This window comes from Sphingobium sp. B11D3A (assembly GCF_025961695.1).
Lineage (GTDB): Bacteria > Pseudomonadota > Alphaproteobacteria > Sphingomonadales > Sphingomonadaceae > Sphingobium.
In genome coordinates, this window is sequence record NZ_JAOQOE010000001.1 from 680,177 (window position 1) to 737,044 (window position 56,868).

General features: G+C 63.6%; 57 protein-coding genes (1 of these 57 running past the window's edge). 45 read left to right on the forward strand and 12 right to left on the reverse strand.

What is annotated here, in order from left to right; all coding sequences use genetic code 11:
- Window positions 1–140 carry the final stretch of a hypothetical protein gene (locus tag M2332_RS03250; protein ID WP_264572949.1) on the forward strand. The gene continues 169 nt to the left of window position 1, outside the view, so only the last 140 of its 309 coding nucleotides appear in the window; its start codon lies off the left edge, out of view; its stop codon occupies window positions 138–140.
- Between the two features lie 204 nt (window positions 141–344).
- On the opposite strand, the gene M2332_RS16640 is transcribed toward M2332_RS03250, so the two are convergent.
- Window positions 345–620, reverse strand: coding sequence for a DNA-binding protein (locus M2332_RS16640; RefSeq protein ID WP_413715937.1), 276 nt, complete (start codon window positions 618–620; stop codon window positions 345–347).
- Window positions 621–668: 48 nt separating this feature from the next.
- Here M2332_RS16640 and M2332_RS03255 point away from each other — a divergent pair, with 48 nt between their 5' ends.
- From M2332_RS03255 to M2332_RS03285, 7 genes are all read left to right on the forward strand, one after another.
- On the forward strand, window positions 669–1,103 hold the full coding sequence (locus tag M2332_RS03255) for a helix-turn-helix domain-containing protein (RefSeq protein ID WP_264572950.1): 435 nt from the start codon (window positions 669–671) through the stop codon (window positions 1,101–1,103).
- 288 nt (window positions 1,104–1,391) lie between these two features.
- Window positions 1,392–3,932, forward strand: coding sequence for a hypothetical protein (locus tag M2332_RS03260; protein ID WP_264572951.1), 2,541 nt, complete (start codon window positions 1,392–1,394; stop codon window positions 3,930–3,932).
- 26 nt (window positions 3,933–3,958) lie between these two features.
- Entirely contained in the window at window positions 3,959–4,363 is a 405-nt protein-coding gene (locus tag M2332_RS03265) for a hypothetical protein (protein ID WP_264572952.1), read from the forward strand.
- A 139-nt stretch (window positions 4,364–4,502) separates the two neighbouring features.
- Window positions 4,503–5,210, forward strand: coding sequence for a hypothetical protein (locus M2332_RS03270; RefSeq protein WP_264572953.1), 708 nt, complete (start codon window positions 4,503–4,505; stop codon window positions 5,208–5,210).
- A gap of 267 nt (window positions 5,211–5,477) precedes the next feature.
- Window positions 5,478–5,738, forward strand: coding sequence for a hypothetical protein (locus M2332_RS03275; RefSeq protein ID WP_264572954.1), 261 nt, complete (start codon window positions 5,478–5,480; stop codon window positions 5,736–5,738).
- Between the two features lie 104 nt (window positions 5,739–5,842).
- Window positions 5,843–6,280: a LexA family protein gene (locus M2332_RS03280; RefSeq protein WP_264572955.1), complete on the forward strand. Its 438-nt coding sequence runs from the start codon at window positions 5,843–5,845 to the stop codon at window positions 6,278–6,280.
- Window positions 6,238–7,539 carry a Y-family DNA polymerase gene (locus M2332_RS03285; RefSeq protein ID WP_264572956.1) on the forward strand — a complete coding sequence of 434 codons (1,302 nt, stop codon included), beginning with the start codon at window positions 6,238–6,240 and terminating at the stop codon, window positions 7,537–7,539. The genes M2332_RS03280 and M2332_RS03285 overlap by 43 nt, the downstream gene beginning before the upstream one ends.
- A 12-nt stretch (window positions 7,540–7,551) precedes the next feature.
- On the opposite strand, the gene M2332_RS03290 is transcribed toward M2332_RS03285, so the two are convergent.
- On the reverse strand, window positions 7,552–8,148 hold the full coding sequence (locus M2332_RS03290) for a hypothetical protein (protein ID WP_264572957.1): 597 nt from the start codon (window positions 8,146–8,148) through the stop codon (window positions 7,552–7,554).
- A gap of 163 nt (window positions 8,149–8,311) precedes the next feature.
- Here M2332_RS03290 and M2332_RS03295 point away from each other — a divergent pair, with 163 nt between their 5' ends.
- The 5 genes from M2332_RS03295 (at window position 8,312) to M2332_RS03315 (ending at window position 11,106) form a co-directional block, all read left to right on the forward strand.
- Window positions 8,312–8,671 carry a LexA family protein gene (locus M2332_RS03295; RefSeq protein ID WP_264572958.1) on the forward strand — a complete coding sequence of 120 codons (360 nt, stop codon included), beginning with the start codon at window positions 8,312–8,314 and terminating at the stop codon, window positions 8,669–8,671.
- Between the two features lie 149 nt (window positions 8,672–8,820).
- Window positions 8,821–9,357, forward strand: coding sequence for a hypothetical protein (locus M2332_RS03300; protein ID WP_264572959.1), 537 nt, complete (start codon window positions 8,821–8,823; stop codon window positions 9,355–9,357).
- Window positions 9,358–9,522: 165 nt separating this feature from the next.
- Window positions 9,523–10,020: a hypothetical protein gene (locus M2332_RS03305; RefSeq protein WP_264572960.1), complete on the forward strand. Its 498-nt coding sequence runs from the start codon at window positions 9,523–9,525 to the stop codon at window positions 10,018–10,020.
- A gap of 94 nt (window positions 10,021–10,114) precedes the next feature.
- Complete coding sequence (locus M2332_RS03310; protein WP_264572961.1) at window positions 10,115–10,792, forward strand: hypothetical protein; 678 nt, start codon at window positions 10,115–10,117, stop codon at window positions 10,790–10,792.
- Window positions 10,789–11,106 carry a hypothetical protein gene (locus tag M2332_RS03315; protein ID WP_264572962.1) on the forward strand — a complete coding sequence of 106 codons (318 nt, stop codon included), beginning with the start codon at window positions 10,789–10,791 and terminating at the stop codon, window positions 11,104–11,106. Before M2332_RS03310 ends, M2332_RS03315 begins: the two co-directional genes overlap by 4 nt.
- 12 nt (window positions 11,107–11,118) lie before the next feature.
- Here the strand turns inward: M2332_RS03315 and M2332_RS03320 are convergent, their stop codons facing one another.
- A complete protein-coding gene (locus tag M2332_RS03320) occupies window positions 11,119–11,703 on the reverse strand; it encodes a hypothetical protein (RefSeq protein WP_264572963.1) in 585 nt (194 codons plus the stop codon).
- Window positions 11,704–11,949: 246 nt separating this feature from the next.
- On the opposite strand from M2332_RS03320, the gene M2332_RS03325 reads away from it, so the two are divergent.
- From M2332_RS03325 to M2332_RS03435, 23 genes are all read left to right on the forward strand, one after another.
- Window positions 11,950–12,465, forward strand: coding sequence for a hypothetical protein (locus M2332_RS03325; protein WP_264572964.1), 516 nt, complete (start codon window positions 11,950–11,952; stop codon window positions 12,463–12,465).
- 615 nt (window positions 12,466–13,080) lie between these two features.
- Window positions 13,081–13,329, forward strand: coding sequence for a hypothetical protein (locus tag M2332_RS03330; RefSeq protein WP_264572965.1), 249 nt, complete (start codon window positions 13,081–13,083; stop codon window positions 13,327–13,329).
- Between the two features lie 32 nt (window positions 13,330–13,361).
- Window positions 13,362–13,544 (forward strand): hypothetical protein, encoded by a 183-nt coding sequence (locus M2332_RS03335; protein WP_264572966.1) that lies wholly within the window; start codon window positions 13,362–13,364, stop codon window positions 13,542–13,544.
- A complete protein-coding gene (locus tag M2332_RS03340) occupies window positions 13,541–14,176 on the forward strand; it encodes a DUF3164 family protein (protein ID WP_264572967.1) in 636 nt (211 codons plus the stop codon). The genes M2332_RS03335 and M2332_RS03340 overlap by 4 nt, the downstream gene beginning before the upstream one ends.
- Window positions 14,177–14,316: 140 nt before the next feature.
- Window positions 14,317–14,925 (forward strand): hypothetical protein, encoded by a 609-nt coding sequence (locus tag M2332_RS03345; RefSeq protein WP_264572968.1) that lies wholly within the window; start codon window positions 14,317–14,319, stop codon window positions 14,923–14,925.
- Entirely contained in the window at window positions 14,807–16,768 is a 1,962-nt protein-coding gene (locus M2332_RS03350; RefSeq protein ID WP_264572969.1) for a phage terminase large subunit family protein, read from the forward strand. The genes M2332_RS03345 and M2332_RS03350 overlap by 119 nt, the downstream gene beginning before the upstream one ends.
- A gap of 9 nt (window positions 16,769–16,777) precedes the next feature.
- Window positions 16,778–16,981 carry a phage head-tail joining protein gene (locus tag M2332_RS03355; protein WP_264572970.1) on the forward strand — a complete coding sequence of 68 codons (204 nt, stop codon included), beginning with the start codon at window positions 16,778–16,780 and terminating at the stop codon, window positions 16,979–16,981.
- Window position 16,982: 1 nt separating this feature from the next.
- Window positions 16,983–18,494 (forward strand): phage portal protein, encoded by a 1,512-nt coding sequence (locus tag M2332_RS03360; protein WP_264572971.1) that lies wholly within the window; start codon window positions 16,983–16,985, stop codon window positions 18,492–18,494.
- Between the two features lie 17 nt (window positions 18,495–18,511).
- Window positions 18,512–20,575: a prohead protease/major capsid protein fusion protein gene (locus M2332_RS03365; RefSeq protein ID WP_264572972.1), complete on the forward strand. Its 2,064-nt coding sequence runs from the start codon at window positions 18,512–18,514 to the stop codon at window positions 20,573–20,575.
- A 76-nt stretch (window positions 20,576–20,651) separates the two neighbouring features.
- A complete protein-coding gene (locus M2332_RS03370) occupies window positions 20,652–20,984 on the forward strand; it encodes a DUF2190 family protein (protein WP_264572973.1) in 333 nt (110 codons plus the stop codon).
- 72 nt (window positions 20,985–21,056) lie between these two features.
- Window positions 21,057–21,359, forward strand: a complete 303-nt coding sequence (locus M2332_RS03375) for a hypothetical protein (RefSeq protein WP_264572974.1) — start codon at window positions 21,057–21,059, stop codon at window positions 21,357–21,359.
- Window positions 21,332–21,781: a hypothetical protein gene (locus tag M2332_RS03380; RefSeq protein WP_264572975.1), complete on the forward strand. Its 450-nt coding sequence runs from the start codon at window positions 21,332–21,334 to the stop codon at window positions 21,779–21,781. Before M2332_RS03375 ends, M2332_RS03380 begins: the two co-directional genes overlap by 28 nt.
- A gap of 27 nt (window positions 21,782–21,808) precedes the next feature.
- Complete coding sequence (locus M2332_RS03385; protein ID WP_264572976.1) at window positions 21,809–23,035, forward strand: hypothetical protein; 1,227 nt, start codon at window positions 21,809–21,811, stop codon at window positions 23,033–23,035.
- 4 nt (window positions 23,036–23,039) lie between these two features.
- Complete coding sequence (locus M2332_RS03390; RefSeq protein ID WP_264572977.1) at window positions 23,040–23,711, forward strand: hypothetical protein; 672 nt, start codon at window positions 23,040–23,042, stop codon at window positions 23,709–23,711.
- Window positions 23,712–23,900: 189 nt separating this feature from the next.
- Window positions 23,901–24,599, forward strand: a complete 699-nt coding sequence (locus M2332_RS03395; protein WP_264572978.1) for a DUF6441 family protein — start codon at window positions 23,901–23,903, stop codon at window positions 24,597–24,599.
- Between the two features lie 12 nt (window positions 24,600–24,611).
- Entirely contained in the window at window positions 24,612–27,929 is a 3,318-nt protein-coding gene (locus M2332_RS03400) for a hypothetical protein (protein WP_264572979.1), read from the forward strand.
- 9 nt (window positions 27,930–27,938) lie between these two features.
- The gene (locus tag M2332_RS03405) at window positions 27,939–28,304 is read left to right on the forward strand and encodes a hypothetical protein (protein ID WP_264572980.1); all 366 of its coding nucleotides are present in this window, start codon (window positions 27,939–27,941) and stop codon (window positions 28,302–28,304) included.
- On the forward strand, window positions 28,301–30,793 hold the full coding sequence (locus M2332_RS03410; protein ID WP_264572981.1) for a hypothetical protein: 2,493 nt from the start codon (window positions 28,301–28,303) through the stop codon (window positions 30,791–30,793). Before M2332_RS03405 ends, M2332_RS03410 begins: the two co-directional genes overlap by 4 nt.
- Window positions 30,790–31,335 (forward strand): hypothetical protein, encoded by a 546-nt coding sequence (locus tag M2332_RS03415; RefSeq protein WP_264572982.1) that lies wholly within the window; start codon window positions 30,790–30,792, stop codon window positions 31,333–31,335. The genes M2332_RS03410 and M2332_RS03415 overlap by 4 nt, the downstream gene beginning before the upstream one ends.
- 112 nt (window positions 31,336–31,447) lie before the next feature.
- Window positions 31,448–34,993 (forward strand): fibronectin type III domain-containing protein, encoded by a 3,546-nt coding sequence (locus tag M2332_RS03420; RefSeq protein ID WP_264572983.1) that lies wholly within the window; start codon window positions 31,448–31,450, stop codon window positions 34,991–34,993.
- Complete coding sequence (locus M2332_RS03425; protein WP_264572984.1) at window positions 34,990–35,214, forward strand: hypothetical protein; 225 nt, start codon at window positions 34,990–34,992, stop codon at window positions 35,212–35,214. Before M2332_RS03420 ends, M2332_RS03425 begins: the two co-directional genes overlap by 4 nt.
- Entirely contained in the window at window positions 35,215–35,721 is a 507-nt protein-coding gene (locus M2332_RS03430) for a glycoside hydrolase family protein (protein WP_264572985.1), read from the forward strand. It begins immediately after the preceding gene.
- Window positions 35,722–35,723: 2 nt separating this feature from the next.
- A complete protein-coding gene (locus M2332_RS03435) occupies window positions 35,724–36,164 on the forward strand; it encodes a hypothetical protein (protein ID WP_264572986.1) in 441 nt (146 codons plus the stop codon).
- A 140-nt stretch (window positions 36,165–36,304) separates the two neighbouring features.
- On the opposite strand, the gene M2332_RS03440 is transcribed toward M2332_RS03435, so the two are convergent.
- Entirely contained in the window at window positions 36,305–36,919 is a 615-nt protein-coding gene (locus M2332_RS03440) for an SOS response-associated peptidase (RefSeq protein WP_264572987.1), read from the reverse strand.
- A gap of 503 nt (window positions 36,920–37,422) precedes the next feature.
- On the opposite strand from M2332_RS03440, the gene M2332_RS03445 reads away from it, so the two are divergent.
- The 3 genes from M2332_RS03445 (at window position 37,423) to M2332_RS03455 (ending at window position 40,271) form a co-directional block, all read left to right on the forward strand.
- On the forward strand, window positions 37,423–37,830 hold the full coding sequence (locus M2332_RS03445) for a response regulator (RefSeq protein ID WP_264572988.1): 408 nt from the start codon (window positions 37,423–37,425) through the stop codon (window positions 37,828–37,830).
- A gap of 210 nt (window positions 37,831–38,040) precedes the next feature.
- Window positions 38,041–39,297 (forward strand): tyrosine-type recombinase/integrase, encoded by a 1,257-nt coding sequence (locus M2332_RS03450; RefSeq protein WP_264572989.1) that lies wholly within the window; start codon window positions 38,041–38,043, stop codon window positions 39,295–39,297.
- A 161-nt stretch (window positions 39,298–39,458) separates the two neighbouring features.
- A complete protein-coding gene (locus M2332_RS03455; protein WP_264572990.1) occupies window positions 39,459–40,271 on the forward strand; it encodes a DNA adenine methylase in 813 nt (270 codons plus the stop codon).
- A 419-nt stretch (window positions 40,272–40,690) separates the two neighbouring features.
- Here the strand turns inward: M2332_RS03455 and M2332_RS03460 are convergent, their stop codons facing one another.
- Both M2332_RS03460 and M2332_RS03465 read right to left on the reverse strand, forming a co-directional pair.
- Window positions 40,691–41,392 carry a hypothetical protein gene (locus tag M2332_RS03460; RefSeq protein WP_264572991.1) on the reverse strand — a complete coding sequence of 234 codons (702 nt, stop codon included), beginning with the start codon at window positions 41,390–41,392 and terminating at the stop codon, window positions 40,691–40,693.
- Window positions 41,393–41,414: 22 nt separating this feature from the next.
- Window positions 41,415–42,662: a tyrosine-type recombinase/integrase gene (locus M2332_RS03465; RefSeq protein WP_264574879.1), complete on the reverse strand. Its 1,248-nt coding sequence runs from the start codon at window positions 42,660–42,662 to the stop codon at window positions 41,415–41,417.
- Between the two features lie 264 nt (window positions 42,663–42,926).
- Here M2332_RS03465 and M2332_RS03470 point away from each other — a divergent pair, with 264 nt between their 5' ends.
- Entirely contained in the window at window positions 42,927–44,144 is a 1,218-nt protein-coding gene (locus M2332_RS03470) for a glycosyltransferase family 4 protein (RefSeq protein WP_264572992.1), read from the forward strand.
- A 75-nt stretch (window positions 44,145–44,219) separates the two neighbouring features.
- On the opposite strand, the gene ndk is transcribed toward M2332_RS03470, so the two are convergent.
- Window positions 44,220–44,642: a nucleoside-diphosphate kinase gene (gene ndk, locus M2332_RS03475; RefSeq protein ID WP_181559849.1), complete on the reverse strand. Its 423-nt coding sequence runs from the start codon at window positions 44,640–44,642 to the stop codon at window positions 44,220–44,222.
- Window positions 44,643–44,812: 170 nt separating this feature from the next.
- Between ndk and M2332_RS03480 the strand changes: the two genes are divergently transcribed.
- Complete coding sequence (locus tag M2332_RS03480) at window positions 44,813–45,553, forward strand: hypothetical protein (RefSeq protein ID WP_264572993.1); 741 nt, start codon at window positions 44,813–44,815, stop codon at window positions 45,551–45,553.
- A gap of 25 nt (window positions 45,554–45,578) precedes the next feature.
- On the opposite strand, the gene M2332_RS03485 is transcribed toward M2332_RS03480, so the two are convergent.
- Entirely contained in the window at window positions 45,579–46,016 is a 438-nt protein-coding gene (locus M2332_RS03485) for a DNA polymerase III subunit chi (protein ID WP_264572994.1), read from the reverse strand.
- Window positions 46,017–46,077: 61 nt separating this feature from the next.
- Entirely contained in the window at window positions 46,078–47,532 is a 1,455-nt protein-coding gene (locus M2332_RS03490; protein WP_264572995.1) for a leucyl aminopeptidase, read from the reverse strand.
- Between the two features lie 226 nt (window positions 47,533–47,758).
- Here M2332_RS03490 and M2332_RS03495 point away from each other — a divergent pair, with 226 nt between their 5' ends.
- The 4 genes from M2332_RS03495 to rsmA all read left to right on the forward strand — a co-directional run bounded on the left by M2332_RS03495 (window position 47,759) and on the right by rsmA (window position 53,491).
- Entirely contained in the window at window positions 47,759–50,119 is a 2,361-nt protein-coding gene (locus tag M2332_RS03495) for an LPS-assembly protein LptD (protein ID WP_264572996.1), read from the forward strand.
- A gap of 141 nt (window positions 50,120–50,260) precedes the next feature.
- Window positions 50,261–51,631 carry a peptidylprolyl isomerase gene (locus M2332_RS03500; RefSeq protein WP_413715975.1) on the forward strand — a complete coding sequence of 457 codons (1,371 nt, stop codon included), beginning with the start codon at window positions 50,261–50,263 and terminating at the stop codon, window positions 51,629–51,631.
- A gap of 13 nt (window positions 51,632–51,644) precedes the next feature.
- Window positions 51,645–52,673 (forward strand): 4-hydroxythreonine-4-phosphate dehydrogenase PdxA, encoded by a 1,029-nt coding sequence (gene pdxA / locus M2332_RS03505; RefSeq protein ID WP_264572998.1) that lies wholly within the window; start codon window positions 51,645–51,647, stop codon window positions 52,671–52,673.
- Window positions 52,670–53,491 carry a 16S rRNA (adenine(1518)-N(6)/adenine(1519)-N(6))-dimethyltransferase RsmA gene (rsmA, locus tag M2332_RS03510; RefSeq protein ID WP_264572999.1) on the forward strand — a complete coding sequence of 274 codons (822 nt, stop codon included), beginning with the start codon at window positions 52,670–52,672 and terminating at the stop codon, window positions 53,489–53,491. The genes pdxA and rsmA overlap by 4 nt, the downstream gene beginning before the upstream one ends.
- Window positions 53,492–53,511: 20 nt before the next feature.
- Here rsmA and M2332_RS03515 read toward each other — a convergent pair whose 3' ends face one another.
- The 3 genes from M2332_RS03515 to guaB are packed head-to-tail and all read right to left on the reverse strand — an operon-like array spanning window position 53,512 to window position 56,753.
- The gene (locus tag M2332_RS03515; RefSeq protein ID WP_264573000.1) at window positions 53,512–54,021 is read right to left on the reverse strand and encodes a tetratricopeptide repeat protein; all 510 of its coding nucleotides are present in this window, start codon (window positions 54,019–54,021) and stop codon (window positions 53,512–53,514) included.
- 50 nt (window positions 54,022–54,071) lie between these two features.
- On the reverse strand, window positions 54,072–55,265 hold the full coding sequence (locus M2332_RS03520) for an RsmB/NOP family class I SAM-dependent RNA methyltransferase (protein WP_264573001.1): 1,194 nt from the start codon (window positions 55,263–55,265) through the stop codon (window positions 54,072–54,074).
- A gap of 30 nt (window positions 55,266–55,295) precedes the next feature.
- The gene (gene guaB, locus M2332_RS03525) at window positions 55,296–56,753 is read right to left on the reverse strand and encodes an IMP dehydrogenase (RefSeq protein ID WP_181559858.1); all 1,458 of its coding nucleotides are present in this window, start codon (window positions 56,751–56,753) and stop codon (window positions 55,296–55,298) included.
- Window positions 56,754–56,868: the final 115 nt, after the last annotated feature.

Here is a 56,868-nt window from a genome sequence, read left to right on the forward strand (position 1 = left end):
GCGGTCGACTGATCCGCGTTGATCTCAACCCGAAGAAGTTCATCGCCTGGTGTGCCGCGAATGGCCATAACCTCGATGCCCGCGGTCGTATGGCCTTCGCGGCTGATCCCCGGAACTGGCCAATGGAAAAGGCCAACTGACAGGGCGGTGCGCTTCTGGTCGTGATGGTCAGCAGCCATGGCGACCAACCTCCAGCGCCCTAGAATGGGACATGGCAAAAGCCGCGGCGGTCTGCCCGATACGGGCACGCGCGAATGGCGTAGCTTTGCCTCCGGAGGTCGGGACGGAAACGTCCCGACCTCGTTCGGCCATCGCGGCTTCGCTGGGGGGGATGCCGCGAAAGATCATCCCCGGACGCCTTCAATCCGCTCAGGCGCAGCACGCAGCGGCTCGCCGGGCGGAGGAACGTCCTCTTTTACTCCGAGGGCCACCGCAATGCGATGGGATTCACCACGAACGCAGCGCCGCTTGCCAGACAGGACATTGTGGACCTGGGTAGGGTTAAACCCGCGGTCCATGGCCCATTTGGTCACGGAGATACCCGACGCCGCAAACTGCTTTCGCACCGCATAAATGCGCTGTGTGAAGCTTTCAGAACGCGAGACTCCGGGGCCTGACATGTGCCATGTCACCTTTGTTGAAGTTTGTGAGTGTTGAATGCACCAATTATGGTGATTGGTCAAGATATGAACACCAATACTGGTGATATTTCGCTGCGGCTTCGCCAAGCCCGCAGCGACCTTGGCCTTACGCAAAGCGATTTGGCCAAAATCGGCGGCGTGAGCCTCAATACCCAGAACCGCTACGAAGGTGGAACATCACCGCCAGTCGAGTATCTTTTGCGTATCGGGGCAGCGGGCGCCGACTGGTTTTGGATCATCACTGGCCAGCGCATAGAAACCGATCCACTCGATTCGCAGACCGCCCAGCTCGTCCAGCTCTTCAAAACGCTACCAGACTTCCTCAAATCGATCGCCCTCGCCCAGGTGCGCGTGTTGGCCGATCAATTCCCACCCGAAAATCTGGACACGCCGCCTCCGCCTGAGAGCGACCAGCAGCAGGCGACCATGCACGATCAGCGGCAGGATTACCGACACCAGTAATCATCCTGCACCATGAATCGGCGGTGTGCCGGGGGGCCAAATCGCATGAATAATCAAATCAGCAGACTGAGGGCGAACATCGGGCGCGCTGTCGCCTTCATGTCGCTTGCCATTTATTCCAATGATAGCCGACGGGTCAGTTGCGCGAACACAATCTGCGATTAGACGGCGCGGGCGAAAGCCGCCACCGCAGCAGCGGCGCAACCTTTGTCGCTAAATCGGATCCGACTTCCCATTCGGCAGTCCGTCCGTCAGACTGGCAACTCAGACAAACATGAGAGGGGGCTCATGACCGTTCGAAAAGCGCTGAGTAAGTCTCGGCCAATGCGGGTGGCATTTCTAGTTGAGGACGGTGAGCACGCGCATCTCGCGCTCGACGGCATATTTGCAGACAGTTATCGACGTTGGGGTGGCCGGTTCAGCCTTATCGTTCCCTGTGAGCAGGGCAAAGTTCGCGCTGATTTCTGGCCTTGGCTAGAGGCCTACGACCCAGACGTGGTATATTCTTATGTCGCATTGGCAGAAACTGGCATTCTGGAGATTCACGAACGGATCAATCCGTCAGTATACAAACAGCATCAACATCACGGAAATGAGCCTAGGCTCGATGTGTTCGGCTTTAAGCCTAGCTACGGCGCCAAGGCCCTATCGTCCCTGTCAACGATATTCCAGATGGCTCGGTATCGCCGTTCCACGCCTACAGGACCGGTGTCGATAGTCGACGACTGGGGTAATTCCTCTCGGTTTTTGACCGACAACTTCGGGACCTATCACGCCTCCTACTCGACAGGAATTTTCCCGCCGGATGCGTTAGGCGCAGCCAATCTGCTGACAATCGTTCCACGCGAGCGGGCCGGAGTACCGAAGGATCTCATCACCATCGCGAGTGAGCTGGAAGCCTTTGCGGCTGTCGCGGAGAAAAGAGCCGACAGCCTCGCAATTGCCTCTATCCTGTACTCATCCAAGCTAGAATTTCCCAGGCATCGCTGGGGAGGATCGTTCAACCTTGTCATTGGGGACAGCTATCAGGACCGGATACTCTTTTGGAACGTTCGAAACCTGATCCCTAACTGGCTTGATCGCGATTTATGCTGCCTACGCGTTGACCCTGAGTTGCTTAATGATCAGGCCTTTTTTGAGGTCCTCGTCAAATTCCTGAATAACAACAATCATGTGAATAACGGCTCGGGCGGTCAAACCAGCCTCACCCTGCGGTCGTGCTCACTGGATCAGACGGCCCTAGAGCAGGTCCAAAAGCGACTGCGCGATGCCCGATGTTGGAACATTGCTCAGGCTGAGCAGATTGCAGATTTGGGCGCCATGTTGCCGACCGCGCGTGACCTAGAACATGCCTCGTCCGGTCATCGCCTCGGTAGCGGCTTCGACCTCGGCCCTGACTGGACAGAGATCCAGTGGCAGTTGCCAACCCTCCGGCCACCCGCCAGCACGCCCGCGCATCTGGCCGACGCCCCGCCGCGACAACAATTCACTACCGGCGTCTGGGCTACCGATTATCTGATCGAAAGCGACACTTTCAAACCACGCTTCACGAATACAAACTACTGGGCGTTACCGAAGAGCTGGCGAACAGCGGGAGCATTCTCGACCAAGTTCTCGAGGAGCGCCCGTGACTTGTGGTATCCAGCGCGAACCGCGAAAGGAGGTCACCTAACCCAGTTCGAAAGTGTCGAGCGGTCGGTTGTCGCGTTAGACATACCGTCCAGCTACGATGTGATCCAGTATGCATTATGCGGCGATGGTCGATGGGTCGGGACGCCGGGCCAATCGGGCGAGATTGCACCCCGAAGCCGGTCGTTGCTCATGGAGCCATCTAATGAAGCCCGCTATCTCGATGGATTGTTGGGGATGGCGAGCGATCTCGGCCACGCGCGGAGATTCCTGCTTCATCCGTTCATGCGGAAGGTTCTTTCCAGTTTCGGAGGAACGCCAAGTCTCCCCGTCGATAAAGTAGCCCCGACCGTCGCTCGCCTTCGAAAACTCCAGCCGAAGGTCCCCTTTTTCGATCTAGCCGATGAGAATGAGAGGCAGGCGTTGGGCACTCTTATCGTCAAGGCTGCGCAAGGGCTGAGAAACCCCCAACTGTACATTAAATACGCTGATCTTGTGTCGCAGTGGGATGCCTATTTGGAAGCCTACTGGGAGACGCATCGAAAGCCGAAAGCCAGCGATCCTCGCGTCGACTGGGACGAGGCAGAGCGGGATTCTCTCGATGACTGCCTGATCGAGATGCGGCGACGCCAAATGATTTTCCAAGGGCATCAATGGACTTGCACGCAATGCCACAACAGGACTTGGATTGACCTTTCCAGCCTTGGGGCATTGCTCTCTTGCCCCGTATGCCATCATGAAAGTGACGCTCCGATCCAGATAGACTGGCATTTCCGGCCGAATGATTTCATGATCGAAGCGCTTCGCGATCACAGCGCGTTATCGCTGATCTGGCTCATTGGTGCTCTGTGTGACAGGGCAAGGTCGGGCTTCAGCTATGCGGGACCAAGCTGGTTTTGGTTCAACGATCCAGACGGCCCGCCCGAGGCCGAAGTAGATTTGCTTGCCATCGTAGATGGCAAATCCATGGTTTGTGAAGTGAAGTCTTCGTGGGCCGGCCTGCGACCGAAAGATATCGACGATCTCGTGACCATCTCTCAGAAGCTCAACACGGATATAGCCGTAATCGCGATCATGGAAACGGGCGAAGGCCAAAACGCTAAGATACGGGCCGCAATCGAAACACTTAAGCAGAGCGGGATTGAGCTACGCGTGATGACGCTAACAACGCATCCCTTGCGCGACGATAGTTATCTGTGATTTCTCCCGACCTTAGGGCTCCCTCGGTGGCGCTGCGCAGCTTCTGTTTGCTCAGCCTGTTCGCGCTGGCGTCTTGCAGTTCAAAGCAAGCTCAAAACTGCGCAGCTCCCTGGCCTGGGTTCTACTCATGGCACGACCAGAGCATCAGAGACAGCGAGGGCTTTTCTGTCGAGCCATTGCCTGCGAATATCATCAAAGTCACCCGCTCCGGACGCGTTCTCTGGAACGGCATCGATGTCACTGACCGGGGCTACGAGGCGGTCACTGATGACTATCTCGGCCAGCTGACCGGGTACGCGCCGCAGACGAAAGTCAGCCTCGATTTCGACGCTGAAGCGCCATGCTCGAAGATCATCAGAATAAGGCAGATGATGATGCAGCACCTGCGCTGTGACGAGCAGCAGATCTGTCTGCAGGGGCACCGCATTTGACCTAGGTGCCTGCGCCGAGCCGGCTTAGACCATCACTGCGCTAGACACCGATAGATGCGCCAATGATCGCGCCGTCGTTTTCACCCTTGCCACTTCTCCACACTCGGTGAACATTGCGTAAACCTTGTGGGGGGTCATCGTGGGAAAGAAGAATCGTGTTCGCGCACCTATAGTTGCTGCTGCGCTCATCATTTTGGCTGGATGCTCAGAGCAGAGAGCGCCCGACAGTAACGCTGCGGGCAATTCCGCGGGAAGCAGCCAGGAAGCTGCAGCCGCGACGCCGGCCACAACGCCGGATGGCAGGCTGTATGTCTCGGCCCAAACGATGTTCGACAAATTCAAGAATGGCGTTGTGTACTGCTATCGTCCTGGCGACGGGGACAGCTGCGACAACGTGCAATATGCCGAAACTGTCGTCAGCCCTACCCAAGTGAACACGATCGCCGTCTATAAATGGGACAGTGCCGAGAAGCATGTCATGAGGGATCGGCAGATACTCAAAGGCGACGCCATTTGCGTGACCTCGGATGAGTGGTCCGTCGAGCGGGCCAATTACTACATTACGGTCGACAATGTGGCGAAGATTCAATCGACCGATATCAGCGCCGAGCCTGAGGGCCTCGAAAGCTGGCGCAAGGACCTCCGCGAGCGTTGGGCCGGCGTAATGGGGCACGAATTCTGCTATCGCTATGCACTCCGCCGTGATGAAAAAGGCGAGACGCATGGCGGCCAGTTTGAGGAATTCAAGTTTTCCGGCGGCGTGCTGCAGCCCGCTGAAAAGCCGGTCTATCTCAACACCTATGAGCGCAAGGATCTGGACGCACTGACACTGCGGCCGCGAAACTAGGCAGGCGCTTGATTGGCAAAATGTGGGGGAATCATGACGACAGCTGTATCTTGCATGCTTTGTAGCGGCAACGGATCCAGATCATTTGGGGCCATTTGCGAGGGCTGCGGCGGTGCTGGGTCCGTGCACATCCTCGAACCCGTCACCTTTTGCAGACTCTGCAACGGTAACGGCTCGAGATCCTTCGGCGCAGTTTGCGAAGGATGCGGCGGTTGCGGTTATGCCGGCCGCGTCACTGGCCTAGCTGGAGTTCCAGCGCAGGGGCAGATGCACGGCAGCATGGGGAATTCCGAGATTCTGACGGAGCTGCGTGCGATCAAAAGCGCCACCGCCAACTCTGCACAGCAGATCGCGGAGATGAGCTCGATTGCCTATTTCGTTGGCGTCTTCATATCGATGGGCATGAACTTCGCCGTCGGCCATGGATTGGGCGCGCTTCTGGTGTGCTGGCTGTCATGGCTGAACGTCGGCTATGTTATCGTCGGCCTGGCCACGGGAACGTACGTCACGCCTCCCACTGGCAGTTAGGCTGCCGACCCGCATCGAGCAGAAAGCGACGAGCCGCACGTTTGGGATGTTCCCAATCTGTTCTCTTTGGCGTTATGTGAGCTGACGAGCCAGGGAATCTGATCATGCTGCTGCCAATCGCGCAGCCGGTCCCGCTCGCCGATATGGCGCCGGGCATCCGGTTTAAGCCGATCGGCGTGGCGGGAGCCGGCTTTCCAAGCCCCGCCCAGGATTGGGAGGAGGACGCTATCAATCTGGCCGAGCTGCTGCGGCTCAATCGGGCCGGGAGCTTCGTCTTTCGCATCGACGGCTCCAGCATGATCGACGCTGGCATTTCCGACCGCGATGTCGTCGTGGTGGATCGCGATGTGACGCCGCGCAACGGCCATATCGTCATTGCGATCGTCGCCGGCGGCTTTGTGTGCCGCCAGCTCGTCTATCGCGGCGGCGTGCCCTATCTGGAAGCGCGCAACAGCCGGCAGAGCTATGCCAACCACCTCGCCGATGAATCGACGGAGATATGGGGCGTGGTGCGCGCGGGCGTGCGCGATTATCAGCGGTGAGCTGGGCGATCGTCGATGTGGAGAACATGTATGTCTCCAGCGAGCGGGTGTTCGACCCGCGCCTGCGGCGCGTGCCGGTGATTGTCCTCTCAAATAATGATGGCTGCGCGATCGCCCGCAGCGCCGAGGCGAAGGCGCTGCACATCAAGATGGGCGATCCGGTGTTCAAGATCCGCGACGTGATCAAGCGGCACGGCATCGAGCTGCGATCCTCCAATTATGAGCTCTATGCCGACATGAACCGCCGGTTCAACGCGGTGATCGGCGAGCATAGCGACCTGGTGGAGATCTATTCGATCGATGAGAGCTTCTATCGGCTGCCGACGCTGGCCGACGGCCGCGGCGATGTGGCGGCCGCGCACGCGCTGCGCGCCGCGATCCTGCGCACGGTGGGCCTGCCAACGCGGATCGGCCTGGGGCCGACGCGCACGCTCTGCAAGGTGGCCAATGCACTCGCCAAGGCCACGGAGAAGGTATGGGGCGGCGTCGTGGATCTCCACGATAGCGAGCTGCGCGCGCGGCTGTTTGCGCAATGGCCGGTGACGGAGGTGTGGGGCATCGCGCGGGCCCTGGCGGCGCGGCTGCAGCCGCTGGGCGTGCGCACCGTGGCCGATCTGGTCGCCCTGCCCCCGGCGGTGGCGCGCTCGATCGGCACGGTCGTGCTCGAGCGCCTGGTGCTGGAGCTGAACGGCATCGCCTGCGACGACTTTAAGCCCGAGCCGGAGGCGCGCAAGGCGACGGCCGTGACGCGCCAGTTCGGCGCGCCGGTGACCGACCTGGGCGAACTGCGCGAGGCCATGGTGCGGCGCGCGGTGCGCGCGGCGGAGAAGCTGCGGGAGCAGAGCCTGATGGCGACGCGGCTGATCGCCTTTGCGCATGGATCGCGGTTCCGCGCCAATGCGCCCTCGGCGAGCCGGCAGACGCGCCTTTCGCCGCCGAGTAACGATCCGCGCATCATCGCCGCCCTCGCCGGCAAGATGATGGAGGCGATGCATCAGCCGGGGGCGGTCTATACCAAGTGCGGTGTGCTGTTGGAGGAGCTGGTGCCGGAAGGGACAGGCCAAGGCGATCTGTTCGTCCAGGCCGACCCGCGTGCGCGCGGCCTGCTGGCGGCGATGGACGGGCTCAACGACCGGTTCGGCCGGGGGACGATCCAGCTGGCGGCGCAGGGTTTTGGCGAGCGGAGCTTCGACACCAAGCGGGGGCAGAAGAGCCCCTCATGGACGACGGATATTCGGCAGATCCCGGTGGCGCGGTAGAGCGTACGTCGGTCATTCGGGCTGGCTGGCAGCGTTTGCCGCTTGTTGAAGCTTCCTGCGTCGGCGGAACGCGAGGAGCGTAAGCGGGCCGCCGACTGCAGATCCCAAGATGAACATCTCGATAAATGTTTTGCCGGGGGTCCTTGATTTACTGAACTCCGAACTGCGCTTCAAATAGCCGAGTTGCTTTTGCTCACTGAGGATCACGCCATTTTTGTCAGCGGCGCTGATGATCAACCAATGCCCTTTGTAGTCCACCAGCGTCAATTTGGCACGGAGGGGGAAGCGCTCTTGGGGAAGGCAATAGATATCCCGCGATCTCCATCGGGCGGCTTCGCAGCTTATTTGCCGGCTGACATTCGCCATATGGAGCGTCATCCACCGGGTGCCAATTCCTCCAACGTCCACCACACCTTCTCGCACAATGCGCGGCGCAGATCGGGCAACATCGTACATGTCTGCCCGGTCATTGTGAGGGTTGAGGTATGCCATCGAGGCGAAGAGCAAAGGACCCCATAGCCACCATGTTGCGAGCCAGCGCTTGTTCCAAGCAGAGAACTTAGCCACTCCGCTGCGGAAGCCGGACCAATCCAGAGATTTCAGTTTCATCTGCCCCGATCTGCGCGACGCGCCGAACACCCGGGCTCGGAAATACAATCTCGGCCGCCCAGCGCAAGCCGTCGTCACGCCGAACATCGCGCGCAACCTCTTAACTTCCTCGCGTTTTTTGCCTGTTCCCTTTATGTCTGCAGGCGGAGGGTGAGGTTCCGTTATGCACGATGTTCCCCGGCTCTCGCCCGTGATGGCGAGCCGCAAGCTGCAGGCGCTCGCATTCATCGAGCAGTTCTTTGCCGCGCGCGGCATCGGCCCCAGCCTGTCCGAGCTGGCCGCTGCGCTGAACTCGAACCGATCGCGCGCGCAGGGGCATGTGCGCCAGCTCGCGCGCGAAGGGCGCATCCGGTATTTCCCTGGCGTGCCGCGCGGCATCCGCCCGATCTCGGCCGAAGAGGAAGCGCTGCGCCGTCTCCAGGCGGCCGGCTATATCGTGACAAATGCGGGCCTGCTCCCGCCGGCGGTGCTGGACCATGTTCCGGCCCGTCATCGGGTGCGACAGGACGTGGGTCACGGCTAGGTCATTGATAATTTCGCGCGAGAATACATATTCACGCTTCCGCAAGGCCGCTTCGCCATAACATGCATTGTTTGACTCAATGAGAGTTTGTGGCAATCTGTTGAAGCCAATGCGACTGGGGGGTGGGAACGGTTAGCGATGATGGCGGTATGAACCTGGAAGATTATCGGTCGCATATTGATCGCCTAATCCGCGAGCAGACGGGACAGCCAGTGCTGAACGGCTCTCACGGACATGCGTCAATTCTCATTGAGCGGATGTTTGCAAATGCAAGCTCGTCAGTGCGCATCCTGACGCGTCGTTTCGACCCTCGCATTTATGGAACTTCCGAAACGGTCGAGCAAGCAGAGCTGTTTCTCGGCCAGCGTGATCGGAAGGCTTACATTTTGGTCGAAGAGTACGAAGAAAGCGAATTCACCAGTCACCCGTTCTTCGAAAGATTGTCAAAGCATGTAGGCTTAGGCAACCTCGAAGTAAGGCAAGTGAATCCCGAATTGACAGACAAAATAGCCATCAATTTCGCTGTAATGGACGATACTGGGTGGCGGATCGAAAAGGATAAGACGAAAGCTGTAGCTGTAGCGGCCTTCGGCAGTCGCGAAATGGCCAAGCGTTGCGTCAATCTTTTCGAAACCGTTTGGGACGTTTCGTCGAACTTCTCAATCGACGTCCGCGTGAACGCTTAAAAGAGAAATTCTCGGGGGGGAATGAGATTGCCGGTTGGGGAGGTAAACTCGTACCTTGCTGAGCTCGAGCCGATACTGGGCGTATCGATAGCGCTTAACCTCGCATATCTGAATATATCGAAATTCAGATATATTGAGATTGTTAAGCGAAACATTGCTGCTCGCTTGAATGCAATCGACAAAAATGTGCGGCTCACTGTCGAAGGTACAAAATGGTATAAGCAAATGCATGGCTTGTCGGAAATTCACACCGATGAGTTCTTCAATCATAAAAACTCTCAACGGTGGATTAGCGCGCCTGGAGCATGGGGCGTTGTCTACAATTTGATGTTTTACTGGCCACTTGGCCGATTGATTTCGGTGATTGCTACATCATACTCCATTCTTCTTCTTTGTCTCGGCTCAGGAGAAAAAACTGGAGCCGTTCATTGGACTTCGCATTTTTTTCCGTTGGCGCAGGTCTCGTTGCATTATTGGTTGAGTGTCTCTGCATTAGTTTGGCCAACTGTCTGCATAGCCGCAGGAACTTATATCTGCAGCGGAGCCCACAAGTTCCTTGATTACCAAACTCAGGATTTGGGTCAGCGTGCTCTTGAAGATGTTACGTCCGGGCTGCAAGCCGCGGAAGAAGCTGTGAATGCGACACCTGTGGTCAGCGAGTAAGACATAAAAACGACGGTCGACGACTGACCTCGTGATATATCGTGACAAATGCGGGCCTGCTCCCGCTAGCCGTCGTGAGCCATGTTCCGTCCCCATGGCAAAACGCAAACACAAGAATCGGGCAGCACTGCGCCTCGCGCCCAGCACTGAGCGAAAGACGCGCAGCAAGCTGGAAAAAGCGCTCGACGTGCGCGCGGCGGCGATCAAGGTGGCCTGGGCGGCACGGCACCCCGAGCGCGCTGCCGAGGAGCGCCGACTGCGCAAGGCCAATATTGCGGCGCAGGCGCGCTGGGCGCACAAGCGCAATGGCACACCGGAAACCCACGAACATGCGAGCCGCGTGCGGCAAGGCGCACTTGCGCGCCTGTATATGAGTGGCGCCATCGATGCCGAGCTGCTCGCGGCCGGTGCCGAGATCGCGGCGGCCTCAGCGTTGATCATGCGCGATGTGGCGGTGCGGACCGCCAGCCTCGAGACCCGGATCGACACCAGTCCGCATGGGGAGATTTTCCACGAAGCGCTCGGGCGCGTCTGGATGGAGGCCGCCTATAGCCAGTGGCGTGCCGATCCGCGCGTGCATGGGCCGCTGATGCTGAGCGTAGTGCATGAGGACCTCGGCATCGCGGCTGCGGCCGCGCGGCACCATATGGCGGCTCGGCGTGCCCGGGCGCGGGTCGTGGCGGGCCTTCAGATTTGGATCGACATGTTCCGGCAGACCCGGCACGAGATCGACGAGGAAGCGCTTGCGCGTGCGCAGGCGGCGATCCTGTGACCGGGCGACGCGGGCACCTCGGCGCAGATCTCGATCTGGGCGAGCCGCAATGGGCGGTGTGCTTCGGCGATGAGGAAGCGCACTGGTATGCGGTTCAGACGGACAATGCCCACCGCGTGGTGACGACGTGCGGCCGGGCAATAATCAAGCCCCTGCTCTATCACCCGGGCAGCTTTCCGCTATGCCGGCATTGCGCCTCGCGCCACCGTGCGCCCAGTCGCTGCTTCCTGAGCAATTCGGTGATCGACTGGCTCAACCGGCCGCCGGCGCCGACTTATGCGGACAAGAGGCGCCCGCACACGCTGCGGCAATGACCTGCTGAGCGATTAGGACCGGTTTGCCAGCTCGAACTTGACTTGAGCCCGCTTCCGTTCTGCAGCCGTTTCTCCCATTTTTCGGCTGAGAATTAGGCGTCCGTTCGTGAAGCACCATTCCTGAACCGCGAAATCAAACAGTGCAGGATCCTCATACGGGAGGACCTTGCATGGCGCACCGTACAGATCCTCGAGCCGTAAGCTCACGCTGTCCGCATCGACCGAGAAGAAATCAGTGGATATCCCGCTGAACTTTCCATTCGAGAAGGCGGCATTGATCTCAGTTCGGACGAGCGGGCTAATATCCGTACTGAACTGGTTAGGAGGCGCTGCAGTGATCTTGCAGATCGTCGAGGGATGGCCGCCGTTCGGCGATAGCACGCAGTTTTCAACCAGATTTTCTCTGCGCGCCTCGTCCAGAGTTGTGTCGCCAGCAGTCAGGTTCAGAAACGTGAAGGTTGTGCCTTCTGAGGAACGCGGATCGAGATCCTCCGCAGCTGGTTGTTTGCCGCAGGACGTGAGCAAGCATGCTCCTAAGACTGCACCGACAACCGAACCCATTCCGTTCATGCCCGCCCTAAAGAAGCCACTTGCCATATTACCCCCGCCCCCTCTTTAGACCTGCGACGCCGCCCCCCGATGACGGCCGGTCAAGGCCCTATCACATGCCGGCCATTGTGGTTCAACGCTCACTTCGTTCGGCCGCGTCGATTCGCATCCCACGCCCAGCAACGACTTGAATTCCAACATCGGTCCCAGGTACGAATCTTTCGCCGCAGATCGAGCGATAGTAGAGACGAGACGGCGACAGTGTTACTGATAGCGAGATGGCGGGGGAGAAAAATGACCTTACAGGAGCTTGTGCAACAAGCTGCAGAAAATGCTAAACTGCAGCATCACCAAGCGGTGCGTGAGAAGCGGATTCAACACGCAGCAGATACTTATGGCCACGCTGCAGCTTATGACAATGCAGTCGTAATCGCTGGTTATGCCGCGTTTTTCGCCCTTTGGGCGGGTACTAACGGAGATCTAGACCCTTTTGCGCGACTTTTGACGGTGGCTTTGATGGGCATCTCTCTGCTTTGCTACATCATATGGCAAGTGTCCCAGATGCTAACTCGCCAAAATTTCGAGTTCCAGCGCGCCGATGTCTTTCGATATGAAGAAAATGCCCGCCAGTTCAATGAGGAGTGGGAAGCAGTGGCGCGCCGCCATGCGATCGCTCAGCAAAAGATCATTCGGTGCTGGCCATATTTTTTCCTTCCCAGCGTAGTGTTCGGATTGGCCGCAGGCGGTCTTCTCGTTTATAATGCGCTAGCCGGAGCATTCGGATGGCCGCAAACCACGGGGCAGCTCTGAGCGGCATCTGAATTAGTGCACCTGCTTGGCACAGTCGCGGTGCAATGTCCCCCATGGCGCTGCTCAAAAGACTCTTACAAGTTTGCCGGGACGATTGCCGCCACTATTACAGGTCCAGCATTTGCCAGAACTCGACGCCAACAGGAACGAGCCGTTTGTGCGCTGCAATCGACTGATCAAGTCGGAGGCGAACTGCTTGAATGCTATTTTTTTAGGCCGGTAAATGTGAAGGGTTGTGAGTTGCGGCACCCTTTCGACTTCGTAGCCACAGCGTTCGAGCGCTCGCTGCGTTCTCCATATGCTGTCACCGACGCAACGGTTATATTCAACGACGTAATGCATTCAAACTTAACTCCTTTTCATTATAAGACCCTTCACTTCATCCCAGGTAGATGATCTGTGCCGTAGAATATTCAGCTGCGCTGCGGATGTAAAATCTGGATCGCCTGTACATCGTTGAAGCTGAATGAGCTGGGGTGGCCCCTGCACTTAACCGTTACAAAAGCGGGACTGCCAAACGGTCATACAAGCGCGCAAAACAACCCCGCCACAATTGTGTCCGGAGCCCATGGCCGTATGTCCCCCCGGCCATGGGCTTCAACGGGGAAAACCCATGTGATCAACCGCCGAGACGTCCAGATCGCCGCCGATATCCGGCTGATGGCGCTCTCTCTGCGCAAGCTATGCGGCGCCAGTCGAGACAAAGCCCCGGTGATCACGGGCATGACGCGCGTTATCAGTGAATGCGACCGCATCATCGCGGCCGGGCCGAGCGAGTTCCACCACATCACCGCCGAGGCGGCCAGCCCTGAAGTCATCGCGCTGGACCTGCGCGACATGGCTTATGGGCGCCGCCGGCGCTGACCCTCATCGATATGGGCGGGGAGAAAGCCAGCATGGCCAGCGCGGAAGACAAGATTGATATCGTCGCACTGCGTATGGAGGCCGACAACAGCGCAGAGCCTGTCGCAGTGACACGGCGCTGGCTGCTCGCCGTCGTCAACGAGCTGGAGCAGGCCCGCGCCATGCTGCGCGGCGGGCGGCTCGATCATGAATCGGACGGAGGAGCGACCCAGTGAGTGAGCTGGCGGACCCGATTCGCGTCATCGATGGCGCCCGCTACATGGTCAACGCTGAAGGCGGCCTGATCCCCGAAAGCGTGGTCAAGACGGCCGACAAGTTGCAGGACGAGCTGGTGCGCAAGATCATCGGCTTCGCCCTGCCCCTTTCGGCGCAGGTGGCCCGCTTCCGCCAGCACAGCTTCGATGATGTCGATGACTTCGTCGCGCTGCTCGAGCAGGAATATGGGGCGCGCAGGGGTGGGTCTAAGGGCAACCTGACCTTCACCAGCTATGACGGGCTGCTCAAGATCGTCGTGCAGGTATCCGAGCACATCGTGTTCGGGCCGGAGCTGCAGGTAGCCAAGGGCATCATCGATGAGTGCTTGGTGGAATGGTCCGCCACCAGCGGGCCGGAGATCCGCGCGATCATCAACCGGGCGTTCGACGTGGACAATCAGGGACGGGTCAATCGCAACGACCTGCTCTCGCTGCTGCGCCTCGAGTTCGCCGATGAGCGCTGGAAGAAGGCCATGCAGGCGATCCGCGACAGCTTCCGGGTGGTCGGCTCGAAGCGGTACATCCGCCTGTATCGACGCGAGACGGGCGATGGCCAGTGGCAATCGATATCGATCGACGTAGCGACGGCCTGACCCCGTCGAGGCCAGGCCGCCCCCTCCCCCACCCCCCTCGCGGGTCCTTCCGGCGCCGCTGGCCATACGGGGGGCGAAGGCGCGGGAGTTTTCTAGATACAGGGATTTTCCCTACTTCATCATCCTAGGGCGCTAAACTCATGAATTTGGCTGAATATCGGCCAACTTTGAATGAAGTTGCCAAATTGGTGGGGAAATCCTCCCGCTGGATTGCCAACCTCCGCGCTGAAGGCGAATTGCCCGGCGATGGCGCCACGCTGACCGAATGGGTCCAGGCCTGGACAAGCTATCAGGTCGGCGCCGGCAAGCCGAAGGAGAAGGAGGTCAACGAAGCGCGCATCCTCCGCGCCCAGGCCGACATTGCCGAGGCCAAGGCGCAGGAAATGAGGAAGCAGCTGCTGCCGCGCCATGAAGTCTCGAGCGCTGTTCAATCCGCCTTTGCCCGCGTGCGGGCGAAGCTCCTGAGCCTTCCCGCCAAGTGCGCCCCTCTCGTCCATGCCAAGCCGACGATCGCAACCGTGCAGGACAAGCTGACGGAGCTGGTGCATGAAGCGCTCCTCGAGCTCGCGTCGACGAAAATCGCCACCGCTGATCCCGACCATCACGTCGATGGTGGTGGCGAGCGCGGCGATGGCAGCCACGGTGGCGACCTGGTGGCCGGTCCTGACGCCGCCGCCGAAACTGACGGTCAGCCAGTGGGCGGACACAAACCGGCAACTCAGCGCCGAAGCAAGCGCCGAACCGGGTAAATGGGACACCTCCCGCGCGGAGTTCCAGCGCGGGATCATGGATGCGGTCAGCGATCCGCTGATCCAGGACATCGTCGTGATGAAGTCCGCCCAAGTCGGGTGGACCGAAATCATCGGAAACGTGGTCGGCTATTTCGTCGACCAGGATCCGGCGCCGATGCTGGTGATGCAGCCGACGCTGGAAATGGGCGAGGCATGGTCGAAAGACCGGCTCGCACCGATGATCCGGGACACGCCGTGCCTGACGGCGAAGATCTCGGACAGCAAGGCGCGGGATAGTGGCAACACCATCCTGCACAAGAAGTTCGCCGGCGGTCATTGCACCATCGCCGGGGCCAACAGCCCGGCTTCGCTCGCTTCGCGTCCGATCCGCGTGGTGCTGGCGGATGAGGTTGACCGTTACCCGGCATCGGCCGGCGCCGAAGGCGATCCACTCAGCCTCGCCTTCAAGCGCACCACGACGTTCTGGAATCGCAAGCGCCTCGCTGGATCGACGCCGACCGTCGCCGGCGCCAGTCGGATCGAGGCAGCCTTCGAGCTGTCCGACAAGCGCTATTACTTCATCCCGTGCCCCAAATGCGGCACGAAACAGCGGCTCAGCTGGTCGCAGGTTAAATGGGAGAAGGACGAGGCAGGCAAACACCTGCACGAGACCGCCTATTACGAATGCGCGGCTGCAGATCCTGAGACGGGCGAGCTCTGCCAACACCACTGGACGGACGCCGAACGATGGGAATCGGTCCGCAAGGGCGAATGGCGGGCAACGGCACCGTTCAACGGCATCGCCGGCTTCCATATTTGGGAGGCTTACTCCTCCTGGGTGAAGCTGGCCGACACGGTGAAGGCCTTCCTGGATGCCAAGGGCAACCCGGAAACGCTGAAGACGTGGACCAATACCGCGCTCGGCGAGACATGGCAGGAAAAGGGCGAGGCGCCGGACTGGCAAAGGCTCTACGACCGTCGATCGAGGGAGCTGGTGTTGGAACAGGTCCCGGAATGGGCCGGCGCCATTACCGCCGGCATCGACATTCAGCGCAATCGCATCGAATGCGATATCTGGGCCTGGGGGCCTGGCCTCGAAAGCGCGCTGGTCGATCACATCGTCATCGATGGCGATCCGGCCAAGGCCGAGATTTGGGAGGAAATGGACGCGCTGCTCGGCCGTGAGTGGGAAACCGCCTCCGGACGGCGCTTGCGGCCGCTGCGCTGGGCGATCGACACTGGCGACGGTTATTCGACCACCACAGTCTATGCCTGGGCACGAAAATATCCGCGCCACGTCATGGCGATCAAGGGCACCGGCAAGTTCGACAGTTCATCGCCAGTCACCGGCCCGACCTGGGTGGATGCCACGGTCAACGGCCGGAAGCTACGCCGCGGCGTGCAGCTCTGGACGATCGCCGTCTCGGTATTCAAGTCCGAGACCTATGCCTGGTTGAACCTTGATGCTCCGGTCGACGGACAACCGCACCCGTCTGGTTACATCCACCTGCCGCAGGGCACGAACGAGACCTGGATCAAGCAGCTGGTCGCCGAGCAGCTGGTCAGGGTGAAGAGCAGATCCGGTTTCGGCCGGCTTGAGTGGCAAATCACCAGCGGCACCCGCAACGAGGCGATCGACATGCGGGTCTATGCCCGCGCAGCGGCCTACGCGGTCGGTATCGATCGATGGACACCCCGACATTGGGCAAGGGTTCGCGGCCAGATCAGCGAGCCGGGCGCAGTCCCGCAAGCAAAGCCGGCTGAACAACCGGCGCAACCGACTGAAACCCCTCCAGCGCAGTCCCAACAAGGCAGCGACTGGATCAACGGCGGCCGCTCTGACGGCGGCAGCTGGCTTTAGGATTTGAGCATGGCCTTGCATCAGAGCGATATCGACGCCCTAAAATCAGCGATCGCGACCGGCGCTACGCGCGTGCGCTATCCGGACGGCCGCGAGATCCAGTACCGGACGCTCGACGAGATGCAGCGGATCCTCCGCATGGCGCAGGAGGACATCGCCGCTTCATCCTCCGCTGGCCGCCCGGCGAGCCGCACCAGCGTGGCAGGGTTCTGACGTGAACTGGCTCGACCGCTCAATTGGGTGGGTGTCGCCCACCTCGGCGCTGCGCCGTGTCCGCGCGCGTGCAGCGCTGCAGCTTGCCACCCGGGCTTATGACGCTGCACGGCGCGATCATCGCACCATGAGCTGGAAAGCCGGCGGCACCGATGCCAACACCGAGATCGGCGCGGCCGAGGAGACTGTGCGCAATCGTTGCCGGGAGCTTGCGCGCAACATCGGCTATGCGGTGCAGATCCTCGACACGTTCGCGGACAATGTCGTCGGCACGGGCATCGTCGGCGCGCCGACCGGCCTATCGAAGCGCAACCAGAAGATCGTTTCGGGCCTATGGACGGGCTTCAAGGATGAGTGCGACTGGGACAACGATAACGATCTCGACGGTCTGCTCTGGCTGGCGTGCAAAGCCATGGCGGAGTCGGGCGCAGCGATCATTCGCTTCCGCCGGCAGCGCTTCGACGCCAGCACGACCCGCACGCCGCTCAAGCTGCAGCTGCTCGAGCCCGATCTGATCGACGTCACGAAAACGACGATGCTGGCGGACGGCTATATCGACCGCGGCATCGAGTATGACGTGGAAGGCCGCGTGCGGGCATGGTGGCTTTACCCGGGGCACCCGGGGAATATGGCGAGCTGGCGCAGCCGTGCCATGACCAGCGAAAGGATCCCAGCCAGCGAGATCGTGTATCTCTATGACAAGCTGCGGCCGGGGCAGGATCGCGGAATGCCGTTGCTGGCGCCGGCGGTCATGCCGCTGCACGATCTGCGCGGTTATTTCGATGCAGAACTGGTCCGCAAGCGGATCGAGAGTTGCCTTGCCGCCTTCATCAAGCCCGGCCTCGATGGCGCGGACGGCCCGGTCGGCACACAGACCGAAAGTGTCCGCCCCGGCAAGCTCGCCGAGAAATTCGAGCCTGGGATGCTCTACCGCCTGCGCGATGGCGAGGAAGTCACTGTCAGCACGCCGGGCAGCTCGCAAGGGGTGGAGGAGTTCGCGACGCTCTACCTGCGCGAGATCGCCGCCGGCGCCGGCGTCATGTACGAGCACGTTACCGGCGACTTCAGCCGCGTGAACTATTCCAGCTGGCGCGCCGGCGGGCATGGCTTCCGACGTCGCATGGAGCGCAAGCAGTGGCACATCATGATCCATCGCGCCTGCAAGCCGATCGGCGCGCGCTTTCGCGAGGCGAGTCTCGCCGCCGGGCTGTTGCCCGCGCAGGATTTCAGCATGCGCTGGACGCCGCCGGGGTTCGTCTCGGTCGATAAGTACAAGGACGCTCAGGGCGACCTTCTCGACCTTCGCCTGGGCAAGACCACGCCCAGTCAGTTGGTCGAGGCCAATGGCTACGACTATCTCGAATTCCTGGAACAGCTCTCGCGGGATCTGGCAGCAGCCGACAACACACTCGGTCCCGGCGTCCATTTCGACGGCGACCCCCGGAAGGCCGCACCGAATCAGGCCAACGCCAACGGCGACAGCAATCAGGACAGCGGCAAAAAGGCCGCCTGACCCCGGAAAGGATCGACATGCCCGAACGCAATACTGGCGCGGATCCCGCGCCGGCGCAGGAGACGCGCACACACGATATCGCGATGGTCACTCGGGAGCTTCAGCTCCGGACCGACACTTGGAACGAAACCGAGCGGACGATCGAGGTGGTTTTCACCACGGGTGCGCGGGGCGCGCGGTTCGACTGGAATCGCTGGGAGTATATCGACGAGGAGCTGGCCACCGAGCCGGTCAATGTTCGCCTCGAGCGCCTCAACAACGGCGCGCCTGTCCTCAACACGCACGCCCGTTACCAGCTCAGTGACCAGATCGGCGTGGTGGTGCCGGACAGCGCGCGCATGGAGAACGGTCAGGGCATCGCCACGCTGCGTCTCTCCGATCGACAGGAGGTTGCCGGCATCGTCGCCGATATCGCCGCCGGCATCATCCGCAACGTCTCCGTCGGCTACATCGTTCACACCTACGAGATCACCGAGCGCGACGGTCAGCGCGCACTTTACCGGGCGATCGACTGGGAACCCTCCGAGATCAGCTTCGTGCCGGTGTCGTTCGATCACGGCGCCCAGTCGCGAAGCCAGACAACCGCGCAGGGCGGCTCCCCCTGCACCTTCCGCCGCATTTCGCCGGCACCCACCGTGGAGAATGAATCCATGCCTGCACGCAACTCGCAGGCCGGTAACGAGCCGGCCAACCCGAACGACCAGACTCGCAGCACGCCGGAGGGCGGCGACCAGGGCCATCAGAGCAACGCAAACCACGAGCGTAGCACCGAGGATGACGCCGGCGCGCCGATGCCGGAAGGGCAGCGCTCGGCTGTTCTGACCTCGGCGACCGTCCTTACGCTGTGCCGCAACGCGGGCCTCGATGCAGACGCACAGACCGCGCTGGTGGACGCTCATGTCGCAACGCCTTTCACGCGTGCTGCGCTCATGGCCGAGCTGGGTGAGCGCTTTGTGGCGCGCGACGCCGCCGCCCAGACCAATGGCCGCGTGCCTGCCCGCCCGGGCAGCGGCGTGACGATGGTGCGTGCGATGACCGACAGCCTCGTCCATCAGATGGCGCCCAGCGCGCAACTGAGTGAGGCCGGCCGGGAGTTCCGTGGCCTGTCCATGTATCGCATGGCCGAAGAGATCCTCGCGCAGTCCGGCGTGAACACGCGCGGGCTCTCCCGCCTCGAGATTGTCGAGCGCTCGCTTCACACCACCAGCGATTTCTCGGCGCTGATGGGCGAGACGCTCCGTCGCCGCCTGCGCATGGCCTATGAGGAGAATCAGCCGACCTATCGCATCTGGGCGCGCCGCGCGCCGAATGCGCCTGATTTCCGCAAGGTCGACGTCGTGCAAATGTCGGCCATGCCCGAACTGCTGCGAACCAACGAAGCGGGCGAGTTCAAGTACGGCACCGCCTCGGATGGCAAGACCAGCTATGGTCTGCTGACCTACGGTCGCATCATCGGCGTGTCGCGTCAGCTGCTCGTGAACGACGATTTGCGCGCGCTCGAGCGGATCACCGTCGGTTACGCTGCGGCGGCCGCGCGGCTCGAGAACCGTACTGTCTACGCGCAGCTGACTGCCAATCCGGTCATGAACGATGGAACTCCGCTGTTCCATGCCGACCATGGCAATCTCGCCGCCGCTGGTGCCGCGATATCGGAGACCACGCTCGGTGCCGGCCGCACCCGTATGCGTCTGCAGAAGGGCATGCAGAAGGAGGAGCTCAATCTGGCGCCTGCCTATCTGATCGCGCCGGCGACGCAGGAGCAGAAGGCCTATCAGTATACCAGCGCGCAGTATGTGCCGGCGAAGGCCGCGGACACGAACGAATTCCGCGCCGGTGGCCGCACATCGGTGGAACCGGTCATCGACGCGGTCCTCGATGCGGTCAGCACCACGGCCTGGTACCTCGCTGCGAGCAACACCGCCGTCGACACGATCGAGTACACCTATCTCGACGGCGCCGAGGGCGTGCAGCTCAGCTCGCGGCCGGGCTTCACAGTCGATGGCATGGAGTTCAAGGCCAGCCTCGACTTCGCGGCCTCCACCATCGACTGGCGCGGCCTCGACAAGAACCCGGGCGCTTGATCGGACGGCTCGAATGATCAGCGGCTGCATGAGCCGCCGCTGATTCCCTTCCCCTCACATTGATGGAGACACCCTCATGAAGAATTTCGTGCAGGATGCCGAGACGATCGAAGTCCCGGCGCCTTATGACGTCGCGTCCGGCGGGGCCTTCCTCGTCGGCGCGCTTTTTGCCGTTGCCCTCGCCACTGCAAAGTCTGGTGACCTCGTTCAGGGCAAGCGCCGCGGGGCAATCATGCTCCCCAAGGCTACCGGCGCGGCCTGGGCAATTGGTGACAAGCTGTATTGGGACAACACCAACAAGGTGCTGACCAAGACGGCCTCGGGCAATACACTCGTCGGCGCCGCGCTGGCGGTGGCGGCCTCCGGCGACACCAACGGCCTCGCGCTGCTCACCGGCCAGATCGCCTGACGCCATTACGACTAGGCGGCGCCGCATCGTTCCGATCGGCGCCGTTCGTCTTCCGCCAGCGAGGAGATCGCCATGGGCCTGCCAACCGCCGGTCTGGCGACCATCCATCGCACCATGGCCGATCCCATTATCTACACCGGCGCCGGCGTCGCGGAGAAGCCGATCACCGGCATCCATAGCGACGTGCCGGCCGACACGTTCACGGGCGCCGGCGCCACGGCCCGACATGTTTCTTTCGAGATCCAGTATGTCGATCTGCCCGGCACCCCGGCCAAGGGCGACCTGATTGTCCATTCCACGGGACGCTGGGCCGTGATCGATCGCGGCAAGGACGACAGCGTCGGCGCGTGGATCCTATCGGTGGCGGCCGCATGATCGCCATTCGCGACCAGATCATGACCGATGCGGAGGCTTGCCTGCAAGGCAAGGCCGCCGAGATCGAAGTCATGCCGAGCGGCGATCCGATGCAGTTCGATGCGCTCCACATTTACGATGACGGGCAGCGGCCCGATCAGCGCACTGAGACCGGATCGCAACGCCAAGGCATGACGCTCAGCATCGAAGGATTTGTCGAGGACGCCGGCGGCCGCGCCGCGCTCACCCGCCTCAATGCTCTCTACGCCGCAACCGTGACGGCGATCTTTGCGATGGCCGACGCCTCGCTGCTGATCGAGGACATCGAGGAAGGCGACATGCGGATCAATCGCGTGCCGCTCGGCAGCACCCACCGCCTCGCCTTCTCGATCGACTTCCTCATCACATTCCCGACCCGCCGCGGCGACCCGACCGCAACCTGACCCTCCGACCAGAAGCGAGACACCGACATGGACCAGACGATCCGTCCGGCGAACAGCGTGATGCTGTTCAAGCTGGAAACCAATGAGGGCGTTGACCCAGGCCCGACCGCCGCGAACGCCTTTCCCTTCGAGGCCGATGGCTTCAGCTACAACACGCCGTTTACCGAGGAGCAGAGCAACGAAGCCACCGGCAGTCTGGTCAGTGGCGCGCCGTTGATCGTCGGGCAGCCGGCCGAGGTGACGATCCGCTTCCGGATGAAGGGCGCAGCAGCTGCATACACGGCGAGCGTAAAGCCGCCGCATCATGATCTCCTGGCCTCGTGTGGCCTGCGCGGCGTGTTCCAGGCCGCGATCGCGGCGGCAGCTTTGACCGCCGGAAGCGCGACCAGTGCGACCCTGGGGACGGGCTTTGCGACCACCGCGCAGCTCTATCGCGGCATGCCGCTGGTCCTCTCCGGCGGGCCCGGCGACGGCCGCACGACCCTGATCGCCGATTACACGAGTGGCAAGGTCGCGACGCTGGTCGACACGTTCGACACGCCGCTGACCACAACCACGCAGGCCGCGATCCCGCCGAACTGGACCTATGCCGGCACCTCTCCGGCTGACGCGGCCGCGCGACTGACGGACCACCCGTCGGGCACCCTTTATCTTTACGAGGACGGCGTGCTGCTCAAGTTCGTCGGGTGCCGCGGCATTGTCCAGGAGTGGGGTGGCGACACCGCCAAGCCGGGCTTCATCACCGTCAAGCTCATGGGCGTGTTCGCCGGGCGCACGGATGCCGCGGTGCCGGTTGTTTCGGTGGCCGCACATGCCGCGCCCATGCTCGTGCAGGGAGTCAACCAGCCCAACCCGGCCTTCCTCATGAACCGCAAGGGCCTGCCGATCGACCGCTGGTCGATTAACCTGCAGGCCGAACAGGAATCGCCCGGCGACCCGAACACCAATTATGGCTTCGGCCCTTCGATCCTCGGCAAGCGCGCCGGCCGCTTGGAGTGCGACCCGAAGGCGACGCTGGTCGCCACCCGCGACATCCTCGCCGAGGTCCAGAACTCGGCGGTCTACAATGGCGTCATCCGCGCCATGGGCAGCGCCAATAACCGCTGGGCGATCACATTACCGCAGCTCACGCCCGTCGGCGCACAGCCCGGGACCAGCGGATCCCTGCGCACCTTCCAGGAGCGTCGCGCCATGACGACGCCGGGCAAGGACAGCAACGGCCGCGACGGCGACTTCATCCTCTGTTTCTGGTGAACTCATGACGATTGTGACATCGACTGCGGCCTCTGCCGCCCTGCGCTACACCCCCGAATGGCTGAAGCAGGAGGAGAAGCCTCCCGTCTTCCTGCTGCGCGCCGGCAACGTCCTCGAGCGAGAGCTCATGGAAGCCGAGCTGGCGAGCGAACACCTCGCCGGCACGGTCTGGCCGTGGGAGCTCGAGGAGGCCTGCGTAGCGGGTTTGCGCGAGCTTGGTGGCGAAGGCAGCGAGGAGCTCATCCTGCTCGCCCAGACCGCCCATAGCGGCGAAACGATCAGTGACCGCGACCAAGCCGTCATGTCTGAGGCCCTGGCGCTGCTCGCGCTCCACTGGCCGCCCTACAAGCTGCTGCTCGCCCAGCAGCAGCGCCGCAGCCAGATGATTCCGATCGTCGCCTTCCGGCGCTTCTGCATCGGTTGGGAGAATATCGCGACGCCCTTCAAGCGCGGCATCGACAAGCTGGTGGAGCTCGACTCGCTCGCAGGCATCCCGTCCACCACCCTGCGGGCCGCCGGCGCACAGGCCTGGCGGCTACAGCATGGAGCGGTCGAACGAAAAAACTCCGATGCGCCCTCGAAATCCGCCGACGACCCGGGGACTTCGAATTCGGGCGCAGATACCCCGGCGGATGGGTCATCGACGGACAGCATTACGCCGAAAACCCTCGACTGACAGTCCCGCGCTGGGCGCTGTTCGTGGTGGACCTGTGGCTTCGCGCCCGCATGCAGACCGCCTTCGGACCGTTCGGCATGCGCGGCGCCGCGCCCCTCCCCTGCGCCGGCGGATGGCAAGAACAGCCAGCGGCCCTGATGGACTGCTTCGCGGCCCTCGATGACATGACCGCGAGAAAGGATTGAGCCCATGCCCTCGATCGAACTCAGGCTAGATCAGCGTGAGATCGACCGTTCGGCCGACCTGGTCGTGCGTGCAATCCTTACCCAGGCAACGGCCGCCGTCCGCGCCGAGACGCGCGGCCTCGAACGCGACCTGGAGGACCTTACGCGCGAAGCCGCCGGCGGCAATCTCTGGCGCGCATGGAAGAGCGCCACCTTCCCGCGCGGATCCCGCCTCGCTGCCTCGCCGGCGGGCGAGGTGTTCGTCAACGGTGGATCCCGCACCCGGGGGGCGATGACCTTCTGGTCGCAGGCTGGCGTCAACAGGTCCAAGGGCGGATTCTATCTCGCGATCCCAACCGAGCATGCCGGCGTCTCCACCCGCTCCCGGGATCTCTCGCCAGGCGAATGGGAGCGGCGCAATGGCCAACGGCTCGTCTTCGTCTACCGCGGCGGGGGCAAGCCCTCGCTTCTTGTGGCCGAACACCGCTATCGCGCCCGCAACGGGCGGGGATCCCGCACTGCTACATCACGCCGACAGGGCGGCGCCTACAGTGGGGCCGCAACCGAAACCCTGCCGATCTTCATCCTCATCCCAGCCCAGCGCTTTGCCAACAAATTCTCGATTGAACCGGCCGTCGAGCGACGCGGCCGCATGCTCCGCGACAATTTCACGCGGCGCATGAACCGCCTGCGCACCGCCATCGATGGCACGCGCGAGAGCTGATCCGGAGGCCCCATGCAGTTCGACATTAATGGGCGCCTGCAGCTGAATGGCGAGGCGCTGTCCTCCAGCGTCAAGAAGCTGACTGCCGGGCTCGGCCCAGCAATGGAGGCCGCCGGCGCCGAAGCAGGCGCCAAGCTCGATCGCGCGCTCGATCCCGGCCTGCGCGCCGTCGAGCGCAAGATCGAGAACACCTTCAAGCGCGCACTGAAGGTCACGCCCGACGCCGGAATCCTCGACCTCGATCTGCCCGGCCTTCGCGCAGGGGCCGTAGCCATGGAGCAGCAGGCCTCCCAGGCGCGCGCCTTAGCGGCCGCGAAGGAAACCCTCAACCGGGCCAGCGGCGTGGTGACGCGAGCCCAGCAGCTGGAGATCGCTGCCGCGCAAAATGTCGCGAGCAAATATGAGCGACAAGCGCGTGCCGCCCGCGAGGAAGTCCAGGCTCTGGAGCTGCTGCAGGCAGAGCTGGGCCAGACTGCGGACGCGCAGCGCGATATGGCGCAAGCCTCCGGTGCGCAGCGCAATGGCCTTCAGCAGGTCGGCTTCCAATTCCAAGATTTTTGGGTGCAGGTTGCCGGCGGGACGAGCGCGATCCGCGCGGCCTCCCAGCAGTTGCCCCAGCTGATCGGCGCGCTGCAGATGATGGGGAATGGCGCGGAGAGCGCCAATACGAAGTTTGGCAAGTTCACCCGATTCTTGGGTGGCGGCTTTGGCGTCGCTCTTGGCGTTGCCATTCCCATGGTGGGGATGTTGGTCGAAGGGCTGTTGAGCTCGGGCGACGCAGCAGAGGAAGCGCGCAAAGGCGCTCTCGATCTGACCCAGGCTATCGACTTCCAGAGCATGAGCGTGCGCGACCTCGTCGCTGCGATCGATGAGCTCGAGGCAGCCCAGCGTAAGCAGCTGGTGAGTGCGAGAGCGATGGAGGAACAGGCCGTTCGCAATGCCGCTCGGGCAGTCGAAGCGGCGAAGGCACAGCGCGAGCAGGCAATCGCAACCCTCGAAGCGCTGAAGGCAACAGAACAGTCCAACTTCGCTGCCTTGACCGGCGGCATCGGTGCCGACTCTGCTCAGTTCGCCCTTCGCCAGTCGATGGGCAATGTCGATAAGCAGATCAAGGACCTAGCGAGCGCACAGACGAAGGCAGAAAAGCTGCTCCGTCAAACCGAGATCCCTGTGCTTCGGCGACAGATCGACGCGCAAACAGATCCTCGAAAGGCGGCGGATGAACGCCGGCAGGCTGCGCAGGACATGCTGGATCAGCAGTACCAGCTGGGCATCATCCGGCAGGAGCACTACGCTGCGGCAAGTACGGCCGTGGCCAAAGCGCACGACCATGAGATCGAGGCACTCAACAAGAAGACGCCGGCGATGCGAAACGCGGCAGCTGCGACGCAGCGCCTGGCCGAACGCGGCGAGGACGCAGCGGAGCGGATCGCCAACATCACCGACCGTTTCACCGACATGCCGAGCGAGCTGCAGCAGACCCAGCGCGCGCTGCGTGAGCTCGATGACTTGGCCAACGATTTCGCGCTCAAGAAGCCACCGAATTTCGAGCAACTGCTCGCCCAGATCGAACAAGCGCGGGATCTGATCACCAACGCGCCGGGGCGCCGGCTGCAGAAGGATCTGGACGAAGAGCTAAAGCACATGGAGGAGGCTGCGCGCCTGGAGGAGATCCGCGCGCGGCATGGCGAACATGCTGCCGAGGCAGCAGCCGAGTATCTGCGCATCGTCCGCCAGTTTCCGACAGCCACGCCGCAGCAGCTCGCGCTATTGCAGCAGGCGATCGACAAGCGCCGCCTCCAGGCAGAACTCAAGGATCTGGCCAACGAAATCTCGGTCGATGTCGGCATCCGCGTCGACAAGGCCAATGAGGAGCTTGGTCGGCTCGCAACCGAGTTCGAGGATCTGTTCAGTAACGGCGTGGACTCAATCTGGGAACGGTTTGAGCGGATCGGCATGGGGTCGATTGCCAAGACCGCTGCAGAGCTGGCGATGGGCAAATGGGATAGCCTTTCCGACAAGAGCAAGGCGACGCTTCGCGAGATCAGCGGCAATGCCAGCGTGGGTGCGGCGACCGCGCGCATGGCCGGCGGCAACAGCCTTGGCGGTGCATTCGGTGGAGCGATCGGCGGGGAGATGGGCAAGCGCCTTGAGAAGCCGCTGACAGACGTGCTCGGAAAGACCCTCGGCTCGATAGCAGGGCCGCTGGGATCGATCGCCGGCGGGCTGCTTGGCGGCGTGATCGGCGGGCTGTTCAAGAAGACGCCGATGGGCTCGACCATCGTGACCGCCAACACAACGAACCCCGTCATCTCCGGCACAAAGGACGCCGGCGTCATCGATTCCCTCACGGGCATGTCCAAGGGTCTGCAGCAGAACATCCAGCGCATCGCCGACCAGCTCGGCGCCGAAGTGGGCCAATATGCCGTCAGCTTCGGACAGCGCGGCAGCTATTACCGCGTGGCCGGCACCGCGACCAATGCGGTCGGGAACAAGCACCCGTCACGCACACCCGGAATCGAGCTGCTCTATGATGGCGAGGATCCGGAGACGGCCATGCGGCTCGCGGTGCTCAACGCCCTGCAGGATGGTGCGATCAAGGGCGTTCGCGAAGGCACCCAGAAGCTGCTGCGAGAGGCTGGCGATATCGAGACCGGCCTGAGCAAGGCGCTGAGCTTCGAGCAGGCGTTCAAGGACCTGAAGCGCTACACCGACCCGGTCGGCGCCGCGCTGGACGAGGTAAACCTCAAGTTCAAGCAGCTGGTGAAGATCGCCAAGGAAGCCGGCGCAACCGACGAGGAAATGCGGCAGCTCGAGCAGCTTTACAAACTGCAGCGCGACGAGGCGGTCAAGGCGGCCGGCGTCGCCACCGATGCGCTGAAGGACTTCCTGCAGTCGCTGAAGGCAGGCAGCAATTCGCCCCTGTCGCTGCGCGAGCAGCAGGCCAATGCCCGGGCCGCGCTGGATCCGTTCATCACTGACATCAACGCCGGCAAGAACGTCGACACCGCCAAGTTCCAGGAGGCCGCCCAGACCTTCCTGCAGATCGAGCGGGACATCAACGGCTCGACCAAAGAGTATTTCGCCCAGTACGACATGATCACCAAGCTCACCGAGCAGGCGATCAGCGCGATCGACAAGCAGAACGCCAACACCGGTACCGGCACCGAAAACCCGTTCGAGAAGGCGATCGCGAAAAACAGCGAAGCGACCGCCAACATCCTCGAGCAGCAGAGCTCCATGCTGGCCGAACAGACCCAGTTGCTGAAGCAGATCGCCGGCGGCGGCGGCAACCTCGATGCCTGGTGGCAAGCCCAGCGCGGATATTGACGAGGATCCATGGCAGCACTTCCTGAAGACGTCGCCGCTTCATCGCGGGCGGCGGCGATCGTCATCGTGTCCGACACCGCGCTGCTGGACCGCTTTCCCACGGCTCGGGACGGCCAGAAGGCGCCGGCCGAGGGCTATTGCGACAGCGCAGCCGACACCGAGACGATCCTCAATGCACGGGCCGCGCTGATCGGACAGCAGGGGCGCCGGCGGTTCGCCGTCAAGATCGCTGCGGTCCTGGACGTCAGCCTCGATGGCGGCGTGCCCTGCTTCCGCCTGACCGATGACGAGCAGCTGGTCGACACCACGATGATGGTCGGCCGCCTCGAGATCGATCTCGAGGAAGAAATGAGCACCCTGGAGCTGTTCGGATGAAGGCGACCGTCTGCAGGATCGATGCCTGGTCGGGCGCGACGCCGACCACTCTGCGGCTTTCCAATGTCGACGACGAACGCGTCTGCCATCTGGACGGTGCCAGCTGGCGGCCGGCGATCGCGCGTCTCCCCAAGCTGCGCTACGATATCTTCGACGGTTCATTTGGCAGCCAGCTGACGGCACCGACTGGTGAGCTCGCCGTCCAGCTCGCAGCTTGGCCCGAATTGCCAGCGCTGGACCTCTACGATGGCCGCGTGCGCCTGTGGCAGGGCGAGATCGGCGCCTCCTGGAGCAGTTACACGCTGATCTTTGACGGCCGCGTGCGCGAGCAGCCTCCCAGCGGCGAAGGTGCCGTACCCTTGTCGATCGGCTGCGATGACGCTTGGCTGGATGAGCCCCTGCTCGATACCTATGCCGGCACCGGCGGCGTCCAGGGCAGCATCGAGCTCAAGGGCAATGTCATCCCCTGGCTGATCGGATCGCCGCGCTTCGTCGAGGGCGTCCTGATCGACGCGGTCGACAATATCTACCAGCTCAGCGGCGGCAGCATGGCGGGCGGCCAGATGGCGTTCGACCGGCTCAGCCGTCTCGGGCCACCGGCGGCCAACTATGCCAGCTTTGCCGCGCTGAAGGCGGCGACGATCGCCAACGGCGACTGGGCCACGTGCGCGACGCTCGGCCTGGTCCGGCTCGGCGCACCGCCGGCCGGCCTGCTCACCTTCCATGCGCTGGGCGATAATGGCGGCGCGCGCGCCTGGGTGCGCCGGCCCGGGTCGATCATCTATCGCATTGCTGAGCGCCTCGGTAAGCTGGACCGCGTCGTGGTTGCGGATCTCGACGCCCTCGATGCCGCCTGCCCTTACAACCTGTCTCTGGCCCTCACCTCACAGACCACCGCCCGCGATGTCATCCTGAGCATCGCGCAGAGCGTCAATGCCACGGCTCTGATCGACTGGCTCGGCCGCCTGCGCGTAAAGGCGGTGCAAATCGGGACGCCGATCGGCACGCTCGCCTCCGATGGCAGCAGCTGGCCGCCGGTCGCAACGGTGGAGCAGATGTCGGTCAGCACGCCCTATTGGCGCCTGGCGCAGAAGGCCGCGGTGACCAATCGCGTTCACACCCTTGGCGAAATGGCACTGAACGACCCGGCACTGGCCGCCGCGATCGCTGCCCAGGAAGCAGCGGACGCAGCGAGCGTGCGTATCGGCCGCATCACGTCGGACGGATGGCTGACCGCCGGCGCCGACAAGCAAGGCCTCATGCGCGAGCATGACTCGCTCACCACCCGATTCACCGCCGCCTATGACAAGGCTGCGGATCTCGGCGTGGCAGCATCCGAACGCGCTACCGCACAGGCCGACATGGAGGCATTGCTCGACTTCCTCGAGGCAATCACGCCCGACTGGGATAATGCCGGCGTCGACAGCCCCGTAAACGGGCCGGAACTCGATGCGCTGTTCTACGCTGCGAGCGTGACTGTCGCGATTCTGGAGAGTGCGGTACGTGGCCTTCCGGGTGATCCCGGGCCAGAGGGGCCGCCGGGCGTCGACGGTTACAATACAGCGGTCGTGTTCCTCTTCAGGCGAGCGTCCAGCACTCCTCCTCCGCCGTCCACGGTCGCTACCTACACGTTCGCGACCGGTGTTCTCACAGGTCATAATAACGGCTGGTCACAAGATCCGCCGCCAGGCGGCGAGCCGCTGTACATGATATCGGCGACCGCACGCTCGAAGCTCGCGACCGATACGGTCGAGGCCTCTGACTGGAGCACGCCGCGCATTCTCGCCCAAAATGGGGCGCCCGGCGCCGCTGGACCTGCCGGCGCTTCGGCGATCGGCTTCGTGCAGGATGACCATCCAGGCTCTGGCCAGTTCGTCTCACAGACCTGGTACCGCCCAACGTCAAAACAATGGTTCCGGTGGACGGGCGGCGACTGGGAGCGGATCCTCGGCGCCATTTCAGCGCTCGACGTCGTCGCTGACAGCGCATTTCTCGGCAACGCCGTCGTCGTGAACGCGAAAATCGGCAACCTCGAAGTCAACACCATCAAAATTGCCGGGAATTCGGTGACCGACAAAGGCTCAGTCCAGATGGTGTCGGGCGTGACGGTGGCTCGCTTTGCTACGCAAACCTTGATGACGCTCACCAAGACGAAGATCGAATCCGCATCTGACCTCGACTTTGATGTCACGTTGTTCGTTCAGACCAATGACGATCTGAACGGCACTGTTGTTCTGCGCACCGCAGCAGAAACCTTCGACCCGTATTTCGGATATAATGTGCCACTCTTTCAATATGTCGTGCCGATGCGAGCTGGCGGAACGGGCCCCGGATTTGGGATGCCGTTCAGCTGGGGCATCAGCCTGGGCGGGTTCGCTGCCGGCACCCACACGTGGCAGCTCCTCTACACGAACAATGGCGGCGACTTCGTCAACGCGCTCACCGTTCTGGGCGGATCCAATCTTCGTTATGGAGAGGTGAAAAGATGACACCGGAGCGAGAGTTCTGGCTCGTGTGGTCCGATGCTTCTGGCAGTGTCGTGAGCAAGGGACACGGCATATCAGGCGACTTTGGAAGCCAGCAGTTCACGGATGGATTAAGAGGGGTTCCGGTCGATCAGTCTGCCTGGATCAAAAACGCAAACTGGACGGCTGATGACGTTCGCGATGCCTTGCTTGCACAGCTGTCGAGGCAATTTGCGCTGGAGGTAAAGGCCGGCTGTCCATCACCGCTCGGCCGGATCTGCTGCGATGATCAGGCGCAGTCTCGCTTCGACAGCACCCTGCGATATCTGAACGGCGCGATCAGGCGGGGCGAACCGGTTTCTTCCATCAACTGGACGATGTGGGATCGGTCACAAGTGCCGCACAGTCTCACAGAATTGGAAGACATGGGCTACGCAATGGATGGGGGCTTCCAAGCCAAAATGGCCGTCCGACAAGCTAAGGAAGCTGCCCTGCGTGACCCCGGCGCGAGTTTCACAGCGTTGATGGCAATCGACATTTTCGCTGGTTGGCCGCCGAGCGAATAAGCCTCCGAAAGCGCACCTCTGGCGGCAGCGATCCGCAACGCCGGGATCGCAGCGACCTGCCCTACCGCCTCCCCTAAGCAAACATCGCGAGAACCGACCGATGAGCAACGCAATGATCATGCGGCCGCTGCCGGTCGCCGTCCTGAGCGGGACGAACAGCCTACCCGGGTATCAGCCATCCAATATCGCCAACGACTGGCTCGGCATGGTGTGGAAGGGGCAGGCGGCCGGGACCGCCAGTCAGTCCTTCATCGTCGACCTGCGGGAAGACCTACCGGCTGACACTATTGCCCTGCTGGGCCTCTCCGGCGCGGCAAGCAGCTGGCTGCTGCAGGTGAGTGCCGCGACCGACGCACAAGGTGCGTTTACCGGCGCCAGCCACGCTTGGCCGGCGGTTCCCCTCCTCGCCGGCAGCGTCATGTTCCCGAGCGGACGTGGCCGCGCCTATTGGGAAAAGCCCGCGACCGGACCTAGCGCAGCTCGCTACTGGCGCGTCACGATCACGACGCCGGCGAACAACACGCCGGTTACGGTTGCACGCGTGGTGATCGGGCAGCGCCTGCAGCCGGAGCGCAATTTTTCCTTCGGCGCCGCGTTCGGCATCCGCGATCACGGCAAGGCCGAATGGTCGACCAGGGCGGTTCTTCTTCGTCGCCGTGGTCTGAAGCTGCGCAGCACAGGCCTGTCCTTCGCCTCACTGTATCGCGACGAAATAGAGAATCTCATCGACCCGATCCTTGCAGCGGTCGGTGCGACCGATCCGATCCTGCTTGTGACCGATCCGGATCCGCATGCGCAACGGCAGAACAGGATCTACTTCGGGCCGCTGATCGGCGACATCGGGACCATATGGGCGCGTGCCAATGCCGGCTTCCAGTGGCAGGCGAATGTCGTCGACCTGGAGCCGATCGGCGACGTCGGCGCCAGCTTCACCCCGCCCACCCCGACGCCGGCGCCGAGCTGGACAAGCCCGCCCTCCGTAAACGGCGCTGGATCCCCGCCGCGCGTCGGCGATGTGCTGACCGCCACCGGCGGAACAATCCTCAATGGTGATCATGCCGGATGGCGCTGGCTCAGAGACGGCACGCTGATTTCCGGCGCAACAGGAGTGACGTATGTGCTGACGATCGACGATCTCGGGGCTCTGGTCGGACCGCGCCAGTTGGCGTCTGGACCGGGCGGCAGCGGCTCCAACGACGGCGACCCTGTCGGGCCGGTCAACCCCACGGTGCCGGCGGCGATCTCGGGCCTCACCGTCGTGCCGGGCAATGGGCTGGCCGTTCTTTCCTTCGACGCGCCTTCAAATGGCGGCTCGCCGATCACGGACTATGTTTACCAGTACAAGCTAGCCGCCTCTTCGACCTGGACGACATTCGCGGATGGCACTTCTGGCGTCACAGGAGCCACCATCACCGGACTCACGAACGGGCAAGCCTATAATTTCCGCGCGGCGCCGGTGAACAGCGTCGGGCAGCAGCCGACGTGGTCGAATGTTGCGACCGGCACGCCCGTTGCGCCCACTGCGAGCTATACGGCCGGATTCACGCTCTCGCAGTTTCCTGCCTATGATGAAAAGCGGATTTACCAGCGCACGACCAACAGCGGCGGTGGCCAGGGCAAGGGCACCGGCACGATCCGCGTGCCGCTGTCCGGCACCGTCACCGCCGGCACGGTCGGCGTGCGTATCCGCTCGGCCGACGACGGCACGACCATTCTCCAGGCGCCATGGACCGCCGGCACGATCGCAAACGGCGCCACCTATGTCGACGTTACCGGCGTGGACGCCCGGCTTGGCTGGTTCTTCATCGATCTGAAGGGCGCGGATGGCGCCTGGCAGCTCGGCACCGTCAAGGTCGGCATGGGCATGTTGACCGGCTTTGCGGGTCAATCGCTCACCGTGCGGATGCTGGGGCGACAGGCCACCGACTCGACGGCGACCTTCGCTTCGCTTGGGATCGCGCCGGATGCCAACAGCGCGGTGCTGGCGCGATATGTGGACGGCAACACCTACAATCCCGCCTCCGCCACCATGCCCTGGCAGGCGCCGGGCGACATGAGCAATAGCACCGGCCCCAATTCCGTCGGCGTCGGTGAATATCTCAACCGCATGATTGCGCTGACCGGCGTCAACTGTGGCGTTGTCGGCCATGCGGTCGGCGGCACCACCATCGCCAGCTTCTTTAGCGGGCAGAGCAACTGGACGGCGCTCTCCGAGGTGATGAACCGGGCTGGCAATGCCTTCGAGGCCTTTGTCTGGGGCCAGGGCCATACCGAGGCCCTCTATGGCATCCCACCCAAGGCTTATGGTCAGGCCCTGAGCACCCTCTTCAGCCAGCTGACCGCGCTCAACAGCCTGCAATCCTTCGCCCGTCTCGTCTGGACCATCCCATCCATGGGGCTGGTGCGGAGCTGGGGCACGCCGTGGCAGGTCAGCCGCATCCGCAAGGGCGCCCAGGACTGGTGCGCGGCCAATGGCGGCACCTATGTCCATATGGACGATGCGCTGATGAGCAGCGACGGCATCCACCAGACACAGGCCGGCTCGCTGACCATGGCCCGGCATCTCTATCGCGCGCTGCGCAGTTCTTATGGCGCCAGTGCCGGCCTTGGCCCCGCGCCCCTCTCCGCCACCCGATCCGGCACCACGATCACGCTTACGTTGAGCAATGTCGGCCAGGGCGCGCTGGTGCTGAGCGGCACGCCGGGCAACCGCTTGTGGGTATTCCCGCGCGGGCGGGTGAACCCGATGGCCAACAACGCGACCGACAACCGCTTCCCCGTCGCCTCGGTCACCGCAGTGAACGCCACCACGCTCGCAATCACGCTCGCCAACGATCCCGGCCCCGGGCATGAGCTCGACCTCTGGGTCTACTTCCCGAGCGGCCCGGCCAATGCGGCGGCAGACACGATCCGCGATGACCGGACCGATGGAGACGGCATCACCACCGGCCGCATCGTGCAGGGCAGCACCCTCCCCATCGCCATCGCGGCGCCGACGCCGGGTGGCGCGATCAATGCCCCGCCGAGCGGCTTCATCGCGCCGATCAGCCCGCTCAGCATGGCCGAGACGAGCACGACCTACGCCGCCAGCACCGGCGGTGCCGCGTTCGGCCAGCAGATGACCGGCGGCTCCGCGCGAGGCAGTTACAGCCCGGTCTTCGCGCCGATTACCGTGGAGGGCTTCTTCACCTGCCCGGACCCGCTCCCGGGCGCGATCCAGGTGCTGTTCGGCGGGTTCGGAAGCAACGGCTCCCGCTTTGTCGCCATCGATGGCGCCGGCAAGCTGCGGGTCTGGAGCGGTCTCACCGGCACCACCGTGCTGGCGCCCGGCAAGCGCTACCATGTCGCCTGCCAGGCCGGGCCGGGAGGGCTGGCGCTCTATGTGACCAACGTCACCGATGGCCTTCCCGGCACGCGCGAGAATTATGCCGCGTTCGGCGAGACGATCGTGCCGGCCACCTCGGGCTATTCGCTCCGCAACCACAATGGCGAATACGGGCTCACCGGCGGCGCGCTGGATGAATGGGCGGTGTTCAACAGCGAGCGCTACAGCGGCACGAGCTACACCTGCCCGACCGCGCCGCTCACCGGCGATGAAGCGGATATCGTCGCGCTCTATCGCTGCGATGGCGACGCAAAGGATGCGGTGACACGATGAACATGATCGACCGCCACGACCTCATCAAGCGCAGCTTCGACGCCGGCGCGATCGCCACCGCCTTTGGAGGCCTTATCGAGATGCTGCCAGCCATCGCCACCAGTCTCTCGATCATCTGGATGGTGCTGCGGATCTACGAGATGGACACCACCCAGCGCCAGCTCGGCCGCGCCCGCGCCACGATCGCGCGGCTCAATGCCTGGCTGAGGAAAGGACGATAGATGGCAGACGCAAAGATGCTCGCGACTGGCGTGGCCAGCGCCATGCTGGCGATCGCCGTGCCCTTCGGGATCAGCTGGGAGGGCATGAAGCTCAACCCCTATAAGGATCTCGTCGGGGTCTGGACCGTCTGCGGCGGCGCCACGCACGTTCCCATGCGTCCCTACACCGAAGCCGAGTGTCGCGAGATCACCCTCGCCCAGTACCGGGACTTTGGTGAAGGCGTGCGCGCCAGCGCGGCCGGGATCGATCGCGAGCCCTGGCAGTGGGCATCGCACACCACATTCGCGTCCAACATCGGGATCTCGGCCTATGCCCGCTCGAGCGTGCGGCGGCTGTTCGTCCAGGGGCGCTATGTGGAAGCATGCCGGGCGATGCGGCTCTACAAATATGCGGGCGGCAAGGTTGTTGCCGGCCTAGTGTATCGCCGCGAGGGCAAAGACCGCCGCGTCGGTGAGTATGAGCTTTGCATGGTCGGCGCGGTACCGGCCGAGCTGGGAGGCGCTTGACCATGTCCTTCCTCATCCGCGCGCTGCCGCATGTCCTGGGCGTCAGTGCGATCCTGGGCGCGCTCTGGTGGCTCGATAACCGCGGATATGTCCGCGGCCAGGCCGACGCCGAACGCGAGCGCATGATCACCGCCGTCATGTTGACGCGCAGCGCGCGCGAGACCGAGCAGGCGATCGGCGAGCAGATCAACGCTGCAAGCGCGCGCTACGAGCAGGGACGCTCCGTCCTGCAGGCGACCAGAACCATCATCCAGCCCACCGTCACGAAGGAGATCATCCGTGAGCCGCGTCTTTCCGATCCTGCTGCTGGCCTCACTGACGGCCTGTACCGCGAAGTCAATCGGGCCCGGGGAGCGGTTGGCGCCTGTGCCTCCACCGCTGCCGGCGGCATTGTCTGCCCCCTGCCCGGCGCCGGCGCAGCTGACGGACAAGAGCATCGGTGAACTGGCGCAGGGCGATATCGACGCGATCCTGGAATCACATGACTGCCGCCTGCGCCATGCCGCGACCGTCAACGCCTATGTGGCGGCCCGCCAGGCCTCGATCGATTGGAACCAGGCGAAGCAGCTGAACGGTAAGCCGCTCAAGGCGCCGGCGGCGCGTAACGGCCGATTGACATCAACTGGCTCGGATAAGGGGCCGCGAGACTGAGTGCATCGTCCAGATCGGTGCGAAGCCAACGGTCATAGTCCTCGGGGTGAAGGATCACGGGGCAGGCCTTCGGATGGATGGCGCCGACAACATGCGTCGCCGGGTCGCCCTCATAGCCGCAGGTGAGAAAGGAATAGACCGGATCGGCTTCGGTCGGCCGCCAGATGCCCGCAAAGGCAAATGTGAGCTGTGAGGGCACTGTGAACCAATAGGGGCGCTTCTTGCCCGTCTCCGGGTCCGCCTGGACGCTCCACTCCTGGAATTCATTGACCGGGACGAGGCAGCGCCGCGCGGGATTGGCCAGCGCCGATTTCCAGAATGGTGAGGTGTAGTTGCGCACGTTGGTGACCGGCTTGCCCCGAAAGGGGAAGCCCCAGTTCATCACCGAGAGAAGGCGCTCGCCATCTTGCTCACGCACAACGTAACCCGGCTTGCCGGGGGCCACGTAATCCTTCTCGACAACGAGGCGATCCGCAGGATCCGGCAGGGCGTCAAACCGCGCGAGATAGTCCTTCAGCCCGACTTTGACGCTGTACAGATTGCACATTGGTGCCCCCTACCCCCTGAACCGATTTGCGGCGCGTCGCCATTCGCTTTTCGGAGGAAGCGGTGGCTGTTCGCCAGTCGGGTCCTCACGCGTCAATCTGACCTGTATCTGCTTAGAGCGGCATTGGGTGCAGCGAAAATGTCGCCCGAGCTGCTTTAGATGATCGTTCCAACCCTTGCGCTGAAACAGCCACCAGAGAGCGTGGGGATCGTAGATCTTCAAATGACCGCAATGCCGACAACGGATCGTGACGGTGTACTGGAACGCAGCTGCCTCGAAAATGCAATCAGGGCCGGCATGCAAGGGCATGAACGAATGGAGAACATCTAGACCCCGAGTCGGTCAATAGTTGGGGTACCGAGTGGGGTATCGGCTCGTCGCAAAGCGCCGAAATGAGCGACCGGGGCGGAGGGGATATCCGTCCTATTCGCAACGCATCTCTGCACAGTTTACGCTACGTTACTTTGCAAGAAACTAACTTTTGTTAAAATTGTTTTGGGTGAATGGAACATTCATCTGCCCCTTCGGCCCTGATCGTCGACGATGAATCGATCATCCTGATTCACGCCTGCGACATTTTGGAGGAAGCTGGCTTCAAGTGCGCTAATGCTGCTGATGCTCCTTCAGCTATCGCGCTGCTTGATCGCCATGCCAATTCCGTCGTCTTGCTGTTTTCTGACGTCGAAATGCCTGGCGAGATGAACGGCCTCGCCCTCGCTCGGCATGTTGACCGCCATTGGCCGCACATCGAAATCGTTCTTGCCAGCGGCCGTATTCGGCCGCAGCCAGGCGATATGCCGGACCGCGCGACTTTCATAACCAAACCGTTCACGACGGAAATGGTCCATCAACATCTTCGCATGAAACTCCCCGACGACAAACAGCCGGGGCCGCTCAAACAGGCGATCTAGTCCGACACCCCGCGATGAAAGATCCCGACAAGGCAAATGACGCCAGCGAACGGCAAAGGGTTGCTGCCTCATCGACGTCGCGGCGAGCAAATTTCGCGATCGTAGCTGTTGCGATCGCGCTATCGATAGCGGGTATGGCCTTGATCGTCATCAGCCCATCGTAAAGGTGTTCACCCGAGCATCTCACCGCAGTAGCACCGTGATGATGATTTGGCGCTGCTTTATCGCCCGCAACCAGAATTACTGAAGCAACCTTACCGGTCCGCTGCGCGATCGGCACCCCCCATGGACGGAAGGGCACAGATGCTCACCAACGCAGCGGTCAAGGCCGCGCGGATCAAGCCGCGCGCCTACAAGATGTTCGATGAGCGAGGGCTATTCCTATTCGTTGCGCCGAGCGGGCTGAAGTCCTGGCGGCTCAAGTACCGCGCCGGCGGAAAGGAGCAGCTGCTTTCCCTTGGCCGTTGGCCCGACATGTCTCTGGTCGATGCCCGCGATGGCGCCGATCGCGCGCGATCGCTGATCGCGGCCGGGCTCGATCCCCGCGATCGCGCAGCCGCGGCGCATGCCGACCAGTTCGAGACGGTCGCCCGCGCATGGTTCGAGGACCGGCGCGGACGCTGGTCGGCCAAACATGCCCGCGATGTGATCCTGAGCCTCGAGCGCGACGTTCTTCCCCTTCTGGCGAAGAACCCCATCGGCGGAATCGAGGCCGTGCAGCTGCTCGAACTCGTGCAGTCGATCGAGGCGCGCGGCGCCATCGAAACCGCGCGTCGGATCCGCCAACGTCTGGACGCGATCTTCTCCTACGCGATTGTCCGCGAGCTCTGCACAACGAACCCGGCCGCAGCGCTGCGCGCGGAGCTGGCGCCGCCGCCGAGCGTGCAGCGGCATCCGGCGCTGGTCGATATCGAACAGCTCAAGGCGCTGCAGGTCGCCGTCGATGCGCTGGAAGCGGCGCCGCGCGTCAAGCTGGCCTCGCGGTTCCTTGCCCTGACAGCCGTGCGCATCGGCGCGCTGCGCCTCGCGCGCTGGTCCGAGATCGAGGAGCTGGACGGCCCTGCCCCGCTCTGGCGGATCCCGGCCGCGCACATGAAGCTGACCCGCGTGCGCAAGGCGGACGCGGCCAATGACCATCTGATCCCGCTGAGCCCGCCGGCGGCCGAGCTGCTGCGCTCTGCCGCCGAAAACGGGTACGATACTCATACCCCTATCTTCCCGATCGGCGCCGGCGCGATCGGCGATCTTTACAATCGAGCCGGCTATGCCGGCCGGCATGTCCCACACGGTTGGCGCGCGAGCTTCTCGACCATTCTCAACGAGCAGTGCCCCACCGAAAAGGACGTCATCGACCAGGCCCTCGCGCATGTGCCGACCAACAAGGTCGAGGCCGCTTACAACCGCGCCGAGCATCTGGCGCGCCGGCGCGATCTGTTTTGCCGGTGGGCAAAGATGCTGGCGTCCTGATCACCAATTGATGGATTTCGTCGCCCAGGCTTAGGCCGGGCGGGGGATCCGGGTAGCCGCCCGGAGAGCCGACGAGTAGCACCTCGCCACGACCTTAGCTGGCCAAACCGGCCGTCCCGCCACCCGTGCATCGGGCGGGGCCATGTGGATTAACAATCGTTATGGAAAGCCTAAATTTTTGCCCCCCGGCTAAACCAATTGCGCCTTATATCGGCGGCAAGCGCAATCTGGCGCGCCGCCTCGTGTCCGTCATCGATGCCGTGGACTGCACCACATATGCCGAGCCGTTCATCGGCATGGGCGGCGTTTTCCTGCGCCGGCGCCGCAAGGCGCGCGCGGAAGTGATCAATGATATCAGCGAGGACGTCGCGACGCTGTTCCGGATCCTCCAGCGCCATTATGTCGCGTTCATGGATATGCTGCGCTTCCAGCTCACAACCCGGGCAGGATTCGAGCGGCTGAAGAAGACGGACCCGTCGACGCTCACCGACCTCGAGCGCGCGGCACGATTTCTCTATCTCCAGCGGACCGCCTTTGGCGGCAAGGTCACCGGCCGAAACTTCGGCGTGTCTACCGATCGGCCAGCGCGGTTCGATGTCACGACATTGGCGGCCGACCTGGAGGCGTTGCACGAACGCCTGGCTTCCGTGACGATCGAGCGCCTGCCCTATGCGGAGTTCATCCGCCGCTACGATCGGCCGGCCACGTTGTTCTACCTCGACCCGCCCTATTACGGTTCCGAGGATGACTATGGCGCGGCTGTCTTCTCGCGCGATGATTTCGACCGCCTTGCCGAGCAGCTCGTCGACATCGCCGGCAAGTTCATCCTTTCTATCAACGCGACGCCCGAGACGCGCGAGATCTTCAGCCACTTCGCGGTCCTTGATGTCGAGACCACCTATACGATTTCGACGAAGGCGCAGGCCGCGCGCGAGCTGATCGTCGCCAATTTTGACATCAGCGCTAAGTCGTGAACTCGTAGACTTGCAAGAGCGAGCTTCGCTGCCATAAACTTGACGCTCTCTCAGCCAAGCCGGGAGGCAAGACTTGGCGAGGGGATCAGCTGGGGCTCTGCGAGGAGCAAAGGGGTTTCTCCCGCCCTCCCAGCACCAGCCACCGGGCGCGCCGCCCGCCAATGACCATCTTGCGCTCATCAAGACTGCGGCATGCAGACGCCGTGCTCGACCACTGCGCCCCGCGGCGCGGTGGCACAGTTCTTGCCCCGCTATCCCCCTGGATAGCCCCCGGGCAGGCCAAAGCCTGCCCGGCCCCTCCGGTGCGCCGGAGAGCTGACTGTGCCTGTGGGCGGGACCTGGCGTCGGGTTTCCCTCATCGGGGCCCCGCGAAGCGGGGTTGGAGCATCGAGCGCAGCTCGATTCCTTATCCCTTGTTCTTACATGGCCTGATTCTGACCGTCTGGAGGACTCGCACCCTCCAATAGACGACGCATGCGGCGGAACGTCGAACGAAGCCCTTCGTCGGCGATCGTTGCCAGCTGCTCGTCGGGCGTCATGGCGTTGAACTGGTCGAGGAATTGCCGTTGCTGATCGGCACGGCGGCCTTCCTCGGTAGGCCGGCGCATGATGCGACGGACGAGTTCGGCCGCCTTGCGGGGCAGCGTCAGGAAATAGGCGTTGGAGATCTGCTGGACATATTGCCCGCCGGGCTCGGGATCCTCGACAGGGGCCGTCCGTCGGCGCCAGTCCAGGAACCCCAGCTCCTTCAGCCGCGCCAAGGCATTGATGACGGCTGACCGTGCGCGGCGGATTTCCGCGGCGATCGTGTTGATCGCATAATCCAGTCGGCCATTCATCCGACCGCGTCGCTTTAACAGGAAGCGATAGACGTCCATCTCGATATCACCAACGATGCCGCGGCGCCGGCCGGGCAGTTTTGTCGACCGCATCAGCTGCTCCAGTTGCTTGAGCCGAGCGTTGTTCTCGGATCGAGGGAACATGTTCTCGCGCTTCCAGCGCTCCTGCTCATATTCGCCGGCATAGGGGCTATGGCGGCGCACCGGCTGGAGCGTGCGGCGGCCGAGGCGGCGGACGCCGGCGATGCTGGCGGCGAGATCGCCAATTGCGCGGGCGCTCATGCCCGCGCTCCGGCGAGCTTATTCAGTCGAGCGGCAGTAGCGATCCTGCGGGCGGCGCGTCCTTCAGGAGCATGTCCGCCCAGATCTGCGCCAGTTCGCGGCGACGGGGCATATAGGCGGCCCGATTGTAAGCGGCTTCGACGTCGCCACGCATGTGGGCCAGCATCAGGTCGATGATCGCGCGGTCGAGGACGTTGTCGTTTTGCGCGGCCATTTCGTTCATGATCGTTGAGAAGGTCGCGCGCCATCCATGCGGGACGTGTCGCCCCTGATAGCCTGCATCCCGATAGATTTTGCTCAGCGTACTGTCTGAAATCGGCTTGGTCGCCTTCACGGTGTTCGGGAACAGATAGGGCCGGCCGTCCGAGACGACAGCAGCCGTCTTGACCACATCCACCGCCTGCCTCGCGAGCGGCACCACGAACTGATACGCCGCGTCTGCCTTGCTCTCGCGGGACAGCTTCATTTTCCCGGCCGGAATGCGCCAAAGTGGCGCGGGTCCGTCGAGATCCTCGAATTCGGTCGGCTCGGCGAGCCGCAACACTCCGGGCCGCACCGCTGTCAGCGCCAGGAGCCGCGACGCGAGCTTGGTCCCCACATAAGCGTCGGTCGTCGCCTCCACCGCAGTGATCAGGGCGCGTGCGTCCTCGATCCTGAGCACGGCAGGCCGCAACGTCCGCGTGCGCGGTTTCAGCGCTGGCTGGATGAGATTTGCAGGATCCGTCTCGGCCAAGCCGGCACCAATCGCGAAGACGAAGATCGACGAGATATGTTGCCGGACGCGCTGGGCCATCACCAGCGCATCGCGCGCTTCGATCGACCGGATGACTTTGAGAACCGTCGCTGCAGTGATGTCGGCCAGCGGCATGGCGCCGATCGATGGGAAGACGTCCGTCTCGAGCCTGTCGAGGATCTGGCCAGCATAACGAGGCGCCCGGACGAGAGACTGATGCTTGTGCCAATCCCGGGCAACCTGCTCGAAGCTCGGCCGTGCTTCCGGCGGCGCCGTCTTCGCGCCTGGATCCCCACCGGCCCGCAGTGTGCTGCGCGCTTCGTCGCGCAGCTCGCGCGCCTTCGCCAGCGACACCTCGGGGAACTGGCCAAAGGAGAGTTTCTTCTCGACGCCGCCGATACGGTACTTCCAACGCCAGCTGCGCGTGCCGGACGGCAGGACGTGCAAATATAGGCCATTTGCGTCCGAAAGCTTGTATGGCTTCTCCCGCGGCACGGCATTCCGGCACGCCAAAACTGTCAGCAAACAGGCCCCCACTGGCCCCCAGCGGAGCCCCCAAATCGGCAGTGCTGCACCGGGACAACCCGAGACAGCAGGAGAGAGGGAATTGCCCAATTACATGGATTTGGCAAGAGTTGTGAGAAACTGTGGGAAAGTGAGAGCAGGCCCCGATGCTGCTACTCGGGGAGCCACTTTCCACACATTGCCGGACTGCTGAGGCGGACTTGCCGGCCCGCGCTGCCGCAAAAAGGGTTAGCCGCGTTGACAGGCTCGCCTCTCCGCTCCCATGAGCGGTCGGCCATGAAACTTGCTTATCTTCTCAACATGTATCCGCTGATCAGCACGACGTTCATCCGTCGCGAGATCGGCGCGATCGAGGCGCTCGGCCAGCCGGTCGAGCGCTATGCCCTACGGCACTGGGATGGTGAGCTGGTCGACCCGGAAGATATCGCCGAGCAGGCGCGCACCCACTATATCATCACCGGCAGCAAGGCGGCGCTGCTGTGCGACGTGGTGCTCACCTGCCTGCTACATCCGGTCAGGACGCTGCGGGTGCTGCCGCTCTGGTGGCGGGTGTGGCGCAACGCGGGGCGAAACCTTGTCGCCCATGTCGCCTATCTGCTGGAGGCCATGGCTTTCACCCGTCGCGCCAATGCGCAAGGGATCGATCACGTCCACACCCACTTCTCCACTAACGCAACCACCGTGGCGATGCTGGCGCGGCGGCTAGGCGGGCCATCCTACAGCTTCACGGTCCATGGTCCCGATGAGTTGGTGCCCGGCGAGCCGGCCCGCCTCTCCATCCGCGAGAAGGCACGCGATGCGGCTTTCATCGTCGCCATCACCCGTTACTGCCACGATCGCATCGTAGCGGAGGCCCCAGAGGCGGCCCAGAAGGTCCGCATCGTCCATTGCGGCATCAACCTCGCCGACTTCCCCTATCAGCCTGCCCCGCCCGAGAGCAGCCGAGTGATCTGCATCGGCCGCCTGTGCGCCAACAAGGGCCAGATTCATATTCCGCCTGCCGTCGCTGCTGTGAATGGGGAATTTCCCGATCTTGTGGTCGAGCTGATCGGCGGCGGGGACGACGAGGACGCGCTACGGGAGGCAATCCGGGCACATGGCGTCGAGGATCATGTCGTCCTGCACGGCTGGGGCACCGGTGCCTATGTGCGGGAGCAATTGCTGGCCGGTCGCGCCATGCTGCTGCCGAGCTATGCCGAGGGCCTGCCCATCGGAATCATGGAAGCCTTCGCCATCGGTCGACCGGTGCTGAGCACGACCATTGCGGGCATCCCCGAGTTGCTTGACGAGCGCTGTGGCTGGATTTTCGCGCCTGGCGATGAGGACGCCATCGCCGAGGCCTTACGCGGCATCATGCGCGCCACGCCCGAGCAGCAGGCTGCGCTGGGCGCCGAGGCGCGGCGCCGCGTGGAAGAGCGGCACGATCTGTTCAAATCGGCCCAGACCTTGCTCGATTATTTCAAGGCGGAAGCAGCCTCCGGCCGGCAGCACTAAACCAAATAAAAGGGCGCCGGACCCGATGGTCTGGCGCCCCTTTTTTAGAAGGCCGACGGTTAGACGGCCATCCGATTAGCCGACGATTTCTTCCGGCTTGAAGAAGTAGGCGATCTCGATCGCGGCATTCTCTTCGCTGTCCGACCCGTGAACGCTGTTGGCTTCGATCGACTCGGCCAGTTCCTTGCGGATGGTGCCGGGCTCGGCATTGGCGGGGTTGGTGGCGCCCATGATGTCGCGATTGCGCTTCACGGCGTCTTCGCCTTCCAGAACCTGCACGACGACCGGGCCCGAAATCATGAACTCGACCAGCTCACCGAAGAAGGGACGCTCCTTGTGGACCGCGTAGAAGCCCTCGGCCTGCTCGCGGCTCATGTGGATGCGCTTGGATGCCACGACGCGCAGGCCGGCTTCCTCCAGCATCTTGGTGACAGCACCGGTCAGGTTGCGACGGGTCGCGTCGGGCTTGATGATCGAGAAGGTGCGGGTCGCCGCCATGAGAAATGCTCCGGTAAAGAAAACGAAAAAGTTGAGGTCGCGCGCGCTCTACCCGCGAAGCGACGGCCGATCAAGAGCAGCAGGCGTCCACGGGTTACGATCAATTAAGCGCTTTGAGTTCACATTGTTACAGTTTGCCATGGTTGGGTGCGCAAAGGGGGAATGGGAACATGCAGGGCGCGGAGCCGAAGGAATCCATTTATCGGATCGACAGGCATGATGACGGGTCGCTGCGCTTTCACAGCATTGCACCGGAACAGCAGCGCCGCTTTCCGGAGGTGGCGACGGTGACGACGCCCTGCCTAACCTTACCAGCAGAGGCGACGGAGCCGGCACTGGCTCGAGGCGCCGCGCGCAAAAGCTCAACCTGCAACCGGGCCTCTCAATATCCTGCCATTTGCTGGCCGGACCTCGGACCGGGCGAGAGCCTGAATGCCTTTGGCATGTTCTGGAAACGCGAACTGGTGCCCTGGTCCGGACCACCCCTCCTCCTCGGCCGGCGCACGAAGGGGGCGCCATTGTTCAACTTTGCCCGTCAGGTGGGTCTTTATCTGCTGCAGGATGGCGCGCGGACCGTCTATGTCGGGCGAGCGAGCAACGATCTCTATGCGCGACTCAAGACGCATACGACCGACCGACTTGCCGGCCGGTGGAATCGCTTTTCCTGGTTCGGCCTGCGAGACGCCAGTCAGCATCTGCCTTTCGCGCAAAGCGCGTGCTGGAGCGAAGCCAATATGCTCAGAACCATGGAAGCGCTGTTGATCGAAACCCTCGAACCGCCGCTCAACCGACGCGGCGGAGACGGGCTGAGCGGCCGTGAATTTCTTCAGGCCAGCGCACCGACGTCCCTCAAGAGCCGTCACGCAGAAGCGCGCGCCGATACCACCAAGAAGCCGCGTCATATGCGGTGAGCGAATCCGGCGCGCCGGCGGTGCCTCAAGGGCCTTGGCGCCACCGCCCGCCATCCTGCTTCCAGAAGCGCGTCGTGACGTCGTCCGATCGGCTCAGCGCCTTCCAGGCGAGCCGCGCCCCGCCCACCGTGGCATCGTCGAAAAAGTAGAAGACCCGATCGAAGCCCAGCGCTTCATCCCGCCACAAGCCATCGGCCAGCGCGACATGGCGCGCGCCATTGGCTGCATCGCAACTCGGCGCAAGGAGGATCGGCTGGACCTGCGGCATGGGTGCATCCGCATGATCGTTGGCCAGATAGCTCTCCGGCCCTGCACTCCACAGACCCTCGGAGATACGGTCGAGCTGGTCTCGCTCGGCGGAAACGACCAGCAGCCGCCCGCCGCCATCAAGCACCCTGCGCGCGATGGCGGGTACCGTCGCCTCGACGGGATCCCGGCTGAGCTGATAGAAATCCACCTGCATGTTGCGGCTCTAGCGCGATTGGGCCCGGCTGCGAAGGCCGGGCCGAAATATGCGCAAGACCTCAACCGGCCTGATAGTGATCGCGGATCAACTGATCGAGCAGGCGCACGCCATAGCCGGTAGCGCCCTTCTCCCATGTCGCGCCGGGCTTGTCGGCCCAGACCATGCCGGCAATGTCCAGATGCGCCCATTTGACGCCATCCTGCACATAGCGCTTGATGAACTGCGCCGCAGTGATCGAGCCGGCATAACGCGGCCCGATGTTCTTCATGTCGGCAATGGGGCTGTCGATCAGCTTGTCATAAGCGGGCGACAGCGGGAAGCGCCACAATTTGTCACCGCTCTCGCGACCGGCCGCGAGGAGCTCTTCGGCAAGACCATCGTCATTACTGAACAAGCCGCCATGCTCGCTGCCGAGCGAGATCAGCATCGCCCCGGTGAGGGTTGCAAGATCGATCACCGTCTCGGGCTTGTAGGTCTGCTGGGTCCACCAGATCGCATCGCACAGCACCAGACGCCCCTCGGCGTCCGTGTTCAGCACTTCCACGGTCTGGCCGGACATGGTCTTGACGATATCGCCGGGACGCTGCGCGCCGCCGTCCGGCATATTCTCGACCAGCCCGCAGATGCCGACGACATGCGTGGGCGCTTTGCGGAGGGCCAGCGCCTTCATCGCGCCGGCAACGGCGCCCGCGCCGCCCATGTCCCACTTCATGTCTTCCATGCCCGCACCGGGCTTGAGCGAAATGCCGCCGGTATCGAAGGTGACGCCCTTGCCGACCAGCGCCAGCGGCTTGGCCTGCGCGCCATTGGTGCCGTCCCAACGCATCGCAAGAATGCGCGGCTTGCGCACCGAGCCCTGCGCAACGCCGAGCAAAGCACCCATGCCGAGATTGGCCATATCCGTCTCATCCAGCACGCTGATTTCAATGCCGAGATCGACCAGATGCCGACAGCGCTCTACGAAGCTCTCGGGATAGATGATATTGCCTGGCTCGGCGACCAGTTCGCGCGTGAATGCAACACCTTGTGCGACGGCTTTGGCATCATCTACGAGCGCCGCCAGATCGCCGGACTCATGAACCAGCGTTACGGTTTCGAGCGTCGGCTTGGCCTTCTCCGCCAGCTTCGTGCGATAGGTGTCGATGCGCCATGCGCGCAATTCCGCGCCCAGCGCGATCCGGGCAAGCGCGTCGGCAGTAAGCCCCGCGCCGTCGATTGCGACATGCTTGACGCCGGAGGTCTGCAGCCGTGCCGTCACCGCGCCGCCTGCCTTCTCCAGATCGGCCGGCGTGCCCTCGCCCGTCCCGACGAGCAGGACGCGGAGAGTCTTGCCCGCCTCGGCCACGAACAGTTCCACCACGGCGCCTGCCTCGCCGCTAAAGCGCGATGCCGCCGCCGCCTGCGCCGCCAGAGCCTGCGCCTCGATGCCCGGCGACACGGCGGCGCCCTTTGCGACCGGGAAAACGAGGCAGTCCATGTCGGCAGGGCGACTGGCGGAAATGGCGATGTGCATGGATACAAGCTCCTGGAAAGGAATTATGTGGCCAGATGACCTGGTGTGAATATGGAAGCGGAATAGCGCCTTGCCAGGGGGTATGCCACGGCAAAGGGACCGTTAAGCGCGATTTCACGCTTGGGAAGGCAATTGCGGAGCGGGCGCTGCAGTGCAATAGGGCAGCGTTGCACACGGCGCGCGCAGACCGCGAGCCGCGCTGGGAGAATGACGATTGGTTGCCACGATGAGCCGTGACACGCGCGAGCGGACCATGATGCGCGTGCACCTGTGCATCAGCGCGCCAGCTCTGATTCTGGCGATGGTCATGGCCGCGCCGGCCTACGCCCAGACGCAGGCCGAGCCGCCGACGCAGGGCGAACCGCCGCTCACCATCGACAATGTGGCGCCGCAGGATATTCCCGCCGGCGCCGAACCGGATTTTCAGGACCGCCCTGCCAAGGAAGAGGCCGAGGCCGTCCCCATGCCGGCAGCGCCGGTCTCCAAGAACGAGATCAATTTCCAGGCCGACCGGATCGATTACGACAGCAATGCCGATATCGTGCGCGCCTCCGGCAACGTCCGCGTCGCCCGGCAGGATGCCAATCTGTCCGCCGATCAGGTGGAGTGGGATCGCAAGGCCGGCACCGTCATCGCGCGCGGCGACGTGCTGCTCGTCAATGAGCGTGGCGACCGCGCTTATGCCGACGAGATGGACGTCACCGAAAGCCTGCGGGACGGCGTCATCGAAAATCTGCTGATCGTCACCAACAGCGAGAATCGGCTGGCGGCGGTGAAGGCCCAGCGCACCGACAACATCTACGTGCTGGACAAGGCGGCATTCACGCCCTGCAAGGTCGAGACGGTCAAGGGCTGCCCCAAGGAGCCAACCTGGCAGATTCAGGCCGATCGCGTCATTCTGGACGAGGCTCGCCAGCGGGTGCGCTATGAGAATGCGCGCGTCAGCATGTTCGGCCTGCCCCTGCTTCCCCTGCCGGGCCTGCGCCACAGCATTGGCGATGAAGGCAGCAGCGGCTTGCTGGTGCCGGATATCGGCTATGATCGGCGCAACGGGGTGCAATATGTGCAGCCTTATTACTGGCGGCTTGCGCCAAATCGCGATCTGACGCTCACGCCCTATGTCTACAGCGCGGTGCTGCCGATGCTCGGCGCCAGCTATCGCGCCCTGCTGTCTAAGGGTGCCTATCAGATCACCGGCTATGGCACGGTCAGCGCCGTTACGCCGGTCACGGGCGAAACCGATGTCACCAGCGATGAGCGTCTGCGCGGCTACATCGCTGCCAGCGGCAAGTTTCAGTTCGACCCGCTCTGGTCGTTGACCGGATCGCTGCGTTACGCGTCCGACCGTACCTTCCTCAATCGCTATGACCTGAGCCACGAGGATCGTCTGCGCTCCACGCTCAATCTTGAGCGGATCGGCACGCGCAGTTATCTCTCGATTGCCGGTTGGGCCTTCCAGTCGTTGCGCTCGGGGGACCGCGCCGGTCAGGTCCCCATCGCCATTCCCGCAATCGACTACCGTTTGCGCACCACCGATCCGCTGTTCGGCGGACGGGTGGAACTGCAGGCCAACAGCCTGTCGATCCTCCGCACAGACGGGCAGGATACCCAGCGCGCGTTCGTCGGCTTCACCTGGAAGCAGAGCCGCCTGACCGGCATGGGGCAGGAAGTCTCGCTGACCGCCTATGCGCGGGGCGATGTCTACAACAGCGCGCAGAATGATCTCTCGCCAACGGTGGTCTATCGCGGTGAGGAAGGCTGGCAGACGCGAGGAATCGCCGCGTTGGCGCTGGATGTGCGCTGGCCATTCATCGGGCAGGCTTTTGGCGGCACCCAGCGCCTGACACCACGCATCCAGCTGGTTGCCGCGCCGCGCCTCGCCAACCTGAATGTACCCAACGAAGATGCCCGCGCGATTGACCTGGAGGATTCCAACCTCTTCGCGCTCAATCGCTTTCCTGGCTATGATCGCTTCGAGGATTCGACCCGCATCACCTATGGGTTCGACTACCGCTTCGACGTGCCGAATTTCTCGTTCGATACCACCGTCGGCCAGAGCTACCGCATCGATGACCGCCCGTCCCTGCTGCCCAATGGCACCGGCCTGTCCGATCGGCTGTCGGACATCGTTGGTCGGTCGGAAATCCGCTACAAGGATTTCCTGTCCTTCACCCACCGCTTCCGGCTCGACAAGGATGGCTTCGCCGTCCGACGCAACGAGATCGAGGCGACGGTCGGAACGCGCCGCACTTATGCCGAGGTCGGCTATCTGCGGCTGGACCGGAACATTACGTCCGGCGTCGAGGATCTGCGCGATGTCGAGGAAATCCGCCTTGCAGCGCGCGTCGCCTTTGCGCGCTTCTGGTCGGTCTTCGGCTCGACGAACATCGATCTGACCGGCCAGCGGGACGATCCGACGAGCACCCTGTCCGGCTTCGAGCCGGTGCGTCACCGCCTCGGCATCGCCTATGAGGATGACTGCCTGGAACTCGGCTTCACCTGGCGGCGCGATTACCAGACGGTCGGCGATGCCCGTCGCGGCAATTCGTTTCAACTGCGGCTGGTATTTAAGAATCTCGGCCTGTAAAGACTCCAGCTTCGCAAAGGGTGTGAAGGCCGGGCGTCATCCTCGCTCAGGCCCGGTTCAGCCGCCGCGCATTAATCCGCCGGGCAGGTCCGCGGCCTCTTGAGGCCGCCTGCTTCTGAATGGAGAGCAAGTTTGACTGACGTGAACAGCGTGAAAAGGATTTCCTCCCGTTTCACCGCCCGGATTCTTGCAGGCGCCGCGACGGGCCTTTTGGCGTGCTCAGCAATTGCTCAAGCGCCGGAAGGCCAGGCTGAGGATGCCGCCGGTGCGACCGCGTCCGCGCTCGATATTCCCGCCTCGGTGGTGCTCTTCGGCAAGCGCGACCCCAATGTCCGCACCGCGACGGCGCTGGTGAACGGCGAGGTCATTACCCAGACGGATGTGGAGCAGCGGCTCGCGCTGGTGGTCCTCGCCAATGGCGGCAATGTCAGTGCCGAGGAAAAGGACCGTCTGCGTCTGCAGGTGCTGCGCAACCTCATCGACGAGACGCTGCAGATTCAGGAGGCAGCGGCCAAGGATATTCGCGTCCCCGCCGCCGAGCTTGACGAGAACTTCGCCCGCGTCGCCGCGAACTTCCGCTACACGCCGGACAATTTCGCAAAATATCTTGCCGCGCAGGGCTCATCCGCGCGCAGCATCCGGCGCCAGATCGAAGGCGAGGTCGCGTGGAGCCGCCTGCTGCGGCGTCAGGTCCAGCCTTTCGTGAACGTCTCCGAGGACGAGGTCCGCTCGACCTATGAGCGTCTCCAGGCAGCCAAGGGCAAGGAAGAGTTCCACATCGGCGAGATCTATCTCTCCGCCAACCCGTCGAACAGCCAGCAGGTGGCCGAGAACGCCCAGAAGATCATGGCGCAGATTCGCCAGGGCGGCTCGTTCCAGGCCTATGCGCGGCAATATTCGGAAGCATCGACCGCTGCAGTCGGCGGTGATCTGGGCTGGGTGCGCGCCGCGCAGCTGCCCGAGCCGCTGGCCGAAGCCGCCCAGCAGCTCCAGGTCGGCCAGATCGCCGGCCCGATTGCCATTCCGGGCGGATTTTCGCTCGTCTATCTGATCGACAAGCGCCAGGTGCTGATGGCCGACGCGCGCGACGCCGTGCTCAGCCTCAAGCAGGTCGCCATCGACTTCCCCGCCGGCACAACGGCTGCTGAGGCCCAGCGGCGCGCCAACGCCTTCGGGGAAGCGCTCAAGAAGCTTCAGGGCTGCGGATCGGTCGAGGCGATGGCCAAGGGCGTCGGCGCGACGGTCATCGAAAACGATATTCAGGCGCGCAACCTGCCCCCGCAGCTCCAGTCCATTCTGCTCTCGATGCAGGTCGGCGAATCCACGCCGCCCTTCGGCTCGGCAACGGAAGGCGTCCGCGCGCTCGTTTTGTGCGGTCGGGACGATCCGCCGGACGCCAGCGCACCGTCGGTGGAGTCGATCATGGCGCAGATGGAGGAAGATCGCGTGAACAAGCGTGCACGCACATATCTGCGCGACCTCCGTCGCGATGCGGTGATCGACTATAACTGACGTCTTCCGCACGATGTATTCCGCGTCCGCGCTGCCGCGGCCGATCGCGATATCGCTGGGCGATCCCGCAGGGATCGGTCCGGAGGTCACCGCGAAAGCCTGGGAAGCGCGGGACGCGCACAATCTCCCTCCTTTCTTTGCGGTCGGTGATAGCGCCGCCATCGCTGCGGTCTGGCAAGGGCCGGTGGCGATGATCGGCGACCCGATCGAGGCCGATGCGGTGTTCGGCAAGGCGCTGCCCTGCCTGCAGGTCGCCGATGCCGGTGAGATCATCCCCGGCCAGCCCTCGATCGATGGCGCGCGCTGCGCCTTCCAGGCGCTGGAAGCGGCGACGGGGCTGGTGCGGGCGGAAAGCGCCAGCGCCCTGGTGACCGCGCCCGTTTCCAAATCCCAGCTGTCGCAAGTCGGCTTCACGCACCCCGGCCAGACCGAGTTCGTGGCCGAGCGCTGCGGCGTCTCGCGCGGCAATGTGGTGATGATGCTGGCCGGCCCGTCGCTGCGTGTGGTGCCGCTCACCATCCATATTCCCTATACAGAGGTGCCGGAGTCGCTCACCGCCGCACTGATCCGCTCCCGCGCACTGGCCACCGCGCGCGGCCTCAAGCGGCTGTTCGGCATCGAGAACCCGCGCCTCGCCATGGCCGGCCTCAATCCTCATGCGGGTGAGAACGGGATGCTCGGCACGGAAGAAACAACGCTGATTGCGCCGGTGCTCGAGCAATTGCGCGAAGACGGGCTCGACATTTCCGGGCCGCATTCGCCGGATGCCTTGTTCACGCCCCGCGCCCGTGCGCTCTACGATGCGGCCTTGTGCTGCTATCACGATCAGGCGCTGATCCCCATCAAGGCGCTGGACTTCGATGAGGGCGTCAACATCACGCTGGGCCTGCCGATCGTGCGCACATCGCCCGACCATGGCACGGCGTTCGATCTGGCGGGCAAGGATCGGGCGCATCCTGGCGCGATGATCGCCGCCATTCGCATGGCGCAGCAGGCCGAGCTCAATCGCCGCGCCTGGGTCGATCCCTGCCAGCCCTCATGACCCCGCTTCCACCGTTGCGCGAGGTCATTGCCACGCATGGCCTGCGGGCCAGCAGGGCGCTGGGCCAGAACTTCCTGCTGGACGAGCAGTTGCTGGATCGCATCGCCGCGATTCCGGGGGATCTGACCGGCGCGCGCGTGTTCGAGGTCGGCCCCGGTCCGGGCGGGCTGACCCGTGCGCTGCTCCGCGCCGGCGCGCAGGTCACGGCCGTCGAACGTGATGCCCGCTGCATTCCGGCGTTGGCCGAAGTCGCGGCGGCCTTTCCGGGTCAGTTGCGCGTCATCGAGGATGATGCGTTGCGGGTCGACCCCGTGGAGGCCTGCGGCGGACCGGCGCATATCGTCGCGAACCTGCCTTATAATATCGGCACAGCCCTGCTCGTCGGCTGGCTGGAGAGCGGCGTTTGGCCGCCCTGGTGGCTCTCCGCCTCGCTCATGTTCCAGGCTGAGGTGGCCGAGCGGATCGTCGCGCAGCCCGGCAGCGATGCCTATGGGCGGCTGGCGGTGCTGGCCCAGTGGCGCAGCCGTGCGCGCATCGCGATGAAAGTCCATCGGTCGGCCTTCACGCCGCCGCCCAAGGTCATGTCCGCTGTGGTCCATCTCGTCCCGGCCGACGCGCCCGGCGGGGTCGAGGTCGCAACGCTCAGCCGGTTGACGGCCGCCGCCTTCGGTCAGCGGCGCAAGATGCTGCGGCAGAGCCTCAAGGGGCTGCCGGGCGCGCTCGATGCTTTGGCGGAAGCCGGGATCGACCCCAGCCGCCGCGCCGAGACACTCAGCGTGGACGATTTCGTGATGCTCGCGCGCCTGATGGGGCGCTGAGCAAGTTCACAGCGCGAAATTTACTGCTGCTCGACCTTCGGTGCGTTGGTCACCGCCTCAGCCGTGGTCACCGGCGGCTTGGTCGTGGCGATCGCGGAGGCCAGCTGATCCGCACTGGCACATTGCGTCTTGCAGAGCAGGCGCAGCTTGGCGAGCGTCTCGCGAGCGCTTTCCACCGCGCCCTTGTCCAGCATCGCGAGCCCTTCGCCTTGCAGGGCCGCCTGATTGCCGGGCTCCAGATCTAGCGCGCGACCATAATAGCGGATGGCCTTGCCGGGGAGCTTCTGGGCGCGGGCGATCTTGGCCAGCGACATGAAGATGCCGGGCTGATCGGGCGCCAGAAGAAGCGCGGTTTCGTAGGCATCGCGGGCCTTGGTGAGATCGCCAGCATCTGCGGCGGCCTTGCCTTTTGCCATCCATTCGGCTGCGCGCGGGCTGGGCGCGGGCGTCGCGCTCTGCTGGGAAAATCCACTGCTCGCCGACAGGGCAAGCGCACTCGCAAGTAATATGGAGGCGGGGGTAAACCGCATGATTGTCTCCCAGATCGAGCCCTGCGCAACAGACGCCATGGTCGACGACGCTAGCATGGTTTTTCAAGCACCGCGAAGAAAAAGCCGTCGGTTCCGTCATGTGCAGGCGTGAGTAAGGTGCCCTCGCCCCATGAACGCCCCGGCGCCTGTTCCGACCCGGTAAAGTGTACCGGCTGCCATAGGGGATCGGTCCTGACGATTTGCTGAATTTGATCGCGCCCTTCCCGGTCGATCAGCGAGCAGACCGCATAGACCAGGCGCCCGCCCGGCTTCACCAGCGGCAGCGCCAGCCGCAACAGCCGCGCCTGCAGCGCAACGACCCGATCCAGCCGTGCGGGCGTCAGGCGCCAGCGCGCCTCGGGATTGCGTCGCCACGTGCCCGATCCGCTGCAGGGCGCATCGATCAAGACGACGTCGCACTGCCCGGCGAGCGGCTTGAGCGCTGCTTCCTCCCGACCAGAGTCGAGCAGCAGCGTTTCGATCTGCCCGCCATAGCCGGCGCGCTCGGCACGCGGCGTCAACCGCGCGAGACGGTCTCGCACAGCATCGGCCGCGATCAGGCGGCCAACAAGAGCGCCGTTCTTGATCATGTCCGCAGCCAGAGCGAGCGTCTTGCCCCCTGCCCCGGCGCATAGATCGAGCACGGTCAGGCCCGGTATGGCGTGACAGGCCTGCGCGATCAGCTGACTCCCGGCATCCTGCACCTCGGCAATACCATCATCCGGAACGTCCGTGCCGGCCGGCAGCGCATAGCCATATGTCGTTGCCCTGATCGGCTGGGCCTCAGGCCAACGCGCCAAAATATCCGCATCGCTCGCCCTCAGCGGGTTGCGCCGAACGTGGAGAGGGGCGCGATCGAGCAGCGCCGCCTGCTCGGCCTCATCGACCAGCCCGGCAAAGGCCGCGGCGACCCAGCCCGGCAGGCGCGAGCCATCCGGCCCGCGTTCCGCCTCGCCCAAGGGCGTCGGCGCATGGGCCGAGCCATCAAACAGCGCCGCCAGCGCCGCGTCCTCGCGCGCCAGACCCGCCATGGCCGCACGGCCGGAGGATGGCGGATCGCCATAGGCTCGCACAGCGCGATAGACGAGGTCGCGCACCGCGCGGCGATCCTTCGATCCGGCATAGCGGCGCTCGCGAAAATAGCGGGCGATCAGCGTATCGGCGGCGGCGCCATCATCGCGCGCACTGGCGATGATGACATCGAGCAGATCGATGGCGGCCTGCACTCGCGCGGCGGGCGTCATACCGCTGCCCCCAATGCAGGGCTGATATCTTTATCGTGTCGGATAATTCGGCGCTTCACGCGTGATCGTCACGTCATGCACATGGCTCTCGGAGAGGCCGGCATTGGTGATCTGCACGAAGCGGGCGCGCTCCTGCAGCTCGCGGATCGTCTTGCTGCCGGTATAGCCCATGGCAGCCTTCACACCGCCGACGAGCTGATGGATGACATCGCGCGCCGGCCCCTTATAGGGCACCTGGCCTTCGATCCCCTCCGGCACCAGCTTCATCTGATCCTTGATGTCCTGCTGGAAGTAGCGATCCGCGCTGCCGCGCGCCATCGCACCGACGGAGCCCATGCCGCGATAGCTCTTATAGGCCCGGCCCTGATAAAGGAACGTCTCGCCCGGTGCTTCCTGCGTGCCGGCCAGCATCGATCCGATCATCACCGCAGCGCCGCCCGCAGCCAGCGCCTTGGCAACGTCGCCCGAGGTGCGCAGGCCGCCATCGGCGATCACCGGAATACCGCTCTTGAGCGCTTCCTGCGCCGCGTCCATGATCGCGGTGAGCTGCGGAACGCCGACACCGGCAACCACGCGCGTGGTGCAGATCGAACCGGGACCAATGCCGACCTTCACGCCGTCCGCGCCGGCGTCGATCAGCGCGCGCGTGGCCTCGGCGGTCGCGACATTACCCGCAACCAGCTGGATTTCATTGGAAAGCTTGCGAATACGCGCGACGCTCTCGGCCACCATCTTGGAGTGGCCATGGGCGGTATCGACCACGATCAGGTCGCATTCGGCGTCGATCAGCGCTTCGGTGCGCTCGATACCTTTGTCGCCGACCGTCGTTGCCGCGGCGACGCGCAGGCGGCCGGAAGCGTCCTTGGTGGCCTGCGGATAGGTGACGGCCTTCTCGATGTCCTTGACGGTGATGAGGCCCACGCAGCGGAAGGCATCATCGACCACCAGCAGCTTCTCGATCCGGCGCTGATGCAGCAGGCGGCGGGCCTCATCCTGCGAAACGCCAGTGCGCACGGTCGCGAGATTCTCATGCGTCATCAGCTCGCGCACCGGCTGTGCCGGGTTTTCGGCAAAGCGCACGTCGCGGTTCGTCAGGATGCCGACCAGCTTGCCGGTCGACTCCACAACCGGAATGCCGCTGATCTTGTGCCGCGCCATCAGCGCCTGCGCCTCGGACAAAGGCTGATCCGGCCCGATGGTGATCGGGTTGACGACCATGCCGCTCTCGAACCGCTTGACCGCGCGCACCGCCGCGCACTGCTCCTCGATGGAGAGATTGCGGTGCAACACGCCGATGCCGCCAAGCTGCGCCATCACGATGGCCATGTCTTCCTCAGTCACGGTATCCATGGCCGAGGAAAGAATGGGGATATTCAGCGAAATGTTGCGGCTGACCCGCGTGGACACATCGGCCTGACTCGGCAGCACATCGGACTCGCCCGGCTGAAGAAGCACGTCGTCGAAAGTGAGGCCGAGCCGAATGTCCATATATGTCGCCACCTGATCTGGAGAGACCCCTTGGGGGAATCAGTGGCGGCCCATGTAACCATTTCCCCCGTGCAGGGCTAGGGGGTCGTCAAAGAGAAGGGCGCGAAGGCTGGTT

Excerpts from the sequence above, each read along its gene's own strand:
- M2332_RS16640 (WP_413715937.1), bottom strand. The coding sequence starts at position 620 with ATGTCAGGCCCCGGAGTCTCGCGTTCTGAAAGCTTCACACAGCGCATT.
- M2332_RS03255 (WP_264572950.1), top strand. The coding sequence starts at position 669 with ATGGTGATTGGTCAAGATATGAACACCAATACTGGTGATATTTCGCTG.
- M2332_RS03260 (WP_264572951.1), top strand. The coding sequence starts at position 1,392 with ATGACCGTTCGAAAAGCGCTGAGTAAGTCTCGGCCAATGCGGGTGGCA.
- M2332_RS03275 (WP_264572954.1), top strand. The coding sequence starts at position 5,478 with ATGCACGGCAGCATGGGGAATTCCGAGATTCTGACGGAGCTGCGTGCG.
- M2332_RS03280 (WP_264572955.1), top strand. The coding sequence starts at position 5,843 with ATGCTGCTGCCAATCGCGCAGCCGGTCCCGCTCGCCGATATGGCGCCG.
- M2332_RS03285 (WP_264572956.1), top strand. The coding sequence starts at position 6,238 with ATGGGGCGTGGTGCGCGCGGGCGTGCGCGATTATCAGCGGTGAGCTGG.
- M2332_RS03290 (WP_264572957.1), bottom strand. The coding sequence starts at position 8,148 with ATGAAACTGAAATCTCTGGATTGGTCCGGCTTCCGCAGCGGAGTGGCT.
- M2332_RS03295 (WP_264572958.1), top strand. The coding sequence starts at position 8,312 with ATGCACGATGTTCCCCGGCTCTCGCCCGTGATGGCGAGCCGCAAGCTG.
- M2332_RS03300 (WP_264572959.1), top strand. The coding sequence starts at position 8,821 with ATGAACCTGGAAGATTATCGGTCGCATATTGATCGCCTAATCCGCGAG.
- M2332_RS03310 (WP_264572961.1), top strand. The coding sequence starts at position 10,115 with ATGGCAAAACGCAAACACAAGAATCGGGCAGCACTGCGCCTCGCGCCC.
- M2332_RS03320 (WP_264572963.1), bottom strand. The coding sequence starts at position 11,703 with ATGGCAAGTGGCTTCTTTAGGGCGGGCATGAACGGAATGGGTTCGGTT.
- M2332_RS03325 (WP_264572964.1), top strand. The coding sequence starts at position 11,950 with ATGACCTTACAGGAGCTTGTGCAACAAGCTGCAGAAAATGCTAAACTG.
- M2332_RS03335 (WP_264572966.1), top strand. The coding sequence starts at position 13,362 with ATGGCCAGCGCGGAAGACAAGATTGATATCGTCGCACTGCGTATGGAG.
- M2332_RS03345 (WP_264572968.1), top strand. The coding sequence starts at position 14,317 with ATGAATTTGGCTGAATATCGGCCAACTTTGAATGAAGTTGCCAAATTG.
- M2332_RS03350 (WP_264572969.1), top strand. The coding sequence starts at position 14,807 with ATGGCAGCCACGGTGGCGACCTGGTGGCCGGTCCTGACGCCGCCGCCG.
- M2332_RS03355 (WP_264572970.1), top strand. The coding sequence starts at position 16,778 with ATGGCCTTGCATCAGAGCGATATCGACGCCCTAAAATCAGCGATCGCG.
- M2332_RS03365 (WP_264572972.1), top strand. The coding sequence starts at position 18,512 with ATGCCCGAACGCAATACTGGCGCGGATCCCGCGCCGGCGCAGGAGACG.
- M2332_RS03370 (WP_264572973.1), top strand. The coding sequence starts at position 20,652 with ATGAAGAATTTCGTGCAGGATGCCGAGACGATCGAAGTCCCGGCGCCT.
- M2332_RS03375 (WP_264572974.1), top strand. The coding sequence starts at position 21,057 with ATGGGCCTGCCAACCGCCGGTCTGGCGACCATCCATCGCACCATGGCC.
- M2332_RS03385 (WP_264572976.1), top strand. The coding sequence starts at position 21,809 with ATGGACCAGACGATCCGTCCGGCGAACAGCGTGATGCTGTTCAAGCTG.
- M2332_RS03390 (WP_264572977.1), top strand. The coding sequence starts at position 23,040 with ATGACGATTGTGACATCGACTGCGGCCTCTGCCGCCCTGCGCTACACC.
- M2332_RS03395 (WP_264572978.1), top strand. The coding sequence starts at position 23,901 with ATGCCCTCGATCGAACTCAGGCTAGATCAGCGTGAGATCGACCGTTCG.
- M2332_RS03400 (WP_264572979.1), top strand. The coding sequence starts at position 24,612 with ATGCAGTTCGACATTAATGGGCGCCTGCAGCTGAATGGCGAGGCGCTG.
- M2332_RS03405 (WP_264572980.1), top strand. The coding sequence starts at position 27,939 with ATGGCAGCACTTCCTGAAGACGTCGCCGCTTCATCGCGGGCGGCGGCG.
- M2332_RS03410 (WP_264572981.1), top strand. The coding sequence starts at position 28,301 with ATGAAGGCGACCGTCTGCAGGATCGATGCCTGGTCGGGCGCGACGCCG.
- M2332_RS03415 (WP_264572982.1), top strand. The coding sequence starts at position 30,790 with ATGACACCGGAGCGAGAGTTCTGGCTCGTGTGGTCCGATGCTTCTGGC.
- M2332_RS03420 (WP_264572983.1), top strand. The coding sequence starts at position 31,448 with ATGATCATGCGGCCGCTGCCGGTCGCCGTCCTGAGCGGGACGAACAGC.
- M2332_RS03425 (WP_264572984.1), top strand. The coding sequence starts at position 34,990 with ATGAACATGATCGACCGCCACGACCTCATCAAGCGCAGCTTCGACGCC.
- M2332_RS03430 (WP_264572985.1), top strand. The coding sequence starts at position 35,215 with ATGGCAGACGCAAAGATGCTCGCGACTGGCGTGGCCAGCGCCATGCTG.
- M2332_RS03435 (WP_264572986.1), top strand. The coding sequence starts at position 35,724 with ATGTCCTTCCTCATCCGCGCGCTGCCGCATGTCCTGGGCGTCAGTGCG.
- M2332_RS03440 (WP_264572987.1), bottom strand. The coding sequence starts at position 36,919 with ATGTGCAATCTGTACAGCGTCAAAGTCGGGCTGAAGGACTATCTCGCG.
- M2332_RS03445 (WP_264572988.1), top strand. The coding sequence starts at position 37,423 with ATGGAACATTCATCTGCCCCTTCGGCCCTGATCGTCGACGATGAATCG.
- M2332_RS03455 (WP_264572990.1), top strand. The coding sequence starts at position 39,459 with ATGGAAAGCCTAAATTTTTGCCCCCCGGCTAAACCAATTGCGCCTTAT.
- M2332_RS03460 (WP_264572991.1), bottom strand. The coding sequence starts at position 41,392 with ATGAGCGCCCGCGCAATTGGCGATCTCGCCGCCAGCATCGCCGGCGTC.
- M2332_RS03470 (WP_264572992.1), top strand. The coding sequence starts at position 42,927 with ATGAAACTTGCTTATCTTCTCAACATGTATCCGCTGATCAGCACGACG.
- ndk (WP_181559849.1), bottom strand. The coding sequence starts at position 44,642 with ATGGCGGCGACCCGCACCTTCTCGATCATCAAGCCCGACGCGACCCGT.
- M2332_RS03480 (WP_264572993.1), top strand. The coding sequence starts at position 44,813 with ATGCAGGGCGCGGAGCCGAAGGAATCCATTTATCGGATCGACAGGCAT.
- M2332_RS03485 (WP_264572994.1), bottom strand. The coding sequence starts at position 46,016 with ATGCAGGTGGATTTCTATCAGCTCAGCCGGGATCCCGTCGAGGCGACG.
- M2332_RS03490 (WP_264572995.1), bottom strand. The coding sequence starts at position 47,532 with ATGCACATCGCCATTTCCGCCAGTCGCCCTGCCGACATGGACTGCCTC.
- M2332_RS03495 (WP_264572996.1), top strand. The coding sequence starts at position 47,759 with ATGAGCCGTGACACGCGCGAGCGGACCATGATGCGCGTGCACCTGTGC.
- pdxA (WP_264572998.1), top strand. The coding sequence starts at position 51,645 with ATGTATTCCGCGTCCGCGCTGCCGCGGCCGATCGCGATATCGCTGGGC.
- rsmA (WP_264572999.1), top strand. The coding sequence starts at position 52,670 with ATGACCCCGCTTCCACCGTTGCGCGAGGTCATTGCCACGCATGGCCTG.
- M2332_RS03515 (WP_264573000.1), bottom strand. The coding sequence starts at position 54,021 with ATGCGGTTTACCCCCGCCTCCATATTACTTGCGAGTGCGCTTGCCCTG.
- M2332_RS03520 (WP_264573001.1), bottom strand. The coding sequence starts at position 55,265 with ATGACGCCCGCCGCGCGAGTGCAGGCCGCCATCGATCTGCTCGATGTC.
- guaB (WP_181559858.1), bottom strand. The coding sequence starts at position 56,753 with ATGGACATTCGGCTCGGCCTCACTTTCGACGACGTGCTTCTTCAGCCG.